The sequence below is a fragment of the Salipiger thiooxidans genome, assembly GCF_900102075.1.
Classification (GTDB): domain Bacteria; phylum Pseudomonadota; class Alphaproteobacteria; order Rhodobacterales; family Rhodobacteraceae; genus Salipiger; species Salipiger thiooxidans.
On the sequence record NZ_FNAV01000001.1, the window covers coordinates 334,824 to 391,012 of the forward strand.

The window sequence follows — 56,189 nt, forward strand, 5'->3', positions numbered from 1 at the left end:
GGGTGATGCCGCCGACCGAGAAGGACCTTTTCCTGTTCGGCCGCACCTCCTCCGACGACGCCCGGCGTCCGCGGACCGGCGGCGCGGCCGAGGTTGCCAGGCAGGACTTCACCGGATCTTATGGCTACGTGATGGACTGACGGGATGCAGGGGCGCTACAGCATGATCAGGATCGGCATCACGGGCCTCGGTCTCCTTCTCGTCACCGGCTGCGGCGCGGAGTTCTACCGCGAGGCGGGCGCCACCACCGACCGCGGCGACTTCGGCAACGCCACCATGAACAACACCATGCTCATGAACGGCGACCGCAGCTACGTGCTCGACCTCGGCCAGCGATTCGCCGAGGACGTGCCGAGCATGGTGAACTTCGCCTTCAACAGCTCGCAGCTCGACGCCGGTGCGCGCGAGACGCTGCGCGTGCAGGCCGGCTGGATCAGACAGTTCCCCGAGGTGCGCTTCCGGGTCTACGGCCACACCGACCTCGTGGGGTCGGCAAGCTACAACCGGCAGCTCGGCCTCGCCCGGGCGCAGGCCGTGGTCGCCTACCTCGCCAGCCAGGGCATCTCGCGCTCGCGACTCGAGGCGGTGGTGTCCTACGGCGAAACGCAGCCGCTGATCATGACCGAGAACCGCGAGCGCCGGAACCGGCGCACCGTGACCGAGGTCTCGGGCTTCGTCGACGGCCATCCGAACCCGCTCGACGGCAAGTATGCCGAGGTGATCTACCGCGAATACGTCCGTTCGGCGCAGCCGAAGACGACCCTGAGCGGCATCACCGGCTCGGAGATGGCGACCGAGCAATAACCGGATCGGGCCGGAGAACCGTCCGGCAATACCGTACAATTACGGTTTTTCGGCCCAAATGTTGCCTAGTTTCCCAGAGATTTTGCCCCTGTAGGGACAGCTGCGTCGAGCGACTCGGCGCGGTGTGTCCCGGAAGCGGGCAAAAGCCGTATTGATCGATTTTTGCCTCCTGCCTTCCGGGTCAGTCCCCCACAAAGGCAAAGGATGAGAGGCGATGACCAGAACGACAGCGCTGCACACGCCCCCGGCCCCGATCGTCGCCTGCACGATCAGCCGGAACGTGCAGAACTTCGATCTTCTCATCGAGGACATGGAAGCCCTGCTCGGCGAAGGCTGGGGCGATCTCGGTTTCGGCGAGGCGCTGGCGTTCCTGAGCCAATCCGACGCGCGCGCGCTGGAATTCGTGGCGCTGGCCATCGACGGCCAGGACGAGCAGAACCTCGGCCTGCTCGCCGAGGTCATCGCCGCCGCGAAGAACCGGGGCATCAAGGTCGTGCTCATCGCCGAGGACGTGACGCCTTCGGCGCTGCACCAGCTGCTGCGGCGCGGGGCGGATGAATTCGTGCCCTACCCCCTGCCCGAGGGCGAGCTTTCCGTCGCGGTCGACCGGATGCGCAGCGCCACCCGCGCGGTCAGCGCCCCGACCTTCGACCAGCGCGGCAACGACGGGGTGACGCTCTCGGGCGGCGGCGACGGCGTTCTGATCGCCGTGCAGGGCCTTGCCGGCGGCTGCGGCGCCACGACCTTTGCAGTGAACCTCGCGTGGGAGCTCGCCAACATCGGCAAGGAACGCGCGCCGCGGGTCTGCCTGCTGGATTTCGGCTTCCAGTTCGGCTCGGTCGCCACCTATCTCGACCTGCCCCGCCGCGAGTCGGTGATGGAGCTGCTGGGCTCGGTCGAGGCGATGGACGGCGACAGCTTCGGGCAGGCGCTGGTCACCTTCCAGGACAAGCTGCAGGTGCTGACCTCGCCCTCGGACGTGGTGCCGCTCGACCTGCTGGGCCCGGACGAGATCAAGGCGCTGCTCGACGTCGCCCGCGAGCATTTCGACTACGTGGTCGTCGACATGCCAGGCACGCTGGTGCAGTGGACCGAGACGGTGCTGCTCGAGTCGCAGGTCTACTTTGCCCTGCTCGAGCTCGACATGCGCTCGGCCCAGAACGCGTTGCGGATGAAGCGCGCGCTGCAGGCCGAGGACCTGCCCTTCGACAAGCTGCGCTTCGCGCTGTCGCGGGCGCCGAAATTCACCGACCTGCAGGGCAAGAGCCGCGCCAGGCGCATGGCCGAAAGCCTCGGCATCCGTCTCGACGTGCACCTCTCCGACGGTGGCAAGCCGGTGGCCATGTCCGGCGATCACGGCATTCCGCTGGCCGATCAGGCGCCCAAGAACCCGCTGCGCAAAGACATCGCCAAGCTGGCGGCCGAACTCCACGCGATCGGAGAAACAGACGCGGAAGCGGCCTGAAAGGACCTCCCCCCATGTTCTCGCGCTACAAGAAGACCCCGGTGAAGGATGCAGTGCCCGTCGCGGCGCAGGCTGCCCGGACCGAGGCCGCGCCCGCGCTGAAACCCGCGAACATGCGCAAGCCCCTGCCCCCGAAGCCCGCCGAGGCGGCGCCACAGGACAAGGAGAAGAAGCGCAAGGAGCGGCTTGGCGAGATCAAGCTCGAGCGGCACCGTGCGCTGCTCGACAACCTCAACCTCTCGGCCATCGACCAGGCCAGCGAGCGCGAACTGCGCGACGAGATCGGTGCCATCGTGGCCGAGACGCTGCAGGACAAGGGCCTCGTGTTGAACCGCGAGGAGCGCACGACCCTCAACCAGGAGCTCTACGACGAGGTGAAGGGGCTCGGCCCGCTGGAAACCCTGCTCAAGGACGACACCGTCTCGGACATTCTGGTGAACGGTCCGCACCAGATCTTCGTGGAACGTTCGGGCAAGCTGTCGCTCTCGGACGTGGTGTTCAAGGACGAGCGCCACCTGATGCGGATCATCGACAAGATCGTCTCTGCCGTGGGCCGCCGCGTCGATGAATCGAACCCCTACGTGGACGCCCGTCTCGCCGACGGCTCGCGTTTCAACGCCATGGTGCCGCCCATCGCGGTCGACGGCTCGCTGGTCTCGATCCGGAAGTTCAAGAAGGACAAGCTCGGCATCGACGACCTGATCAACTTCGGTGCCTTCACCGAGGAAATGGCCGTCTACCTGCAGGCCGCCGTGGCGACACGCCTCAACGTCATCGTCTCGGGCGGCACCGGCTCGGGCAAGACCACAACGCTCAACGCGCTGTCCTCCTTCATCGACGACAGCGAGCGCATCCTGACCATCGAGGACACGGCGGAACTTCAGTTGCAGCAGACCCACGTGGGCCGCATGGAAAGCCGGCCGCCCAACGTCGAGGGCAAGGGTGCCGTCACCCCGCGCGACTGTCTCAAGAACGCGCTGCGGATGCGCCCCGACCGCATCATCGTGGGCGAAACCCGCGGCGAAGAGGTCATCGACATGCTCCAGGCCATGAACACCGGCCACGACGGCTCGATGACCACAATCCACGCAAACAACGCCCGTGACGGCATCTCGCGCCTGGAGAACATGATTGCCATGGCGGGCATCGAGATGCCGCTGAAGGCGATGCGCAGCCAGATCTCCTCGGCCGTGAACCTGATCGTGCAGGCCTCGCGTCTGCAGGACGGCTCGCGCCGGATGACCTCGATCACCGAGATCACCGGCATGGAGGGCGACGTCATCTCGATGCAGGAGATCTTCCGCTTCCAGCGCGTCGGCCTGACGCCGGACAACAAGATCATCGGCCATTTCACCGCGACCGGGGTGCGCTCGCACTTCTCGGAACGCTTCAAGATGTGGGGTTTCGACATCCCGCCGTCGATCTACGACCCTTTCCGCCCGGAGTAAGCCCATGCTGTCCGCAGAAATCATCATCTACGGCCTGATCTTCGCGGGAGTTCTCGTGCTGGTCGAGGGCGTCTATCTCGTCGCCTTCGGCAAGTCGATCAGCCTCAACAGCCGCGTGAACCGCCGGCTCGAGATGCTCGACAAGAACGTCGCCCGCGAGGAGGTCCTTGCCAAGCTCCGCAAGGAGATGGACCAGCACCTCGAGAACCGGGGCATCCCGCTCTATTCGATCCTTGCCGACCGCGCCCAGAAGGCGGCCCTCGCCTTCACGCCGAACCAGCTCATCCTGATGATGGCGGGCGTCAGCGTCTTCGCCTTCTTCGGCCTCACCATCGGCACCGAGGCAAGCCTGCCCGTGCGCATCGTCATGGGCATCGGCATGGGCGTCGGCGGCGTCTTCATGTGGGTGAACGGCAAGGCCAGGAAGCGCCTGTCGCTGATCGAGGAACAGCTTCCCGACGCGGTAGAGCTGATGGTGCGCTCGCTACGGGTGGGGCACCCGTTCAGCTCGGCCATCTCGGTTGTCTCCCGCGAGATCAAGGACCCGCTGGCCACCGAGTTCGGCATCATCGCCGACGAATCCACCTATGGCCGCGACATCGGCGAGAGCCTCAAGCACATGGCCGAGCGGCTCGACATGCAGGACCTCCGCTTCCTCGCGGTGGCGGTGACGATCCAGCAGCAGTCCGGCGGCAACCTCGCCGAGATCCTCGAAGGCCTCGCCAAGGTGATCCGCGCCCGCTTCCGGCTGTTCCGCCGGGTGAAGGCGATCACCGCCGAGGCGCAATGGTCGGGCAAGTTCCTGTCCGGTTTCCCGGTCGCGGTGCTGCTGATCATCCAGCTCACCGACCCGCATTACTACGACGAGGTGCTGGACCACCCGTGGTTCATCCCCGCCTGCTTCATCGTGGCAATCTTCCTGGCGCTGAACCTCATCGTCATGCGGATGCTCGTGAACATCAAAGTCTGAGAGGCCGTCCCCCATGTTCGACAATCTCACCGCCATGATCACCGAGAGGCTCGGGCCGGCCGGGCCGCTCATGTTGGTCGCGGGGCTGGCGCTTCTGCTGATCCTCTCGACCGTGCCGCTGCTGCTGCGCCAGAAGCCCGACCCGATGGACAAGCTGGCCAAGTCCGGACGCGCGCGCATCGACGCCGAGACCAAGGCGATCCTGCGCGACACCCGGCGCAACGCCAAGCTCAACAAGTACGCCCAGTATCTCGAGCCGAAGAGCGCCGAGGAGCTGGGGCAGATGCGCCTGAAGCTGCTGCAGGCGGGCTACCGCACCCCCGACTCGGTGCGGCTCTACTACCTCGCGCAGATGGTTCTGGGGCTTGGTCTGCTGGCCGCGGGCACGGCGTACTACGTCATGTTCAAGGACGGCCCCGACGCCACGATGCAGACCAAGCTCATGTACATCGTGGGCCCGGGCGCCGTCGGCTACCTTGCCCCAAAATACTGGATCACCAAGCGGGTCGAGGAGCGCAAGAAGCAGATCGAGGAGGGCTTCCCGGACGCGCTCGACATGATACTTGTCTGCGTCGAGGCCGGTCAGTCGCTCGACCAGTCGATCGTGCGGGTGTCGAAGGAGCTGCGCGCCTCCTACCCGGCGCTGGCCGACGAGTTCGAAATCATCAGCCACGAGATGAGGGCCGGCAAGGACAAGTCCAACGTGCTCAACGACATGGGCGAGCGCTGCGGCGTGCAGGACGTGTCCTCCTTCGTGACCGTGCTCAACCAGGCCGCCAACTTCGGCACCTCGATCGCCGACGCGCTGCGGATCTACGCCTCGGAAATGCGTGACAAACGGGTCATGCGGGCCGAGGAAAAGGCAAACAAACTGCCGACAAAGATGACGCTCACGACTATGATGCTGACGGTGCCGCCGCTGCTGATCATCCTCGTGGGTCCGTCGGTGGTGAGCATCAGCGAATTGGGGAATCTCGCAGTCAAGTGACGTGATGCGCATCAGAGCGACCACCTGTCTGAGCCTTGTCCTTCTGTTGGCCGCCTGCTCCACGGGCGGCCGTTTGGCGTCCGTGGACGAAAACCAGGTCTATGCCCCCACACTCGACCCGCGTGGCGAGTCCGTCGACGGGCTGGTGGTCGGCCATCGCCTGATGGCCGCCGGGCAGTACGAGCTCGCGCTCGAAGCTTTCACCCGCGCCGCCGGTGAACACGGGCTCACGCCCGAGGTCATCACCTCGCTCGGCACCGCCAACCTCGCGCTCGGGCGGCTCAATCAGTCCGAGCGGCTGCTGCGCCGCGCGGTGGAGGAGGAACCGACCTGGGCCGAGGCCTGGAACAACCTCGGCGTGGTGCTGATGGAGCGCGGACAGACCGCCGAGGCCTCCGAGGTCTTCCGTCGGGCGTATGCGCTGGACAATGGCGAAAGTGACGCAATCCGCGACAATCTGAGGTTGGCGCTCGCAAAAATGGAGAATTCCGACTATGGTGCGGGGCAAGAACAAGAATATGCGTTGGTGCGCCTGGGGAGTGGCAGCTACCTGATCCGGCGCGCCTTCTAACGAGGCAAGAGCAGTATAAGGACGCAGCACATGCGCCACCTCATTCTCGTGATCCTCTGCGTTGCAGGGGTCGTCGGTCTATCCGCATGTGACAAAGCCATCGACAAGGACGCGGTCGACCGCGACTTCGCCGGTGTGAACGCCATCGACGGCACCGGGCTCAACGAGCTCATGCTCACCGCGGGCGACCCGAACGAGGCGGTGGCCTATTTCCAGCGCGCCGACGGCATGGATCCCGACCGCATCGATCTGCTGCGCGGCCTTGCCAAATCCCTTGTCCGCGCCAAGCGCAACACCGAGGCCGTGGCCGCCTGGAACAAGGTCGTCTCGCATGCGGATGCCACCGACGAGGACCGGGTGTCGTTGGCCGACGCAATGATCCGCAACAACGACTGGGACCGCGCCGAAGCCACGCTCAACGCCATCCCGCCGACCCACGAGAGCTACCAGCGCTACCGGCTCGAGGCGATGATCGCCGACAGCAACCAGAACTGGGCCAAGGCCGACAGTTTCTACGAGACCGCCGTCGGTCTGACCACCAAGCCCGCCCCGGTTCTCAACAACTGGGGCTATTCCAAGCTGACCCGCGGCGATTACGCCGGCGCCGAGAAGATGTTCTTCGACACGCTGCGCCACGATCCCCGCATGTTCACCGCCAAGAACAACCTCGTGCTCGCCCGCGGCGCGCAGGGCAACTACACCCTGCCGGTGATGCAGATGAGCCAGGTCGAACGGGCCGAGCTGCTGCACACGCTCGGCCTTGCGGCGATCAAGCGCGGCGACGTCGAGATCGGCAAGGGCCTGCTGCGCAATGCCGTCGAAACCCACCCGCAGCACTTCGACGCCGCGGCCACGGCGCTGGCGGCATTGGAAGCCCCGGTCTCGAACTGAGCCGATGCTGTCGATTTCCGCCTCCGCCGCGACCTGGTTCGCGCCTTTCGTGCTGCCGATCTGCCTCTATGTCAGCTTCACGGACATGCGGGAGTTGCGGATCACCAACCAGGCGAACCTGCTCCTGCTGCTGGTCTTCATGGTCGTCGGGGCCTTCGCCCTGCCCTTCGACGCCTATCTCTGGCGCTACACCCATCTCGCCGTGGCGCTGGTCGCGGGCATCGCGCTCAACGCGGGCGGCATCATGGGGGCGGGCGACGCCAAGTTCATCGCGGCCGCCGCCCCCTTCGTGCATCTCGGCGACCTGCGCTTCCTGATGGCGCTGCTCGCCGCCTCGATCCTCGCGGCCTTCCTGAGCCACCGCATCGCCAAGCTGAGCAGGCTCTCGCGTCTGGCACCCGACTGGAAGAGCTGGAGCAGCGGCAATCGCTTCCCCATGGGCATGGCGCTGGGAGGTACGCTGGCGCTCTACCTCGTGACGGGAATCGTCTACGGCAGCTGACGCCGCCGCTTTTCCCAAGGTCAGCCAAGCTCTCGCCACAAAAATTCTGTTTCCTGCCTGGGAACAGAACACATCGGGCCCCGCAGAGAGATGAACATGGAAACCCGCGCCGTCATGGCGCCCCCGCCGCCCAAGCGGCTGGACGAGCTCAGCCTGCCCGAGGTCTTCATGCGGGACATCGCGCTCAAGACCGTGTTCCGCAAGAACGCCACCACCGTCACCCACCTGTCGCGCGCCATGTGCCTGCCCATCGGCATCACGCAGGAGATCATCGACATCGCCCGCGCGCAGGGGCTGCTCGAGGCCATGGGCACGCTCAACGCCTCGGGCTCTACCGGGATGCCCTACCAGCTCACCGATTCCGGCAAGGCCCGGGCGCTCGACGCGCTGGCGCAGTCCGAGTACTTCGGCCCGATGCCGGTGCCCCTCGACATCTACCGCGAGCAGGTGAAGCGGCAGTCGATCCGCAACGTCCGGATCTCGCGCGAGCAGCTGCTGGGCGCCATGGGGCACCTGATCCTGCCCGAACACCTGATCTCGCACCTCGGGCCCGCCGTCGGCGCCGGCCGCTCGATCCTGATGTACGGACCGCCGGGCAACGGCAAGTCTTCGATCTCGAACGGCATCCGCGACGCCATGGGCGACAAGATCTACGTGCCCCGCGCCATCGCGTACTCCGGCCAGGTGATCTCGGTCTACGACCCCATCGTGCACTCCGCGGCCGAGGAAGAGGCCGACGACCCCACCCGTCTGCGCCGGATGACCCGCTTCGACACCCGTTACGTGCTCTGCGACCGGCCCACGGTGATCACCGGCGGCGAGCTCTCGCTCGGCATGCTGGACCTTGTCTACAACCCCACCGCCCGCACCTACCAGGCGCCGCTGCAGCTCAAGTCCACCGGCGGCATCTTCATCGTCGACGACCTCGGGCGCCAGGCCGAGCCGCCGCAGAAGCTGGTGAACCGCTGGATCGTGCCGCTGGAGGAATCAAAGGACATCCTTGCGCTGCAATCGGGCGAGAAGTTCGAGGTGCCCTTCGACACGCTGGTGATTTTCTCGACCAACTTCCACCCCAACGAGATCTTCGACCAGGCGGCGCTCCGGCGGATCTTCTTCAAGATCAAGATCGACGGCCCGAGCCAGGAGGACTTCCTGAAGATCTTCGCGCTGGTCGCGCGCAAGAAGAAGCTGCAGCTGGACGAGGTCTCGCTCGTTCACCTGCTCAAGAACAAGTACCCGACGATCGACAACGTTTATGCAAACTACCAGCCGGTGTTCCTCATCGACCAGATGCTGTCGGTCTGCGATTTCGAGGGTTGGCCCTACAAGATGACGCCCGAACTGGTGGATCGCGCCTGGGCGAACATGTTCGTGAAGGACGAGATGATCGTGAAGTGAGGGGTCTGGCGCGGCTGTGCCGGGCACGAATTCGGGGCCTCCCGCGGGCCTCTGCGGGGGTCAGCGCTATGGCGCCAATGCCGTACCCCGGCGTCATGACCGAGATCTGTCCGAAACGCGATTTTTGCGCTTGACGTGCCCGGCCCTCTATCATACCCACCGCGCACGGTTTGGCGGAGTAGCTCAGTTGGTTAGAGCAGCGGAATCATAATCCGCGTGTCGGGGGTTCAAGTCCCTCCTCCGCTACCATTGATCCCAAACAGTTTTCCCCACCTCACCCCAAGAGCTGGGTTGAGCAGTTGGGCGGTCAGTTGGGACTCTTAGTTCTCCTTTCGTGCAGTTCCAGCTTCCGAATGGCGGAGACGCCAAGAGACGAATCGCGCTTCAGATAGTGAGCGTCGAGGATCGCCTCACCCCTTCAAGACTGTGCCCGGTGATAGTGGCGATTTCCGCTGTCATGCATTCCGCCCGTGCAAGCCGCGTTACGGCGCTGCCGCGCAGGTCGTGGAGCCGCCGTCGCCTGCCACCATGTGAACGATCTTTGTCGGAATCCAATCGGGCACATACCACTCGCGCGGCGGAGTCGGCTCAGCACGTCCGGGTCGTGCCCCAGCTCACGCAGCGTCCCGAAGCCGTTCTTCCCATTTTTGCGGTCGAGGTCGAGCACTGCGCAATGCCGGAGCGGCTGCCCGCAGGGATAGCGGGCGTGGCGTCGGGCCACTTGCGCCACCAGCGGCGGAGTTGATCCGGGTCGGTCGTGGCCTTGTCCTGCCAGCCGGTGACGTGTGACCGGACCCTGCGACGCACCGGTTTCGCGGGTCGATGGTCAGCCCTGCGGGCCAAGTATCCCGAGCAGTTCCTCCGCCTCTCCGCGATGTCGCCCGGCGTCACCTTCGCTCAGAAAATGCAGGGAGCGGACGCCTTCCCCTTCGCCGATCAACGCCGCGCCGATGACCCTGCGGTGGTCATCCTCGAGCACAAACAATCCTCGCCCGGGCGCGCGGGAGCGGTGGGTTTCGATGAAGGCGCCCAGATCTTGGGGCTCCGGCCAGGGCGCATCTCTGGCGTCCACCAGGCCCACCCGCATCAGGGCCAGACGCGGTGCGTCCTTCTGGAGCGCCGGGCGCGCCGTGAGGCCCTCCAGGGACACCACCGGCGGGCAGAGGAACTGCCATTGCTCAGGCGTCATGGCGTAGTCGTGGCACGGCTGCGAGCGTCCCTCTGCCTCGAAGAACATCCGTCTCCGCGCCGGCGCGCGTGAGAAGCCGAGACCGACCAGCACCCCCTGCGAGGCGACATTGTCGTCCCGACAACAGGCAATCAGCGGCGGGGAAGGCTCGGCGAAATGGGCGGAGATCGCCGCGCGCAGGACGGTCGACATGATCCCGTCTCCCTGAGCCACCGCGTCGAGCCAGAACCACATTTCAGGCGCCAGCCGCAGGCAGCCGATGACCTCCCCGCCCCGTTCCAGCACCCGGATCCGCTGCGCGGGTTCCTGGCTGAGCGCGAGGATCTCGCCCGCTTCGGCAAGGCCAAAGGGCTGTCGGGCGGCGGCCATCCAGCGCGCGATCTCAGGCGTTCCGAGCTGTCGTGCAATCGCCGGCAGGTCGCCCGCCTGCATCCGCCGCAGCGAAACATCCCCCACATCGAGCCTGTCTGGAAAGGGCACCATGGCACCGCTCCGTCCCGTCCTGCAACCCGCACAGGCTTTCGCAAATGCAGGTCCGAATCAATGCCCGATTCGTTTCTGCGCCCGCATTCCGAAGATTCTGCGATGCAGAAAAATCATTCCGGAACAGAGCGTTACAATCTCGCCGCCCGAAGCGTAACGGTACTTTACGGATACATCTTTTCCGGTGCCGGATCGCCGGTTTTCACGCGGTTTCGTTTGCGGAGCCACGGGCGTGGGATAGTCTCCTCGGCACTCAATCAGTCGGATGCTCAAGGGAGGGGGACACCGATGTTTGACACGACCGAAACGGGAGGGGTGACCGCGTCAGTTGGGCCTGCCTGTCCCTTGCGCGTTGGGGAGCAGATCCCAGATCGACGCCAGATCCGTAGCCATCGCCCTGTGCACCTGCGCGAGGATCCTGTCCCGCTGCGCGGCGGGCAGCGCGTCGACATGTTCGCGCGCCGCGCGCAGATCGAGCGGTGCCCCGGTCTCGACCGCACGGTCGATGGCGGTGCGGCAGGCCGGGTCCACGGCCTCATCCCCGGCCACGACGGCCTGGAGGCTTCGGAAGAAGCGGTTGTCGACGGGATCGATCATCGGCGGGAACCCCTCTGCGGACGCGCACCCTCCAATCTTGGCGCAATGCCATGACAGGTCAACCGCCCGACGTCCGGACGATCCTCGACCAGCGGATGGCGCTGATCCAGGCCATTGCCGCCGCCAATTGCGAGCACCTGCGGCTCAACCAGATCGCCAGCGGCATGATGATCCTCGACCAGAAGGCCGAGGAGGACGGCGCTTCCGAAGACCCCCATGACGCGGACCGCGCCGCCAACGACGAGGCGCTCGACGCCAGCATGACCCTGATCACCGCGCTCGAGGCGGAGCTGGCGGAGCTCGACCGGCACCTCGCGGCAGCTATCGAAAGAGATGAGAAATGACCCAGCACGTATCGCCGCAATCCCTGTCCCTCTTCGACCTCATCGCCCGCTCGTGGGATCTCGGGGCGCCGGTCCGCGCGGTCCGGTTCAACGTGGTCGGGGGCTCGGTTGCGGTCACGCTCGGGGAAGGACGGCTCGCCTTCCTGCAGACCAAGGACGGTGAGACGCCCGAAAGCCGGATGCGCACCGAGCTCGACACCGGCCGCATGACCATCCGCCCGCGCGAGAAGCCGCTGCCGATGCCTCTCGTGACCGAGGCGCCGGTGACGGGCTGCGAGACCGGCATCGCCACGCTGGCGCAACAGGGCTTCGCCTTCGTCTCGCCCGACGGGACCGAGATCTGGCGGGCCACCGCGCGCGGCCAGACCGTGCGGGTCGCCAAGGTGGGCCCCGAGCCTGTCACAGCGCTTGCCACGCTGCCAGAGAAACGTGGGATCGTCGTTGCGCAGGGTACCCGGCTGATCGTTGTCTCGCCCGAGGACGGGCGCACATTGGCCACCGCAGAGCCCGGCCACGCGGTGCAGCGCCTGGCGGTCTCGCCGGACGGCACGCGCATCGCCTGCTGGGGGCCGGGGCGGGTCTCCGTCCTCGATGCGGAGACGCTCGCGCAGCGCGCCGGAACCCCGGCGGAGGGCGAGGTCTCGGATCTCATCTGGTCGCCGGACGGGCGTTGGCTTGTGGGCAGCTGCCGGGACAAGGCGCTGCTTCTGGTCGATGTCCCCGCGGCCCGCGCCGACTGCATCGTCGACTTCCCCGCCCCCGTCACCGTCTCGGATTTCAGCCGGAAGGCCGGCGTGCTCGTCGCTGCGGGTGCGTTCCGCGTGGTCGGCTGGCGCCTGCCCGACCTGCCCTTCGGCGATCACGAGGGCACGCCCATCGAGACCGGAAAGCCCGGGCTCACCCTCGTGGAAACCGTCGCCGCCCATCCCCACCGCGATCTCTGCGCGGTGGGCTATGCCAACGGGCTGGTGACGCTCTGCCAGATCGGCCAGCGCGCAGAGATGATGCTGCGCGAGGGCAACGGTGATCCGGCCACGGCGCTGGCCTGGTCGCCCGACGGCGCGCATCTCGCCATCGGCACCGCCGGCGGCACCGCCGCGCTCGCCACCTTCCCCAAACACATGTTCAAATGACCCGGAACGGAGAGAAACCGATGACCCAAGCACTTGATGCCGAAGAGCAAAGCAAGGACCGCTATTTCCAGGATCTGGCCAAGATCGCCGAAGAGATGATCGAGGAGCACGGCAAGGATTTTGCCACCGGCGCGCTCATCCTCGCCGCGCAATGGATCGCGCAGGGCCGTCTCGGCAAGGGCGAGGAGGCGATGCATTAATGCCGGCGCGTGCGGCCCGTGGCGACCGTCGCCGGGGCTGGCGTGTTGAGGCTCTGGATCTGGCTGACGAGGATGCCGCTGAGCGGCGCCGCCAGCCCGGCGAGAGGATCGGTCCCGGTGGCGGGCTCGGTCGCGCCGCGCAGGATGTCGGTCAGCTCCGGCGCCAGAAGCTGGGCATAGGCACAGAGTTCATGCACCCGGAATGTCGCGAAATGCAGACTGTCGTCGTTGAGCAGTACCTGCCCCGGTCGCCGCGCCTGGGCGCCGGAGGTCAGCACGTTGCTGTGCACGGCCGCGCCCAGCGTGGTCAGTACCGCGCGGCGCCACTTGGCGTAATCGGTGTCGGCGGAATGGTCGATACCGACGCTGTAGAGCTTCTCCGAGATCGTCCGGAAGGCCCGCCCGCCCGAGATGTGCCGGCGCCAGAACTCGCTGGCCTCGTCGACCGAGCGGCAATCGGCAAAGCGCTCGGCGAGCTTGGGCCGGATCAGCAGCACGAGCGCCATGTCGGCGTCCTCGGAGATCGAGCGGGCGATCTGCATGGCGGGCAGCGGCAGCCCGGTCAGGGCGAGGATGCGCAGCGCGGTCATCTGCTCCTCAAGCCGGGCGAAGAGCCCCGCAAGCCCGAGCCATTGCGCCGGGGCCAGCCCCTCGGCGCCGCGCGCGTGGCCCAGCGCCGCCGCCCGGTGCAGGGACCGGACCCAGAGCACACATTGATCGAAGAGGAACACCAGATCGACCGCGGCGCTGTTCGGCGCATCGTCGAGCCGCGGCACCGCGCGGAACCCCGGCAGCGCCCGGATGCCCTCGCGCCAGTGGCGGTCGAAATCGAGTCCGCGCGCCGACCAGAGCTGCTTGGTCCGCGCCAGCAGCTGCGGCGACAGCCCCGGGTAGGACAGCTCGGGCGGGCTCTGGAACAGCGGCGCGATCGCACCGGGGGGCAGGGAGTCGGCCATCTTTGCAAGGGTCCTGACGGTTTCGCCCCGAGCGTAGCGCAAGCCTTCGAAATCTGGCCAGATGTTTCCGCGAGTCGCGCGCGATGAGCCCGTCGACCCGCCTGCAGGTGAGCCAGAGCCAGGTGTTCCGGATGGGCCACGTGATCAGCGTGCTGCAACTCTCCGGCGAGGAGCTGGACGAGCACCTGTTGCAGACGGCGCAGAGCAACCCGCTGCTGGTGGTGCGACGCCGCCGTCAGACCGCGATCCGCGCCGGCAGCGCCCATGACCTGATCGACAGCACCTTCGCGGACCGGCCCACCAGTCTCTACGACCATGTGCTGCGCGAGCTGGCCGGCCTCGCCGGGCGCGGCGCCGCCATGGAGCGGCTGATCCTCGCGCTGGTCGAGGAGCTGGAGCCCTCCGGCTGGCTGGGACGCCCGGTGCCGCAGATCGCGGAGACGCTGGGGCTGAGCGTGCAACTCGTTGAATCCGCGCTGGATCTGGTGCAGCGGCGGGTCTCGCCCGCCGGTATCTTCGCGCGCGATCTGAGGGACTGTCTGCGGCTGCAGCTCGAGGATCAGGGGCTCTGGGATGACGCTGCCGGGCGGGTGCTGGCACATCTCGAGGTGCTGGGAACCGGCGGCGCGGAGGCGCTGGAGCGCGCGACCGGGCTCGATGCGGCAACGATTGCCACGCGGCTGCACCGGTTGCGGCGGCTCGATCCCAAGCCGGGGAGCCAGTTCGCCACCGACCTTACCCTGATGCGCGAGGCCGACGTCCGGATCGAGGCGCGCGGCGACGGCTGGGTTCCGATCTTCCGCACGAGCTTCGAGACAGTGGTGGCGGTACCGCCCGGGGCCTCGGGTGACAGCTCGCCCGAGATGCGGCGGGCGCTCGGCGAGGCCAGGGCGCTGAAGCAGGCGCTCGACCTGCGGCAAGGCGCGCTGAAACAGATCGTGCAGGTGATGATCGAGGTGCAGGGCGCCTTCTTCCGCGACGGCCCCGAGGCCTTGCAACCGCTCACCCAGGCGATGATCGCGGCGAAGACCGGGTTTCATCTCAGCACCGTGAGCCGGGTCCTGAACGGGCTGCTGATCGAGGGGCCGAACGGCATCATCCCGGCCCGCACCCTCTGCGCGCGGCGCTCGGCGCTCTGCTCGACGGACGGCCCGTCGAAGCCGAAGGTGCTGGCGCGGCTGCGGGCGCTGCTGCTGGCCGAATGCGCGAGCCACCCGCTGTCCGACGTGCAGCTTTCGGACGCCTTGCGCGCCGAGGGGCTCGCGGTGTCGCGCCGTGTGGTCGCGAGATACCGCCACGAACTGGGCTTCGCCCCGGCATCTCAGCGGCGCCTGCGCGCCTGACACTCCTCCCCTTCTGCAGGTCTTCCGAGCCGCGCCCGCACCTTCGCGAGCGCGGCTCTTTCATGTCCGGTGTAACGCCCGCCCGCCGGGAGGTGTAACGCGGGGCGTAAAACAATGTGACAGTCGCCGGCCGGCGCCGGTTTCGCGCCCACACCCGCAGCCTTCCGCAAAATAAATGAACAAAATTTAAATCGTATTTTCAGTTACTTATGTAAATTTTCCATGCTGCAACTGCACATTTCGCCGCATGGGAACGGTCCTTGCATGAAGAGAGGCATAACACGCGATCTTCCCTGTGGAAGAGATGCCAAAGAACGAAGGACCGGGAGGAGAGATGTCGCCAGCATCGCCCGCGCGCGCCGCGGGCCGTGCCGATCTGCGCGCCTCGAGCTTCCCCACCTTTGCCGAGAACCCCGTGCGACGCGGCCCCGGGCCCGAAGCACGCAATGAAACGGCGAAAGCCGCCAAAACGTGGCCGGGAAACCGGGCTCAGAGCTTTAAGGAGGCTCATGGCATGACTTTGACGCTTAACAAGATCACGTCGCAACGTGGTATCTCGGTCGGGGAGGCGACCAAGAAGATCGCGGATCTGGGGTGGAACCCGACCTACGTTCAGGAGGCCGCGACCTTCCCGACGGACTACAAGATCACCAAGGCGCCGCGCGATCCGATGAAACAGGTGCTGCGCTCCTACTTCCCGATGGAAGAGGAAAAGGACAACCGGGTCTACGGCGCGCTCGACGCCGCGCTGCGCGGCGACATGTTCCGCAACGTGGAGCCGCGCTGGATCGAGTGGATGAAGCTCTTCCTCGCGATCATCCCCTTCCCCGAGATCTCGGCCGCGCGCTCGATGGCCATGGTCGCCCGCCTGTCTCCGGGCGAGGACCTGCGCACCGGCTTCACCATGCAGATGGTCGACGAGTTCCGCCATTCCACGATCCAGATGAACCTGAAGAAGTGGTACATGGAGAACTATATCGACCCCGCCGGGTTCGACATCACCGAGGAGGCGTTCGGCAAGTGCTACGCCACCACCATCGGCCGCCAGTTCGGTGAGGGCTTCATCACCGGCGACACCATGACCGCCGCCTGCATGTACCTGACCGTGGTCGCCGAGACCGCGTTCACCAACACGCTCTTCGTGGCCATGCCGTCGGAGGCCGCCCGCAACGGCGACTACGCACTGCCCACGGTGTTCCTGTCGGTGCAGTCGGACGAGAGCCGCCACATCGGCAACGGCCACTCGCTGCTGATGGCCGCGCTCAAGGAGCCCGAGAACCACCTGCTGCTCGAGCGCGACCTGCGCTACGCCTTCTGGCAGAACCACGCCATCGTCGACGCCGCCATCGGTACCTTCATCGAGTACGGCACCACCAACCGCGACAAGGACAAGGAATCCTACGCGGAGATGTGGCACCGCTGGATCTTCGAGGACTACTACCGGACCTACATGCTGCCGCTCGAGAAGTACGGCGTGAAGATCCACCATGACGATGTGCAGGAAGCCTGGAACCGGATCACCAAGAAGAACTACGTCCACAAGGTCGCGCAGTTCTTTTCGGTCGGCTGGCCGGTCAACTTCTGGCGCATCGAGGCCCAGACCGACAAGGACTTCGAGTGGTTCGAACACAAGTACCCGGGCTGGTACGCCGAGTTCGGCGAATACTGGCGGTGGTACGGCAAGCTCAGCAAGCCGGGCGAGACCGTCATCACCTTCAACCAGGATACCGGCTACGTCTATCCGCACCGCTGCTGGTCCTGCCTCGTGCCCTGCCTCATCCGCGAGGACATGGTCGTGGACGAGATCGACGGCCAGCTGCACACCTTCGCCCACGAGCTCGACCGCTGGACCGCCGTCGAGGCCTTCGCTGACGAGTACCAGGGTCGTCCGACGCCGGCGATGGGCAAGTTCTCGGGCAAGCGCGAGTGGGAGTCGGTCTATGACGGCTGGGATCTCGCCGACGCGATCGTCGACCTGAACTTCGTCCGCGACGATGGCGAGACGCTGGTGCCGCAGCCGCACCTGCGCTTCGACAACAAGGACATGTGGAAGCTCGAGCACGTGCGTGGCCACACGCTCCGCTCGCCGCTGAACATGCTGCGCGGGATGAACGACGCGGACCGCGAGGCCCACATCGCCGAGTACCGCGCCGGGTTCACCATCAACCCCTGCAACTGACACGACACGACCGGGAGCCGCCCTCGCGGCTCCCGGACCCTCGGCCGCGCGAATGGCGCGTGCCGTGCCCCAGGGAGGATAGAATGACGGAGACCTATACCGTCCGATTGCAGCCTGTCGGCGTGGAATTCGAGGTGGACGAGGACGAGACGATCCTCGACGCCGCGTTCCGCCAGGGCATCGCGCTGCCGCATGGTTGCAAGGAAGGGCAATGCTCGGCCTGCAAATGCGTCCAGCTCGATGGCGAGACCGAGATGCTCAAGTATTCCACCTTCGCGCTGAACGAGATGGAGAAGGACAGCGGCCACATCCTGATGTGCCGTACCCTTGCCTACAGCGACGTGGACATCGAGCTTCTGAACTATGACGAGGAGGCCCTCTCCAAGTCCATTCCGGTCCGGCAGTTCTCGGGCAAGATCGTCGATTTCCAGAAACTGACCCATGATATCCGAGGCGTTCAGATCGAGTTGGATGTACCTCTCAAGTTCTGGGCGGGCCAATATGTCGACATCACGGTCAAGACGGAAAAGGGGGAGGAGATTACACGCTCGTTCTCCATGGCAAATCCGCCGAGCGAAACCCAAGAACTCGGCTTCATCATCAAGAAGTACCCCGACGGACGCTTCTCGAACGAGCTCGACGACGGAGGCATCAAGGCCGGCGCCGACGTCAGCATCGAGGGACCCTACGGAATGTGCTTCCGACGGGAAGACCGAGAAGGACCCGTGATCCTCGTGGGCGCAGGATCGGGCATGTCGCCGGTCTGGTCGATCCTCAACGATCACGTCGCCAGCGGCGAGGACCGCCCGGTCTACTTCTTCTACGGCGCCCGCACCCGCGACGATTTGATCCTGCTCGACCGGATCGATGCGCTGACCGCGGCCCATCCGGGCATCGAGTTCATCCCGGTGCTCAGCCATGCCGACGACGACGCAGACTGGACCGGCGAGCGCGGCTTCGTGCACGAGGCGGTGGACCGGCGGCTCAAGGCGCTGGGGATCGACGGCGACGGCGACGTCTACGCCTGCGGACCGCCGCCGATGATCGACGCGCTGACGCCGGTGCTTTTCATGCACGACTTCGATACCGACCGCATCTTCTTCGACAAGTTCACGCCCACTTCCGGTTCTTCGGGCCACTGAGACCGGTCCGAACGCTAGTGACGTGACACCAACCAAGGGAGGCTACCATGGTAGCAACATCTAGTTCCGTCGGCTCCGGCGCCGCGGGTGCCGCAGAGTTCGTCGGCTCGAAGAGCCGCAAGTACAGCTACTTCACCCCGCGCGGCAAACGGGCGACCCATTACGAGGACGTCACCTGCGACGTCCAGCCCGATCCCGAGCGCTACCTGATCCAGAACTGGATCATCGAGTTCGAGGGCGGCAAGGGCGGCGGCGCCTACCAGAAGACCTCCACCGCCGCGCAGTCCAGCAACTGGCACGCCTTCCGCGCCCCCGACCAGGAATGGGAGCGGACCCACTACCAGCGCCAGTCGAAGATCGAGACCATGGTGCAGAACGTCATCGCGAACGCCCGCAAGGCCGGTGCGCACAAGGTGTTCGACAAGGCCTGGCAGACCGTCCTGCAGAAGCATCTCGGCGCCTGGAAGCATGCCGAGTTCGGCCTTGGCACCTCGCTCATGCAGGCGCAGCGCTACGGCTACACGCAGATGATCAACAACGCCACGCTGACCAACTCGTCCTACAAGATGCGCCTGACGCAGGACATCACGCTCTACCTCGCCGAGATCGGCATGGATCTCGACGGCTGGGACGACGAGCTCGGCAAGAAGACCTGGCTCGAGGACCCGATCTGGCAGCCCTGCCGCGAGGCGGTCGAGACGATCATGGGCGCCGAGGACTATCTCGAGCAGTACTTCGCCATCAACATCGTGTTCGAGCCGCTGGTGGGCGAGCTGATCCGCTCGGGGTTCTTCATGCAGGCCGCTGCCGCCAACAACGACTTCATCACTCCGCCGGTGATTTCGGCGGCCGAGGCCGACTACGAGCGCAACCTCGCGAACACCGTCGACCTCATTTACCTGCTCGTGAACGACGAGCAGTTCGGCGAGCAGAACCGCGCGCTCTTCAAGGGCTGGCTCTCCAAGCACGGCGCGCTTGCGGAAAAGGCCGCGGACGCGCTTCAGCCGATCTGGTCGCAACCGCATTCCAAGCCGGTCTCGTACCAGGAGGTGAAAGAGGTCTCGCGCGAGCGCCTGGCCCAGATCCTCGACGAGCTCGGTCTCAAGTAATCAGCCAGATAGGGAGAAACAGATGTCTAGCACAGCGCGTAACGCATCAAAGAAGAACATCTTCAAGCCGATGAGCGAGATCGATCTGACCTCGCGCGAGGTGTCGCATCAATGCGGTGTGACCATGAACGACTCTGTCGAGGCGCGCGCCATCGCCGAGTTCATGGAAGAGAACAATCCCAACGTGACCGTCACCTACAACCCGGCCACCATCCGGATCGACGGCGAGGGCAAGCTGATCTTCAAGATGGACGAGATCACCGAATACCTCGGCCGCGAGATGACCGCCGAGATCTTCGAGGTGAACACCTCCACCCACTACGGGCGAATGGTGCGGGTCGACGACAACACCGTGATCCTCTTCGGCGACATGAACGAAGTGATGGAATTCATCTGATCACCGGCACGGGGGCGCGGCACCGCCCTGCCCCCGGCCATCCCCACCGACGGACAGACAGGCGGACGGCCTGACGGACAGACAGCGGGCGCGCGGCCGGAGGAGCCGGATGCCGCGCGCCGCTCCGGACCGTCTGCGCGCGCAACGACACCCAGGGAGGTTAGCAATGTACAAGACACCCGACGGCAAAGAAATCTTCGTCCTCGACGGCCACGTCCACTTCTGGGACGCCAGCCCCGAGAACCAGGCGAACGTCCACGGCAAGCAGTTCATCGACTGCTTCTACGCCTACCACACCAACCTCAGCCCCGAGGAGCAGCTCTGGGAGAAGGCCAAATTCGAGAAATACTCCGAGGAGGACATCTACCGCGACCTCTTCGTCGATGGCCCGGACGACATGGCGATCATCCAGACCACCGTCCTGCGCGATTTCTACAAGGAGGGTTTCGGCTGCCTCGAGCGCTCGCACGAGATGGCCAAACGGCACCCGGAGCGCTTCATCGTCAACGGCAGCTTCGATCCCCGCGATGGCGAGAAGGCGCTCGAGTACATCCACTGGATGAAGGAAACCTTCGATATCAAGGGCGTGAAGATGTACACGGCCGAGTGGAACGGCGGCAGCAAGGGCTGGGCGCTGAACGATCCCGCGGCCTACAAGTGCTTCGAGCTCTGCGACAAGCTCGGCATCCGCAACATCCACGTCCACAAGGGCCCGACCATCATCCCGCTGTCGAAGGACGCCTTCAGCGTCGATGACGTGGACTATGCCGCCACCGACTTCCAGAACCTCAACTGGATCGTCGAGCATTGCGGCCTGCCCCGGCTCGACGATTTCTGCTGGATCGCGACGCAGGAGACCAACGTCTACGCCGGGCTCGCCGTCGCCATGCCCTTCATCCACTCGCGCCCCCGCTATTTCGGCGAGGTCATGGCCGAGCTGCTGTGGTGGGTCGGCGAGGACAAGATCCTGTTCGGCTCGGACTACGCGATCTGGACTCCGCAATGGCTGGTCGAGAAATTCTGGAACTACCAGATCCCCGAGGACATCTCGGCCGAACGCAGCGGCGTGCAGCTGACCGACGCGATCAAGGAGAAGATCCTCGGGCTCAACGCGGCCAAGCTCTACGACGTCGATGTCGAGGCGATGAAGACGCAGCTGGCCGGCGCACCGGTGCAGATCGCGGCGGAGTAAGCTCATGTTCCTTGCCACTCTGAAGGCGGAATGCGAGCTGGAGGTCTGGGACTGCCTTTCGGCAGTCTCGGATCCCGAGCTCGACGAGCCGATCACCGACATGGACTTCGTCCAGAGCGTCGAGGTCTCGGAGGACCTCTTCGTCCGGGTCGAGTTCCGGCTGCCGACCTACTGGTGCTCGCCCAACTTCGCGTTCCTGATGGCCTTCGGCATCCGCTCCGAGGTGATGGCCCTGCCCTGGGTGCGCGGCATGACCGTGCACCTGCAGGACCACTGCCTCGGCGACGAGGTCAACGACGGCGTCAACAGCGGCCGGCCGTTCCACGAGATCTTCGCCGAAAGCTGCGGCGGCGCGGTGCTGAACGAGGTGGTCGAGACCTTCATGGCCAAGGCCTTTGACCGCCGCCAGGAAGCGCTGCTGCTGGCACTGCGCGCCGAGGGCAGGAGCGACGCGGCGATCACCGCGATGACGCTCGCTGCGCTGAAGCGGGTGCGCTTCACCGGCCCCGAGGAGCTGCGGCAGCTGCCGCGCTATCTCGAGCTGCTCGCGGTGAAGGGGCTCGCGCCGGGCGGGGACGCCCCCGCTTTCCCGACTTGGGATGGCCAGCGCATCGCGCCGGACGGGCTTCAGGCGCACATGGGCCGGCTGCGCAGCACGCGCATCAACATGGAGTTCAACGGCGCGCTGTGCCGCGGTCTTGGCGCCACCCGCTACAAGGAGGTCGCGATCGGCCCCGAAGGTCCGACGCTCGTCGATTTCATCGCGGGCCGCGTCCCGCCCCGCGAGGCAACGGACGCGGGCCGGTAACGAACTGAACCAAGACGACAAAATGGGAGGAGGCCCAAAAGTGCTTTGGGTCCAAGGAGGAAGTCATGGCTAAACTGATGGTGCACGGAAAAGTCGCCCGGCAAAACCTGGCGCGCGGGGTTGCGCGGCTGGCGGCGGCGGTCGAACCCACGCTCGGGCCCAAGGGGCTCAACGCGATGGTGGATCGCCCGGTCGGCACGCCGCTCGTCACCCGCGACGGGGTGAGCATCGCGTCCGAGATCGAACTCAGCGACCGCTTCGAGAACATGGGCGCGCAGGTCGTCCGCGAGGTCTCGATGCAGACCAACGACGTGGCGGGCGACGGCACCACCACCGCCATCGTGCTGGCGAACGCCTTGATCCAGAACGGCGTGGAGCTGACCGAAAACGGCGTGCGCCCGGTGGATCTCTGCCGCGGCATCGACCTCGCGGTGCAGACCGTCGTCGATGCCATCGACGCCTCGTCGCGAGACTGCGACGACAACCCCGCCTATCTCGAGGCGGTTGCGCGCGTATCTGCCACCGATCCCAAGCTCGGCGGGCTGGTGGCCGAGGCCTATCACCGGGTCGGGCGCGACGGCGTGATCTCGGCCGATTTCGGGGTGACCATCGACACCACCATGGAGGTGGTCGAGGGCATGTCCTTCGAGCGTGGCTACATCTCGCACCACATGGTGACCGACCGCGATCACATGGAGGCGGTGCTCCGCCATCCGCTGATCCTGATGACCGACCAGAAGATCCTCAAGCCCGCCATGCTCGACAGCGCCCGCCGGATCGCCGACGAGGAGAACCGCCCGCTGCTGATCATCGCAGAGGAGATCGCGCCCGAGGTGATCATCACCCTGCTGGGCGACGGCGGCGCCGGTAAGTACCTGATCGTGCACCCGCCGGAATACGGCCACTGGCGGCAGGCGATGCTGGACGACCTCGCCATTCTGACCGGCGGCGAGGTGCTGGCCCGCGATCTCGGCAAGAAGATCGAGACCGTCACCCGCGCCCAGCTCGGCGGCGCCGAGACGGTGCGCACCCATGCCTCGCACACCAGCATCCTGCGCGGCGAGGGCGACCCCGAGGCGATCCGCGCCCGCCGGGCGCAGGTCCAGCGCCAGCATGACGCGGCCCCGCCCAACATCGAGAAGGACAAGCTGCGCGAGCGCATGTCCAAGCTCACCGGCGGCAGCGCGATCATCTACGCCGGCGGCTTCACCCCGGTCGAACAGAAGCGCACGATCCAGCTGATCGAGGACGCGCTCTGCGCCGTGCGCGCCGCGGCCGAGGACGGCGTCGTCGCCGGGGGCGGCACCGCGCTCGCGCAGATCGCGCCCTGCCTCGATACGCTCTCGGTTTCGGGCGACATGGCCCGCGGCGTGGCGCTGGTGCGGTCGATCCTGACCCAGCCGGTCCGCCGCATCGCCCGCAACGCCGGGGCCGACGCCGACACCGTCGCGGAGAAGGTCGTCAGCGCGCCCAAGGACCACGGCTACAACGCCTCGACCGGCGAGTTCGGCGACATGTTCGAGGCCGGGATCATCGACCCGGCCCGCGTCCCCGCCAGCGCGCTGGTCAACGCAGCCTCGGTCGCGACGCTGATCCTCACCACCGAGACGCTGATCGGCGATCTCGACGAGGGCGAGGCGGATCCCACCGAAGGCCCCGCACTCGGCGGCGGCGCCGAGCTCCTGGGACGCAAGTAGGCCCCCGACACATATCGGGCTGCCGTCCCCGCGGCAGCCCGTTCAGCCAGAAGGAACCAGGATATGAAAGCAGCGAGACTCTACGAATACGATCCCGCGATGAACGTGCAGCTGAAGATTGAAACCGTTGCCCCTCCCACAATCACAGCTCCCGACGAGGTGATCGTTAAGGTCGGTGCGGCAGGCCTTTGCCGTACCGACCTCCACATCATTGAAGGCGTCTGGAAGAACATCATGGACGTCGAGGGCAGCCTGCTGCCCTACACCATGGGCCACGAGAATGCCGGCTGGGTCGAGGATGTCGGCAGCGCCGTCACCTCGGTCAAGCCCGGCGACGCGGTGATCTGCCACCCGTTCAACGCCTGCGGCATCTGCCTGAGCTGTCGCTACGGCCACGACATGTATTGCGATCACGGCAAGTTCCCGGGTCTCGGGCTCGACGGCGGCTTCGCCGAGTACTTCAAGACCAACGAGCGCTCGATCATCAAGCTGAACACCGGCATCACGCCGCTCTCGGTGGCGCCCATGGCCGATGCCGGCATCACCGCATACCGGGCTGCCAAGAAGGCGGCGAAACTGCTGCATCCGGGCGGCTACTGCGTGCTGCTGGGCATCGGCGGGCTCGGGCACATCGCGCTTCAGGTGCTCAAGCACACCTGCGGCGCGCGGGTGATCGCGGTGGATCAGGAACCGGGCGCGCAGCAACTCGCCAAGGAGCTCGGCGCCGACATCGTCATCGCGGGCGGCGCGAACCTCGTGGAAGAAGTCAAGGCCCTCACCGGCGGCGGCGCGCACGTGGCCATCGACTTCGTCGGCGAGCACGGCACCGAGAACCTGTGCTGGAAGCTCCTGCGGCAGGGCGGCGAGCTTATCATGGTGGGCTACGGCGGCACGGTCGAAGTGCCGACGCTCGAGCTTGTCGCCAACGAGATCAAGATCGGCGGCAGCCTCGTGGGCGATTTCGTCGAGCTGGTCGAGCTGATGGAGATGAACGCCGACGGCAAGGTGAAGATGCACCAGACCGAGTACAGCCTCGACAACATCAACCTCGCGATCTCGGACTTCAAGGCGCGCAAGTTCACCGGGCGGGGCGTCATCGTCCCCTGAGCCGACAGGCGGTCCCGGTGACTGCCCGGCGGCCGGCACTCCTCGGCCGGCCGCCTCCGCGCAAGCGACAAGACCATCCGCGGCAAGGTCCGCCCCCGCGACCGCCCCGCCCCAGATGAGAAACACCCCAGGGAGAGAAGAATGGACGGAAACGACATGAAGATGACCGGCGGCTGTCCGGTCATGCACAACGCCACGAACCGTGCGGGACGCAGCAACAAGGACTGGTGGCCGAACCAGCTCAACCTGCGCATCCTGAACCCGGGGGGCGGCAACCCGATGCCCGAGGGCTTCGACTACGGCCGCGCCTTCGAGGCGCTGGATCTCGACGCGGTCAAGGCCGACCTCACCGCGCTGATGACCGACAGCCAGGACTGGTGGCCCGCCGATTACGGCCATTACGGCCCGTTCTTCATCCGCATGGCGTGGCATTCCGCCGGCACCTACCGCACCGCCGACGGGCGCGGCGGCGCCTCGACCGGGACACAGCGCTTTGCGCCGCTGAACTCCTGGCCCGACAACGGCAACCTCGACAAGGCCCGCCGCCTGCTTTGGCCGGTCAAGGAGAAGTACGGCAACGCGCTGAGCTGGGCCGACCTGATGATCCTCGCCGGCAACGTCGCCATCGAGAGCATGGGCGGGCGCACCTTCGGCTTCGGCGGCGGCCGCTCCGACATCTGGGAGCCCGAGGAAGACATCTACTGGGGCTCCGAGACCGAGTGGCTCGCCACCTCGGACCAGCCCAACAGCCGCTATTCCGGCGAGCGCGACCTCGCCGACCCGCTGGCCGCGGTGCAGATGGGGCTCATCTACGTGAACCCCGAGGGGCCCGACGGCAATCCCGATCCCCTCGCCTCGGGCCGCGACATCCGCGAGACCTTCGCCCGCATGGCGATGAACGACGAGGAGACCGTGGCGCTGGTCGCCGGCGGTCACACCTTCGGCAAGGCCCATGGCGCGGGCGACCCGGCGCTGGTGGGTGTCGAACCCGAGGCCGGTCCGCTGCAGGCCATGGGGCTCGGCTGGCTCAACGGCCACGGCACCGGCAAGGGCGTGGACACCACGACCTCGGGCATCGAAGGCCCTTGGACGGCGCACCCGACGCGCTGGGACATGGGCTATTTCGACGTGCTATTCGGATATGACTGGGAGCTGACGAAAAGCCCCGCCGGAGCACAGATCTGGCACGCCAAGGATCTCGCCGACGCCGACCACGCCCCCGAGGTCGACGGTTCGGAGAAGAGGGTCCCGATCATGATGACCACCGCCGACATGGCGATGCGCATGGACCCGATCTACGGCCCGATCTCCAAGCGCTTCCACGAGAACCCCGACCAGTTCGCCGAGGCCTTCGCCCGCGCATGGTTCAAGCTCACCCACCGCGACATGGGACCGAAGGCCTGCTACCTCGGCAAGGAGGTGCCGGCCGAGGAACTGATCTGGCAGGACCCGGTGCCGCCGGTGGATCATCCGCTGATCGACGCCGCCGACATCGCCGCGCTGAAGGCCGAGATCCTCGGCTCCGGCCTGTCGGTGGCTGACCTGGTCTGGACGGCCTGGGCCTCGGCCTCGACCTTCCGCGGCTCCGACCGGCGCGGCGGTGCCAATGGCGCGCGCATCCGCCTCGCCCCGCAGAAGGACTGGGAGGCCAACGATCCCGCCCGCATCGCCCCGGTGCTCGAGACGCTGGATGCGATCCGGTCGTCGTTCAACGGCAGGGCCTCGGGCGGCAAGAAGGTCTCGCTCGCCGACCTCATCGTGCTCGGCGGCGCGGCAGCCATCGAGGCCGCGGCGGAGGCTGGTGGCCACGACATCGAGGTGCCCTTCACACCGGGCCGCACCGACGCCACCGAGGCGCAGACCGACGCCGCCTCCTTCGAGCCCATGGAGCCCCTGACGGATGGCTTCCGCAACTACCAGAAGGCGAGTTTCAGCTACCCGGCCGAGGCGCTGCTGATCGACCGGGCCCAGCTTCTGACGCTGAGCGCGCCGGAGATGACGGCGCTGGTGGGCGGGCTGCGGGCGATCGGGGCGACCCATGGCAGCGACGGCGTGCTCACCGAACGCCCGGGCGCGCTGACCGCGGACTTCTTCGCCAGCATCCTCGACGCCGGCACCGAGTGGCTTCCGACCGACGGGACCGAGACCCGATTCGAGGGCCGGGACCGCACCACCGGCGCTCCGAAGTGGACCGGAACGCGGGTCGATCTGGTCTTCGGCTCGAATTCGCAGCTCAGGGCGCTGGCCGAGGTCTACGCCAGCCGCGGCAACGAGCGGCTGTTCATCGACGCCTTCGTGACGGCCTGGACCAAGGTGATGAACGCCGACCGGTTCGAGCTTTCCTGAGCGTTTCCGCGGGGATCGCTCCCCGCCGCAACCCCCGTACGGAGGCCGGTCGCCCCGGCCTCCGAAGCACCGGGCAACCGCGTCGCGGAACCCGGTCAGGAGCCTTGTGCCAGCGCGTGTTCGCAGGCCGTTGCCAGTGCCTGCAATCCGCTCACTCTTTGACCATGCGCGCCCAATCGCCGCACTTTGACGTGGCGTAAATGTGCATGGGATGATAGCTTTTCCGATGGGAGGACGACGAGGTGGATATTTTTTCAAAGCGCGACGGACCGCGTTCCGAAGACGTGCGTGCCAAGCGCCTGATATCCGAAAACGCCGGCACGATCCGCAAGCTCGCGGATCAGATCAGCAATGGCGGCTTCACCAAAATGCGCCAGGATCAGGCGCGGCGGCGGGAAGCGCCGAAGCCGGAAGGCCTCCTCATTTACGATTTGTCGGCACCATCCAGCCCGGCGGAACCTGACCCTCATGTCCGGATCAGCCTGAACGGCCGTGTCGTGCTTGTAGACCGAAACAGCGGCAGACAGCTCCAGCTTCTCGGAGAGCTCCGCCGCACGATCAGGTCAAGGAAGTTTGTACTGGCGACGGAGGACAACGGCTTCCTTTCGCCCGTCAGCGACGACATCCGCGCAGCGCTCGAACTGCTCGAGAACGCCGAGCTGGGCCCTGACCTGTCCGAGGACGACCTGCTTCGAAGGGTCTCGGACGGGCTCGGGCTGACGGCGGAGACGGACACGCAGCGACGCGCCTCTGACGCCGAAGCCGAGAAAGATGACGGTACACCCGACGATGACTCGAGCGAGCTATTATAACAGAGCAAGCAAGGAAATGAGCGGCTTGACAGACACAGTTCAAGGTCAGCCCCTTGACCGTGAGATCCGGATGGCCTGGGAAACCTTCGTCACCTCCGGCCACCCGGCCGAGGCCAGAAGCGACCACGTCCGGGACGACATCCTCGCCTCGTGGCTGCGCAGCATGGAAATGGGCGTGGATGCCGCCACCCTCGCCTCGCGCAAGATCAGCGACGAGGACGAGATCGCGCTGAGGCGCCAGCACAACGCGCATCTGCGGCGCGCCGCCTCTGCCGCGTTCCGGCGTCTTGAACCCCACCTCAGCGATGCCAAGTCGATCATGCTGCTGGCCGACGACCAGGGCGTGATCATCGACGCCATCGGCGACGCCTCGGTGCTGGACGACGGCCAGGGCATCCATCTCGAGGTCGGCGGCCAGTGGAACGAGAAGACCGTCGGCACCAACGGCATCGGGACAGCGCTGAAGACCGGCAAGCCGATGTACGTCCACGCCGCCGAGCATTTCGTCGAAGGCGTTCAAGCCTGGACCTGCGCCGGTGCGCCGATCCGCAACCCGTTCGACAACTCGGTGATCGGCGTGGTCGACCTCTCGGGCCCGCCCGACATCTTCCGCCGCCACAACATCGCGCTGGTGCTCGCCGCCGCGCGCGAAATCGAGATCGCCCTGGCCGAACAGCAGCGGCAGGACCGGACCCAGCTGCTCGAAGCCTTCCTGCAGTCGAAGTACAGCCAGGCGGACAATTCCGTGCTGCTGCTCGACCGCAACGGGCGCATCCTGTTCCGCCGCGGCGTCGACGAGACCACGTTCCCGTCTTCCGACAAGCTGCTGGTCGGGCAGAAGCTGCTTCCCGATCTCGAGGCGTTCAACGCCAAGGACCTCCCCACCCTGTTGCCGCCCAATGTCGAGGCACAGGGGCTCGAGCGGCTGGTGCTCGACAACGACTACCGCGGCGCCGCGCTGTTCCTCAAATGCGACCGCTCGCTCCGGCGGCCCGAGATCGGTGCCCGGCGCATCCAGCCCCGGCCCAACGTCTCGGAAGAGCCGATCCACATCGTCTGCGCCTCGCCCAAGATGCTCGAGGCCATCGAGCTGGCCGAGCGCGCCGCGCAGGCCAATGTCTCGGTGCTGATCCAGGGCGAGACCGGCGTCGGCAAGGAACTCTTCGCGCGGCTGATCCACAGCCGCCTTGGCCGGCCGGACTCGCCCTACGTGCCGGTGAACTGCGCCGCGATCTCGAACGACCTGATCGGCGCCGAGCTTTTCGGCTACGTCGACGGCGCCTTCACCGGGGCCGCGCGCGGCGGCCGGGCCGGCAAGTTCGAGCAGGCGAACGGCGGGCTGCTCTGCCTCGACGAGATCGGCGACATGCCGATCGAGCTGCAGCCCTACCTGCTGCGGGCGCTGGAGCAGCGCGCCATCTACCGCATGGGCGACAGCAAGCGGCGCCCGGTCGACGTGCGGCTCGTGGCGATGACCAACCGCGACCTGCGGCAGGAGATCGAGAAGGGCAAGTTCCGGCGCGACCTGTTCTACCGCATCGGCGTGGTCACCATCGAGGTGCCGCCCCTGCGCGAGCGCGGCAGCGACATCCTCGCGCTGCTGGAACATTTCTCGGACCATTTCGCCAGGGAAACCGGCCGGCCCAAGATGAGCTTCGGAGCGGACGCGCTGAAGATGCTCGCGTCCTACCGCTGGCCCGGCAACGTGCGCGAGCTGCGCAATGCCGTGCAGCGGATATACCTCGTGTGCTCCGGCCCCGTCGTCACCGTGAAGGACCTGCCGCCCGAACTGCGTGACGACTTCGACGAATCCGAGGAGGATTCGCTGGAGAGCATCCTGAGCGGCAATTCCGGCGATCTCGAGAGCATCGAGGCCAGCGCCATCCGCCGGACCATCGCCGCAGAGAAGGGCAACCTCACGCGCGTGGCCGCCGTGCTGGGGATCTCGCGCCCCACGCTCTACCGCAAGATGCGGCAGTACCGCATCGATCGCTCTGTCGGCCGCCCGGACTGAGCCGCGCCCTCAGTCGAGCCGCGCCGGCAGGTACTTCACCCGCCGGATCGGGATCGAGGATTCCAGCGAGGCCACCCCCGGCAGCTTGGTCAGCCGCCCGGTCAGGAACCGCTCGAACTCCGCGAGATCGCCCACCGCGACGCGCAGCAGGTAGTCGAAGCTTCCGGTCATCAGCCAGCAGTCGACCACCTCGGGGCAGCGCTTGATCTCGGCCTCGAAGGCGACCAGCCGGTCGTCGATCTGCCGATCGAGCCGCACCGAGATGAAGACGCTGAAGCCGTAGCCCAGCCGCGCGTCGTCGATCCGCGCGCTGTAGCCGGTGATGTAGCCCTCGGCCTCGAGTTTGCGGATCCGCCGGGCACAGGGCGACGGCGAAAGCCCGACCTTCTCGCTCAGCTCCTGATGGGTCAGCCGTGCGTCCCGCTGCAGGGCGCGCAGGATCCTGTAGTCGATTTCGTCGAGATCCATGGTCATATGCGCCGGCTTCCATCGCATTTTTCGCGAAACACGCCCGATCTCAGCGCAATCCGCACCAGATCGCAACAGCTTTGGCGAAATCCCCCCGCTCAGGCGGATATGCTCGTCCCCGGAGGAGGAGGACCCCACATGACGGACGACTCGCGGCATCTCAGGGACATCGAACAGCGGCTGCTCTGGCTGTCGCACTGGATGATCCACAACGCCAACCACCTGCGCCCCAAGGCCGACGGCATCAAGGTGGGCGGGCATCAGGCTTCGTCCGCCTCGATGGTGTCGATCATGACGGCGCTCTATTTCTCGGCGCTCCGGGCCGAGGACCGGGTCGCCGTGAAGCCCCATGCCGCGCCGGTCTTCCACGCCATGCACTACCTGATGGGCAACCTCCCGCGTGAGAAGATGGAGGCCTTCCGCGGCTACGGCGGCGTGCAGAGCTACCCCAGCCGCACCAAGGACGTGGACGACGTGGATTTCTCCACCGGCTCGGTCGGGCTCGGCGTCGCGATCACCAGCTTCGCGGCGCTGGTGCAGGATTACATCCGCGCCAAGCCCTGGGGCGTGGACGCGCCCTCGGGCCGCATGGTGGCCCTCATGGGCGACGCCGAGCTTGACGAGGGCAACATCTACGAGGCGCTGCAGGAAGGCTGGAAGAACGACCTGCGCAACTGCTGGTGGGTCATCGACTACAACCGCCAGTCGCTCGACGGGATCGTGCGCGAGGGGCTCTTCGGGCGGATCGAGAAGATCTTCGACGCCTTCGGCTGGGACGTGATCCGCGTGAAGCACGGCCGGCTGCAGCGCGCGGCCTTCGAGGAAGAGGGCGGCGCGGCCCTGCGCGACTGGATAGATGGCTGCCCCAATGCCGAGTATTCCGCGCTCACCTACATGGGCGGCGCGGTCTGGCGGAAGCGGCTGAACGACGATCTCGGCGATCAGGGCCCGGTGTCGGCGCTGATCGAGCGGCGCAGTGACGCCGAGCTGGCCGAGCTGATGGAGAACCTTGGCGGCAACTGCGTCGAGACCATGGCCGAGACCTTCGCATCCATCGACCACGACCGCCCGACCTGTATTCTCGCCTACACGATCAAGGGCTGGGGGACGCCCATCGCCGGCCACAAGGACAACCACGGCGGGCTGATGACCAAAGCGCAGATGGCCGAGTGGCAGGCCCACATGGGCGTGCCCGAGGGTGCGGAGTGGGAGCCCTTCGCCACGCTCGACGACCCCGACCGGCTGCGCGGCTTCCTCGACCGCGTGCCGTTCTTCGCCCGCTACCCGCGCCGCCTGAGTGACGACCGGCTGGCGGTCCCGGATCTCGCTGCGCCCACCGATGCCGAGATCTCGACGCAGGTCGCCTTCGGCAAGATCCTCGGTGCGCTCGCCCGCGACAAGGGCCCGCTGGCGGAGCGGATCGTCACCACGTCACCCGACGTCACCGGCACCACGAGCCTCGGGCCGTGGGTCAACCGCCGCAAGCTCTTTTCCCGCACGGCGCAGGCAGATGCCTTCATCGAGCACCGCATCCCCTCGACCGCGAAATGGGAGTTCTCGCCCGACGGCCAGCACATCGAACTGGGCATCGCCGAGATGAACCTGTTCCTGCTGCTGGGCGCCGCGGGGCTGGCGCATTCGCTCTGGGGCAAGCGGCTGATCCCCATCGGCACGGTTTACGATCCCTTCGTGCACCGCGGGCTCGATGCGCTCAACTACGCCTGCTACCAGGACGCCCGTTTCATCATCGTGGGCACGCCCTCGGGGGTAACGCTGGCGCCGGAGGGCGGGGCGCACCAGTCGGTGGGCACGCCGCTCACCGGCATGGCGCAGGACGGGCTCGCGGCCTTCGAGCCCGCCTTCGCGGATGAGCTCGCGGTGATCCTCGGCTGGGCCTTCGACTACCTCCAGCGCGATGGCGACGGCGACCCGGACGAGCGCACGTGGCTGCGCGACGAGACCGGCGGCTCGGTCTACCTGCGGCTCACCACGCAGCCGCTCGAGCAGCCGGGCAAGCGCAGCGACGACGGGTTCCGGCAGGGCTCCATCGACGGCGCCTACTGGCTGCGCGAGCCGGGGCCGAACTGCAGCGTCGTCATCGCCTACCAGGGCGCGGTCGCGGCCGAGGCCATCGCCGCCGCCGGCATCGCGGGCGAGCACCGGCGCGACATCGGCGTGCTTGCCGTGACCTCCGCCGACCGGCTTGCCGCCGGCTGGACCGCCGCCCAGCGGGCCCGGGCGCGCGGCAACGCGAACGCGCAGAGCCATGTCGAGCGCCTACTCGCCCCCTTGCCTGCCTCATGCAGCCTCGTGACCGTGCTCGACGGCCACCCGGCGACGCTGGCCTGGCTTGGCTCGGTCGCGGGGCACCGGACGATTGCGCACGGGGTCGAGCATTTCGGGCAGACCGGGACGATCCCCGACCTGCACCGCCATTTCGGCATCGACCGCCAGTCGCTTGTGGCCTCGATCTCGGGGCTCACGCCCGGGCGGCAGATCCGCTGAGCCGTCCCGTCAGCGCGCCGGTGCCCTGAGGAAGCCGTCGAAGAAGGCCGCAAGCTCGGCGACCCCGGCAAGCGGCAGGACATGCGCGACGTACTGGTCGGGGCGCACCACGACCATGCAGCCCCGCGCGCGGTCGATGCCACGCATGTCGAAGATGTCGCCCGCGCCCTTGTGATCCACGCAGAAGACCTTTTCGTGATCCTGCAATCCGTAACGTCCCTTGGCGGGCTTCAGGAGCGCCGGCATCTCTTCATAGGCGAGCTGGTCGAAGGTCTGCTGGAACACCGCCCGCAGGTCGATGAGCCCGTCGATGTCCTCGTCGCTGCGAGTGTAGCGGACCAGCGGCGACGCCGCATCGCTGCCGAGCCACTCCGCCAGTCTGTGAATGGCCGAGGGGTCCTCGCCCGCGAAGGCGTAGATCCGCCAGCGCCCGTCGGCCTCGGCCACGTGCCCGAGCTGCATCTGCATCGCGTCCGCCACGCGCACAACCGGCGCCGAGTGGAAGCGGCGGCCGATCACCTGCCCCTGCGCCAGCGCCTGGTGGGTGTCCGCCCCGATCAGCGCCGACGGCATGTAGTGCACCGCAAGCCCGCCGGTGAACTCGAGGTTCTCGATGAACTGCTTCTGCACCCGCGGCATGTCCGACCCGTCGAGCTCGGACTCGCCCGGCGGCGCCGACATGATCCGCGCCCATTTGTGGTCGGTGTCCACCAGCCGCTTGGCCTCGAGCCAGCGCTCGGCGGAGTAGCTGTGCAGCAGGCTCGCATCCGCGCGCCCCTGGAACACATGCGCCAGCTTCCAGCCGAGGTTGAACGTGTCCTGCATCGACACGTTCATCCCCTGCCCCGCCTTCGGGCTGTGGGTGTGGCAGGCGTCGCCCGCGGTAAAGACCCGCGGCGTGCGGTGTGCCTTCCGGTCCTCGGGCACGTCGTCGAACCGGTCGGTCATGCGGTGCCCGATCTCGTAGACCGACCACCAGACCACCTCCTTCACGTCGATGGTGTAGGGCCGCATGATCCGGTTGGCGGCGGCGATCATGTGCTCGGAGGTCAGGTTGCGGCTCGAGACGCGCTCGTCGGGGTTCAGCTTGTCGAGCTCGACATACATGCGGAACAGGTAGCCGCCCTCGCGCGGGAGGATCAGCACGTTGCCCTCGGTGGCCGAGGCCACGACGCATTTCTGCCGGATGTCGGGAAAGTCGGTGTTGGCGAGGATGTCCATCACGCCCCAGGCCTGGTGCGCGGCATCGCCGTGCAGGGTGCCGCCGATGGCCTTGCGCACGTTCGAGCGCGCGCCGTCGCAGCCGACGACGTAGTTCGCCCGCACGATCCGGGTGGCGCCGGCGTTCACCCCGGTGTTCTCGAGCGTGACGGTCACCGGGTGGTCCTCGGTGGTCTCGTCCACGGTCACGTCCACGACCGACCAGCCGTAATCGGGCTCGAGCCTGCGGGGCGACTTGCGCATCACGTCGAGAAACAGCTCGTGGATCCGCGCCTGATTTATCAGCGTGTGCGGCATCTCCGAGGAATCGTCGGCCACGTCCTGCACCCGGCCTGCGCGGCGAATGTGCCCGGTGTTCTGCGGATCCGGGGTCCAGAAGGTTGTCTGGTTCACCCAGTAGCTCTCGCGCTTGACCTTCTCGCCGAAACCGAAGGCCTGGAACATCTCCATGGTCCGGGTGTTGACGCCATCCGCCTGCCCCTTCTCCATCGGGCCCGGCTTGCGCTCGACGATCATCACGTCGATCTCGGGGAAGCGCGAGAGCTGCGCCGCGAGGCAGAGCCCCGCCGGTCCGCAGCCCGCGATCAGCACGTCCACCTTGTCGGGAAGCGGTGCGAAACCGCCGTACTCGCGACGGCCCGGCACCGCATCGTCAAGGTCGGGATCGCCGCCGCGAAAGCCGTTCAGGTAGTACTGCATGATCTCTCCTCCTCGCCCTGCAGGCACGGGCCGTGGCCCGGTCTGGAGATATAGTATCTATACTTACCAATTTCGGTCAATCTATAAATATGTACACATACTAAATACATCATCCCGTTGTTTCGTATTGAAAATACCAAACGAGGCAGGGCGCGTCGGGCCACTCCTGGGACAGAAACTGCGAGGAAAGGGATTCGCCGCTAGGGCTGCGGTGCCCCGGCAGAGGCCTTGCGCGCGAGATCGAGGAACTGCGAGCGTTCCTCGTCCGAGAGGCCGGGCAGAATCTCGGCCTGAAGCGCGCGCACGACGGGGCGGATGCGGTCGAACATCGCGGCGCCCTCCCCCGTCAGCGTCACCACCCGGGCGCGCCGGTCGCGCGGGCTCACGGTGCGCGAAATCCAGCCCTTCTGCTCGAGCCGGTCGATCACCCCGCCGATGGTCGCACGGTCATAGGCGATGGCGGCGGCGATCCCCGCCTGGTCGATGCCGGGATTGCCGCGGATCGCGTCCATGGCCGCGAACTGCACCGGCGTGACGTCAAGGCCCGCGTCCTTGGTGCGCGTCGCAAACACGTGGGTCGAGGTCTGATGCAGGCGCCGGATCAGGTGCCCTGCCATGTCGTGTAGTTCCAAGACCCTGTCCTCCGCGTCGTTCGCCCTCGTAGCTTAAGTCATTCCTTCTCAGCATGTTACCCGGAATGATATGCGTTGCTACCTTTTCGACGCAAAGCGCCCGCCAGAGGCGGGTCGAAGGTCACAGAACGGTCGAAACGCGGGGCCCGTTTGGCCCCGCGCCTGTGGTTCTATACGGCAAGACCGTCCGCCATGCGGGTCCCCGTGCCGCGACAGGGCCGGATCACCAGCCAGCCGAGCAGCAGGATCACCGTCAGGTTCAGCACCCCCGCTCCGGCGGCCACGGCGAAGGTCAGCTCGTAGCTCGCCGTGGCGTCGAAGAAGAGCCCGCCCAGCCAGCCGCCAAGACCGTGCCCGCCCCACGCGAAGGCGATGATTATGCCGCTGCCTCCGGCCCGGCGCTTGGCCGGGAGCAGGGTGCGGATGCTGGTCAGCACCCCTGTCATCACCCCCGCGTAGCCGAAGCCGTAGACCGGCGCGAAGAGGTAGAAGAGCGAGATGTCGTCGATCCGCACGAAAAGGAAGACGAAGGCGGTCTGCCAGGCGCTCGCAGCGAGGTAGGCCGGCAGCGCGCCGATCATGTCCGCGAGTTTGCCGAAGGCCACCCGCCCGGCGATGGCGGCGATCATCATGACCAGCACGACGCTGCCCGCCTCCGCGCCGCTCGCCCCGCAGAGCTCGACCAGCGGCGCAAGATGCATGAGCGGCACAGACATCAGCGCGCAGCAGAAGACCACGCCGAGGCTCATCAGCGCCACCACCACCGGGGTCGGCACCGCCGGGAGCGTCTCGGCCACCTGCGCCGCCACGGGGCCGGCCCTGCGCGGGGCGCGGGCGAGCAGCGCCAGCGGCACGAGGATGGCCAGCGACGCAAGGCCGATGGCGACAAAGGCGCCACGCCAGCCGAGGCTCTCGATCAGCAGCGCGTTGGCGAAGGGAATGCCACCCTGCCCCATCGCCTGCCCGGCCGAGACGATGCCGATGGCGAGCCCCGCGCCGGTGCGGAACCAGCTCCCCACCAGCGCGAAGAGCGGCGCGAACAGCGCCCCGCCGCCCAGCGCGCCCGCGACGAAGAACAGCGCGTAGAGCTGCCAGAGCGCCGTGGCGAAGCCCGCCGCGGTGACGCAGAGCCCGGTGACAAGCGCGCCGGTCAGGATCACCTTGCGGGTGTCGACGCGGTCCGCCAGCCAGCCCATCGCGATGCCGCCCAGGGCGAGGCCGATAAGCCCCGCCGAGTTGATCAGCGCGACGTCTGCGCGGCTCCAGCCCTCGGCTTCCTCGAGCGGCGTGAAGAAGGCCGAGAGCCCGTTCACCAGTTGCCCCATCGCGACGGCCAGCATGGCCGACGCGGAAAGGACGATGACCCAGCGATAGGGGTCGGGGCGCTCGGGGGTGACGGAGTGGAGATCGTCCATGATCTGTCCTCCTCAGGCCGCGGCGGGTCTGCGCGGGTGCAGCCAGCCCGGCAGGAACCCGTAGGCGTTGCCGATGCCCTCGGCGTTTACCCCGCAACCGAGTTCTGCCAGCCTCTGCTGCAGGTCGCCCGCGTTGAAGGCGTCGAAGGTCTCGGTCGCGCCGCCGATGTGCCGGCCGCCCACGAAGACCTGCGGGATGGTCACCGCGCCGGTGGTCTCGGCCAGTGCCTTGCGCAGCGCGCCGCCGCGGTCGCCGATGCGGAAGGCGGCGCTGTCGAGATCGACCGAGCGATACGCGATCCCCGCCGCCGCGAAGAGCTTGCGCACCGACCAGCAGAACTCGCACCACTCGAGCGCGAAGAGTACCACCGGCTGCGACGGATCCGAGATCAGCGCTTGCAGGTCGGCCAGTGCCTCGTCGCTGGCCGCAGCCGGGGCGGCCTGCGCCGCGGGGGCGGAGGGCGCATCGAAGCGGAAGCGCGGGGTCGAGGCGGCGATGGCCAGCTCCTCGGCGTTCATCACCTCCTCGATGCCGCCGAAGAGCGGGGTCGAAAGGTAGCGCTCGCCGGTGTCGGGCAGCATGGCGAGAATGCGCGAGCCCTTGGGCGCATTGCGCGCCACCTCGAGCGCAGCGGCAAAGGTCGCCCCGGCGGAGGTGCCGCAGAGGATGCCCTCGTGCCGCGCCAGATCCTGCGCGCAGTCCATGGCGTCGGCCCCGGCCACGGCGCGGATCTCGTCGATCCAGCCCTCCTGCAGCACGTCATGCGCCAGCTTCGGGATGAAGTCCGGCGTCCAGCCCTGCATCAGGTGCGGGCGGAAGGCCGGGTGGCTGGCGGCGGGGGAGCCGTCGGGGTTGAACGGCTGCACCACGCCCGAGGCCAGAAGCGCCGAGTTGTCGGGCTCGCTGGCGACGATGCGGGTGCCCGGGCTGCGCTGCTTCAGCGTGCGCGCGACGCCCTTCATGGTGCCGCCGGTGCCGAAGCCCGACACCCAGTAGTCCAGCGGCGCGTCCGCGAAGGTCTCGAGGATCTCGGCCGCGGTGGTGCGCGAGTGCATGTCGGGGCCGGCCTCGTTCTCGAACTGGCGGGCGAGGAACCAGCCGTGGGTCTCGGCCAGCTCGCGGGCCTTGGCGATCATGCCCGAGCCCTTTTCGGCAGCCGGGGTCAGCACCACCCGCGCGCCCAGGAAGCGCATCAGCTTGCGGCGCTCGATCGAGAAGCTCTCGGCCATGGTCACCACCAGCGGGTAGCCCTTGGCGGCACAGACCATGGCAAGGCCGATGCCGGTGTTGCCGCTGGTGGCCTCGATCACCGTCTGTCCGGGCCTGAGCGAGCCGTCGCGCTCGGCGGCCTCGATGATGCCGAGGGCCAGCCGGTCCTTGATCGAGCCCATGGGATTGAAGGCTTCGAGCTTGACGTAGAGCTCGACGCCCTCGGGCGCGAGCTTGTTGATGCGGACGATCGGCGTGTTGCCGACGGTGTCGAGGATGCTGTTGAAAGCCTTGGTCATTGGAAGGGTCCTTGTCCGGAAAGGGAGGGGTTGGGAGGGAGGGGTCAGAGGATGGGCAGGATGCAATGGGCGAAGACCCCGGCAGCACCTGCCAGGATCGCCGCGACGATCACCCTGCGCGGGTGACGCGGCAGAAGCGCCGCGGGAGGGATGGACGGGGACGGCATCGCAGCGGTCCCCTCAGGCGCTCTTGCGCCGGGCCGCGGCTGCGCCGGCCAGCATGGTCCCGGCCACCGCGCCGTAGGCGGCAAGCCAGGCGTCACGGATCGCGGGCGTGAAGTGCGCCCCCAGCCGGCGGGACATGGTCTCGATCAGCGCGGCGCCCACGGTGTCGTAATCGCCGTCCTGCACGCCGTAGACGACGTGACGGGCGCCCAGAGCCTCGAGCGGTGCCAGCACCGGGGCGAGGTCGTCGGCGCTCTTGACCACCAGCGCGATGGCGGCGGCGAGCTTGCGGCCCTGCCCGGCCATGTCGGTCGCGCCAAAGAGCGGGCGCAGCGCCGGGTCGTGGCGGAACAGGGTCTCGTAGAAGTCAGCGGTGAGGGCCTCTGGCTCGGCGGCAAGCGCCTGCCAGCTGTCGCGGATGTCGGAGATGTTCTGCGGTGTCAGGCTCATGGCTTGCTCCTTTGATCGGAAGGTGCAGCCAGGATGTACGTCACGGGTTTCGCGCCTGTGTCCGGAAGGCGGCGCGCGTGTTTCGAGTGTTTCAGCCCGGGTCGTAGATGTAGCCAACCCCGCGCACGGTGCGGATGACCTCAGGCTTGGCGGGGTTCACCTCGATCTTCTTGCGGATGCGCGAGATGCGGATGTCGATGGAGCGGTCGAACGGATCCCACGAGCGGTCATGCGCGCCCTCGAGGATCTGGTCCCGGTTAAGCACCCTGCCCCGGTTGCGGGCGAAGAGCTTCAGCAGGTTGAACTCCATCGCGGTGAGCGGCAGCTCCTCGCCGCCCTCGTCGAAGAGCTTCGCCGCGTCGAGGTCGAGCCAGGTCTTGCCGAAGCGGAAGCGGGCCCGCTCGCGCGGGGCCTCGGTGGCGACACTGGTCTGGCGGCGCAACACCGCCTTGATGCGCGACACCAGCTCGCGCAGGTCCACGGGCTTGGCGAGGTAGTCGTCGGCGCCCATCTCGAGCCCCACCACCCGGTCGATCACGTCGCCGGCGGCGGTCAGCATGATGACCATGGGCGCCTCGGGCCCCTGCAGGCTGCGCAGGACCGACAGCCCGTCCTCGCCCGGCATGTTGATGTCGAGCAGGATGAGATCCGGCCGCGCCTCGGCGAGATGCGCGCGCAGCTCCTCGGCCCCGGACGCGAGCGTGGTGCGGTAGCCGCGCTTGCCCAGGTATTCCGCCAGCATCTCGCGCAGGTCGGGCTCGTCGTCGCAGATCAGGATGTGATCGCTCATGCCGCGCCTCCCTTGAGCATCGCCCGTGCCAGCCGCCGCAGTTCCTCGGGCGCGATGGGTTTCTCGAGGAACGGCCGCCCGGCTCTGTCGAGGAAGCCGCGCGCCTGCGGGCTCATGGTATCGCCTGTGACGAAGCCCATGCGCCGCGCCAGCGCCGGCCGATCGCGCAGCAGCCGCTTGTAGAAACCCCGGCCGCCGAGCCCCGGCATGTTCAGGTCCGACAGGATCAGGGCAAAGTCGCCACTTGCGACCCGCTCGAGCGCGGTCTCGGCGGAATTGGCCACGGTGACCTCGAAGCCCTCGCGCTGGAGGATCTCGCGGATCAGGTCCGAGACGTCCTCCTCGTCGTCGACCACCAGCACCGCCCCGCGCGAGACCGCCGCCTCAGGCGGACGGGTGGTGGCCGCGGCGTCGCTCTCGACCTCGGTGGTGGGCAGGCGCACGACCAGCGTGGTGCCGGGACCGGAGGTCTCGGCCAGCGCGATCCGGCCGGCATGGGCGGTGGCGATGCGGTGGCAGAGCGCCAGCCCGATGCCGGTGCCCGAACCCACGGGCTTGGTGGTGAAGAGCGGGTCGAAGATGCGGCTGCGGATCTCCTGCGGGATGCCGGGCCCGTTGTCCGTCACCCGCAGCTCGACCATCTGGGCACCGGCATCGTGGCTCAGCGCGATGCCGATGGTGTCGCCGGTGCCGCTGTCGCGGATCGCCTGATCGGCATTGGTCACGAGGTTGATGACCAGCTGCGAGAGCTGATGCGCATCGCCGCGCACGTTCGGCAGGTCGGGCGCGATCTGCAAGTCGACCTCGGCGCCCAGCCCGTCGGCACCGTTGCGCAGCGCATCCACCGCCATCAGCACGGTCTCGGCGATGTCGGTCGGCACCAGCCGCGTCGGCTGCTGGCGCGCCATGGCAAGAAAGGACTTCACGATCCGGGCACAGCGCTCTGCCGCATCCGAGATTTTCTCCACCCGGCGGCGCACATCGTCCGAGATCTCTTCATCGCGCAGCATCAGCGCGTGGCCCACCACCACCGAGAGCGGGTTGTTCAGCTCATGCGCCACGCCCGCCAGAAGCTCGCCCAGCGCCGACATCTTCTCGGCCTGGAAGATCTGCTCGCGCTGCGCCGCGAGGCGGCGGCGCAGGTCGACCTCCTTCGAGACGTCCACGGTGGACGACACCAGCACGTCCTCGCCCCGGTACTGGATCAGCCGGGCGGAGACGAGGCTCGGGAAGCGCGTGCCATCGGCGCGGACGCCGGTCACCGGCATGTCGTCGACCCGGCCGTCGGGCAGCACGGCGGTGATGAAATCCGCCCGCTCGGCGCGCGAGGCGAAATGCGCGTGGGTTCGCTCGGCGTTGCCCAGCAGCTCGGTCGCGGCAGGCGAGCGGTAGATCACCTCGCCGTCGCCGACGCGAGACATGATGATGTTGGCCGGGCAGTTCTCGAGCACCTTGCGCACCAGCTGGTCGGCGGCGCGCTCGGCCTCCTCGAAGCCGTGCCGCTCGGTAACGTCGGTCTGCACCAGCACGAAGCCCCCAGCCGCGGTGCTGCGCATCACGAACTCGTAGACCCGGTCGCCGCATTCCGCCTCAAGCGGGGTGACCATCCAGTCGCCGCCCGCAAGCCGCGCCTCCATGAAGCTGAGCCGCTCGCCGTCCTGTACCGAGACAGCGCCCCTCGCGGTCCACTCGCGCAGCAGCAGCGACCAGTCGAGCCCCGGCTCGAGCAGGTCGCCCACGGTGGTGTTCATCCGCTCGAAGCCGGAGTTGCAACGCAGCAGTACCGCGTTCTCGTCGAAGATCGCCAGACCCTCGGACAGGGCGTCGATCACCTCTTCCAGCATGTCGGACGGTCGCCGCCCCGGTCCGTCGGGCGCTTCCGGCACCGAGGGATCGAAGCGCACCGCCATGGTCAGAGTTCCTGCCCGGCGCGCATCTGTTCGGCGGAGATGCGGAACACCGGCTCTTCGCTTTCGCCCGAAAGCGCCAGAGTGCCCGCCTCGGTCGCCGAGAACTGGTTGTCGAGCGCCGCGACCACGGCGCCGTTGCCAGTGATGGTCATCGGCTCGGCCATGTAGCGCAGCCGGCTGGCATAGATCACCGCCGGGCCGAAGACGTCGTAGATGTATTTCTGCACCCCCACGACCGAGCCCACCACCGGCCCCGAGGCGATGCCCACCCGGCAGCTCCACTGGATCGGGTGGCTGGCGTTGCGCTGGTGCAGGTAACGCATGAAGCGGATGGCGGCGTTGGCCGCCGCCTGCGCGTGATCCTCGGTCGGGTCGGGCAGCCCGGCGACGCCGATATAGAGATCGCCCACCGCCCGGATCCGGGCACAGCCGAACTGTTCGCCGATGCGGTCGAAGGCGGTGTAGATGTCGTTGAGCTCGGAGACGATGACGGCGGGCTCATGTTCGGTGACCATCTCGGCGAAACCGATGAAGTCGATGCAGACCACCGACACCGGATCGTAGAGCCGCGGCGTGACAATGCCGAAGGTCTTGTATTCCTCGTAGACCGAGCGCGGCATCATGTTGAGCAGCAGCTTCTCGACCTGCTCCTTCTCGCGCTTGATCTCGCGGGTGTTGCGCTCGACCATGGCGGAGTAGCTGTCGATCATCGACTCGAGCTCCTTGATCCGCGAGATGTTCTGGCAGACCAGCACCGCGATCGGCTCGTCCTCGTCGAGCGCGCGGTTGAAATCCATCGCCACGGTCATGGTGCGGCGGCGCAGGCGGAAGGTGCTCTCGGTCGCGTAGCGCCCCTCGGAGGTCAGCGCCGCCCTCAGCGCCTCGACGTCGAGATCGCCGAACTGCTCCAGCAGGTTTGAGCCCACCTCCATCTCGCCGAACCAGCCGCGGAACGTGTCGTTGCAGAAGCGCAGCCGCAGGGTCTCGAGATCGAGCAGCGCGACCCCGACGCCGATCGCCCTCAGAAGCTGTTCGTTGATCGCCGCGATGGTCATGCGCTCACCCCGTCACCAAGGCGCGCCGGGCCTCGAAGGCCGCGAGGATGGCCTCCTGGTCCCCGGGCGCCACCCCATGATCGGCCAGCGTCGCCCGCAGCAGCGACTGGAGCTTGTCGAAATGCAGCTGGTGGATCTCGAGATGGGCGTGCATCCGGCGGATCTGCTCGTCGCTGTAGGAGGCGGGACCACCCATCAGCGACGAGACGAACTTGGTCTGGTGATCGACGATGCGCGCCATGTCGATCTCGTCAAAGAACGGCCCGACGTCATCGTCGTCGAGCAGCCGGTCGTAGAGGTCGAGGACGATCTTGCTGACGACGGAGAACCCGCCGTACTTTTCGAACAGGGACTTCTGCATGCGCTCCTCCCCCGGGCCGCGGGGCCCCTCGTCGCCAAAATCCGTTGTCTGGTAATCTTCTGCAAACATGCGGGATCTTGCACCTCTGTGGCAAGAAGTTCGTCGACGGGGCGGAGACCCCATCCTTTCCGGCGCATGTATGGATCGTGTTTCAGCGCGGGCCCCGCTTCGTTTCAATTGTTTCAGGGCGGGCCGGGGGGACGCTACAGTCCAAACATTTCCGCCCCCGCCGCGACATCGGTCCGAAACCGCGCCGGGCGAAGGTTGTGCATCACCGACGTGACCAACCTGACAAAGGACCAAACCATGAAAGCCCTGAACGACCTGCACCAAGCCCTTGAAGAACGCCGCGCCGAGCGTCGCTACCGCCGCGCCCTGCGCAACCTGCCGGGAGGCGTCGATGCCGCAACCGACGCCGAGCGCCGGCGCCTCTTCGCGAGCTTCCACAACTGCTGAACGCGCTTGCGCCGAAGCGAAGAGACCCGCCGATCCGGCGGGTCTTTTTTGTGTTCCCAGCGGGCGGCGGAGGCCGCGTCAGGCGACGCGGCGCTCCTCGGTCGGGCGGCCAGCGATCCAGGCCTGGTTGGCCTTCATCGCGCGGTTCAGCGCCTTGTGCAGGCCGGCGAGCTCGCCCAGCGACCAGTCGAAGCTCGCGATCCGGTCCGAGACCTCGAAGATCGGACCCGAGAGCCGGTCGCGCAGCGCCTCGTAGTCCGAGAGCGTGCCCGTCGTCACGGCCTCGGCCAGCAGGGCGGCATCGCGGAAGGCGTCGGTGATGCCATGCGCCGTCATCGGGTCGCGGAACCAGCTCGCATCGCCCACCAGCGCCCAGCCGGGACCCGCGCAGCGGCGGAAATAGCCGCGCATGCCGGCGAAGATCACCGGCGCCGCCTCGGGCACCGCGCCCTCCATGTCCGCGGCCATGCACGGCAGGCGGCGGTGCGCGAGCTCGGGCAGCGGGGCGCCGCGCAGGTCCTTCGCACGCGCCTCGGGCACCGCCACGAAGGCGCAGGTCCGGCCGTCGTTGGTCGGGATCAGCCCGCCCGCGGCGCCAAGGTCGAAGTGCCAGCGATAGCCGCGGTCGGGCAACTCGGTGACGTACTGGTAGGCGCAAGCGACCGAGTGCCCCGCCTGCCGCGTCAGCGGCGCCCCGACCAGACGCGCAACCCGCGAGCGCTTGCCATCGGCGCCGATCACCAGCGTGGCGCGGACCTCTTCGGTGCGGCCGTCACTGGACGCAAGCCTTGCGCCACGGACCCGGCCGGCATCGTCCCGCAGCAGGCCGACGCAGGCGGTCTCGTAACGCAGCCCGGCGCCGGCCTCGGCGGCCGCGCGGGCGAGCATCGCGTCAAGAAGGTAGCGGCGCGGCGCCATCAGGGTCTCGACCCCCTCCTCGGGCCGGATGTCGAGATCGAGCGCGGCGGCACCGTAGATGAAGCTGGTGCGGCTGACCTGCGGCGTGCCGGCGGCGCGAAGCGGTTCGGCAAGGCCCCAGCGCTCGAGCAGCATCACCGCGCCGCGCATCAGCGCGTGGGTGGACATCGTGTCCGTGCCCGGCGGGGCGCTGTCGACAAGCAACACGCGCGCGCCCTGCCGGGCAAGCAGCATGGCGGTGGCGGCCCCGGCGCAGCGGGCGCCGACGACGATGGCATCATAGTGGGTCGTGGTCATTTTCCTGGTCCTTTCGAAGGGGGTTCAGGCTGCAAGGGAGGCATCGCGCCGAAGCCCGGCCGCGATGAGAGGGGCGAGCGCCTCGGCGTCGCGGCCCACCCCGTGGATGAAGGCCGAGGCGCGGTGACGCATGAAGGGAAGGCCCAGCGCGTAGAGCCCGGGCACGGCGGTCACCCCGCCCTGGGTCTGGAGCTCACCGGCGGCGTCGAGCACCGGCAGGTGCAGCCACGGGTAGCTGCGCCGGAAGCCGGTCGCCCAGATCACGGTCCGGATGCCAGCGGCGGCAAGGCCGAGCCGGTCGGGACCGCTGCCCGGCAGCTCCGGGGCGCGCCACGCGGCGGCATCGGGTGGCAGCCGTAGCCCCGCCGCAGCGATATGACCGTCGACATGGCGCAGGATCCGGTGACGCCGCCGCTCGGCGGCCTCGATCTCGGGCGCCAGCGCCGGGTCGAGCCGGACCACACCACCACCCGCCCCCAGCGCGCGCCCGACGAGGCTCACGCCCATGGCGGCCAGTGTCTCGAGCCCCAGCGCTCCGCCTCCGCCCGCCCCAGTGAGCTGCAGCGACGGTAGCGCCATGAGCTGGCGGGGATCGGCATTCGCGGGGCGCGGCTCTTCGAGAAAGCCGCTGCCGGAGAGCAGGGAAAAGATCTCGCGCCCGCGGTACCGCCGCGGCGTGCGCACGTGCCGCCCGACCGCGAGCGTGACAGGCCGGCCCGACGCCCGGATCTCGGCGGCAAGCTGCACCCCTGTAGCCGAGGCGCCGACGACAAGAACGCCGCCCGGCGCCAACACCCCGGCGCCGCGGTAGCGGGTGGGGCTCACCTGCGCGATGTCCTCCGGCAGGGCCGCGGCCCAACCAGGGACAGCGGGCCGGTCGCAGGCGCCGGTGGCGATGACCACCGCCCGCGCGAAGAAGTGCCGCGCGCCCGCGTCGACGTGGAAGAGACCGGTCTCGTGGCGGACCGAGCGCACCGCACAGCCGGTCAGCACCGGCGCCGCGATGGCCTTGCGGTAGGCCGAGAGCCGCTCTCCGAAACTGGCCGCCGACATGAACCCGTCGGGATCGGCCTCGGGCCAGGGTCCGGGCAGGCGGTTCATCCAGTTGGGCGTCAGCAGGTGCAGCCCCGGCCAGCGTTCGGCGTGCCAGCGCTCGCCCACCCGGCCGCGCTCGAGCAGGAGGTGGTCGATGCCGCGCCAGGTCAGCGACCAGCTGAGCGCGAGGCCGGCCTGGCCCGCTCCGACGATGATGACTGGGATGATGGGGGACATTGGGGTTCTCCGTCTTGCGTTGGAGCCACCCTGAGCGGCGCGGGTTTCGCTTGGGCGTCGTCGAAGGCGCCTTTGCGTTTCGACTGTTTCAGTGTGCGATCAGGGGTTTGGCCCGAAGAAAAAAGGCCCGCAGCCTTGCAGCTGCGAGCCAGTCGGGACGGGAAAGGAGGAGGGAGGAAGGGCGTCGGGGTCAGGCCGCCATCGGCAGGCACGGGGTGATCTCGGGATCGTCGCGCCGCGCGATCCCGGTCAGGCGGTTGCGGTCCCACCAGCTGCGGAAGTCGGCGAAAGCATCGCGAAGCGCGACGTGGTCGAAACCGGAGCCGTAGCTCTTGGTGGCGTCGGAAGCGGTGAAGCGGGGCATGGGGAAGATCCTTCTGAAATCGGAGGATTGAAAGCGTGGCGGTGGTGGCCCGCGCCCGGGGCGCGGCGCGGGCACCTGCGCTCAGCCGGCCATCTCGACCGAGATGGGGACGCCGTTGCGGAGCACGTCGAAGACGGCGGAGCGGGCGACCGATTGCTCGACGATCTCGCGCAGCTTCTCCTGCGGGGCGTCGCCGCGGATGGTCACCGCCATGCGGACACCGGTGAAGCCGTTGCGCGCCGTCTTGTCGAGCCCGAGGATGCCGTTCAGGTCGACGTCGCCCTCGACCGAGGTCTCGACCGCGTGCAGCTTCACCTGGCGGATCGAGGCGATGTTGCCGATGCCCGCGGTGATGCAGGAGGCCAGCGCCGCCAGCAGCAGCTCTACCGGGGTCGCGGCGTTGTCGGTGCCGCAAAGCACCTGCGGGTGGTCGCACTCGACATCGTACTCGCGGCGGTGCTTCATCTCCTGCATGGCGCCGTGGAAGCCGGTGAAGGCGGTGCGGCTATGGGTGCCCGAGAGCCATTCGCCGTTGGCGCGGAAGGTGAACTTGGCGATCTCCGGGGTCTCGCCCACCACGCCCAGCGTGGCGAGGAAGGTCGGGACGTCGACCCCGTTCATGGCGGTCTTGGCGGGCTTTTCGAGGGTCTGGGTGGTCATTGGAAACTCCTGTCTGTGATCTGGTCTGTTGCCGGTCAGGTCGGGCGTCCTGCCCTTCCGATGACAGCAGTTCTGACGGACCGGAGTTTCAGGCCGATTGCGCGGGGCGTTTCGTTTGTTTCATTGCGGAGAGCGCGGGCCCTCGCGCGCTGAGACACGCTCGGTGGTACGACCGGCCTTGGGCCGGTTCTCGACGGACAGACTGCGAGAAATGGGCCTACCCGGCGAGACCGGGTCGCAGGTCTCCAGCCGCGGGCTGGCGGGCACTCTTCCGGATCTCGCTCGGGCACATGCTGAACCAGCGCGAAAAAGCCCGCGAGAAGGCGGTCTGGTCGGAGTAGCCCAGCGCGTGGGCGATGTCGCCGAGGCTCCGCTCGGTGCGGGTCAGCAGCGCCTCGCCCTGCGCCCGGCGGCATTCCTCGAGGATGTCGTGGTAGGAGGTCGCCTCGACCGACAGCTTGCGGCGCAGCGAGCGGTCGGACATGCCGAGCTCGGAGGCGATGGACGCCTGCCCCAGCGAGCCGCGTCCGATGTGGCGCAGGATGCGCGCCCGCACCAGTTCGCCGGTCGCGAGCCGGCTCTGGCGGCGCGACAGCCGGTCGAGCAGCGCCCGGCTGCGTTCCGAGAACTCCTGCGTGCCGGCGCTGCCGGTCACCGAGGGGTTGGAGAGGAAGCGCGCGGGAAAGGCCACGTAGTTCTCGGTCTGGTCGAAGCGCGGCATGACCCTGAGGTGGCGCGCGCATTCCGACGGATCGCGGTCGGGGACGTATTCCAGCCCGACCTGCCGCAGCGCCCCGCGCGGCATCCCGAAGCGCATGCAGATGTTCTGCGCCAGCGACAGGGTGATCTCGGCATCGCCGCGCCGGGGCCAGATCTCCGGGTCGAGCACCCGGTAGCTCAGCCGCGCCTCGTCGTCGATCACGGTGAAGCTGGTCTCGGCCCCGCTCTGCAGCATCGGAAGCCCCTGCGCCAGCTGCCGCATGGCGTGGCCAAGCGTCGGCGCGCAGGCGATGATCTCGCCGAGGTCGCCCAGCATGTCGAAGGTGAAGATCTCGCCCACGGTCCACGCGTAAAGCCCGCCCTCGGAGCGCTGCCGCAGGGTCTCGAGCCGGTCGACGAAGAACGACAGCGGGACAAAGCCCTCGCCCTCGACGGAGGGTTGCCCATGGCCTGCGTCATCGCCGCCGAGCACCGTCCCGGCGATGGCCTCAGAGATGACCGAATTGAGCATGTCGGGGCCTTCCTGTGGCGGTGGGTCCGATACCTTTCGACGCAAGCCTATCCGATTTTCGCGATCCGACGGAGTCCGTTTTCCGGACGTGCCCGCGCTTGGCAAAGGCCCGCGCGTGATTGGCGCGCGCATGACGGGACGGCGCACAGCGCCGCAGCGGACCGAAGGGAGCTGGTGTCAGACCGCGGCCCTCCGGGTCATGGGCAGCGGCACACCCGGCCGGAGCTCGGCCTCCAGCGTGATCCGCTGGTCATAGGCGCGCGTCCGAACGGCGCCGGAATGGGCCACGAAGATGCGGAGCCGGTCGGCGCAGGCGCGGTCGATGGCGTCGAGGATGCGTTCGCAGCGGGCGGTATCGATCTCGGAGAAGCTCTCATCGAAGATCAGTACTCCCGAGGGCCGCAGCAGCGCGCGGGCGATGGCGATGCGCTGGCGCATGCCGCCCGAGAGCGTCGCGCCGAGCTCGGTCAGCCCGGTGTCGAGGCCGCGATGGTCGTCGGCCCAGTCCAGCAGGTCGCAGATGCCCAGCACCTCGCGGCAATCGGCGTCCGTGGCGTCCGGCGCCGCCACCAGCAGGTTGTCGCGCAGGGTGCCGCGCAGGATGCAGGGCCGCTGCGGGACATGGGTGATGGCCTCGCGCCGGCTCGCGGTGCTGTAGATCGCGGCGGGCTTGCCGTCGATCTCGGCCGTGCCCTCGGCCAGCGCGACCTCGCCGGTGAGGCTTGCCAGCAGGGCCGACTTGCCGATGCCTGAGGGGCCGTCGAGCAGCACGCCCTGCCCCGCCCGCAGCTCGAGCGCGACCGGTGCATGGCCGCCCCACGGGCTGCGCGCGCCCTGCAGGCGGATCACCGAGGGCCGGAGCGGACAGGTCTCGCCCGCCGCCGGGTCGTGCGCGTCACCGATGATGCCCGACAGCCGGGCCAGCGCGACCTTGGCGCGGGCCTGCGCGTGGTAGAGCCCCAGCAGGTTGCGCAGCGGGCCCGCCATCATGCCGGTGTAGGCGAGGAAGGCGATCAGCGAGCCGATGGGCCACGACCCCGTCACCACGAGCCAGCCGCCGAGCAGCAGCACGGCAGAGCGCACAACCGCGGTAAGGATCTGGCTCACGGCGCCCACCGCCTCGGTCCAGAGCCGCTGCCGCTCCTGCGCGCGGAAGAGGTCGCCCTGCAGCGCGCCGAAGCCGGTCTCGCGGGTGCCGAAGGCGTTCAGGGCACGCAGCCCGGGGACCAGCATGAAGGTCTCGGCCAGCTGGCTCGAAAGCCCGCCACGGTGTTCGCGCACCTCCTCGGCCCGCGCCTGCGTGCGCGGCCGCGCCCAGCTCAGGAACCAGAGCTCGAAGGGGGCGGCGAGCGCGGGCAGCAGCGCCAGCCGCCAGTCGAGCGCCAGCATCAGCGTGGTGCCGCCCAGCAGCCGGAACAGCGCGGTGACCGCGACGAGGCCGGAATCGAAGAGGAAGCGCTGGATCTCGGCGCAGTCGCCATCGATGCGGGTCTGCGCCTCGCCCACGGGCAATGCCTGCGTCTGCGGATCGCGCGCGAGTGCGGCCCCCAGAACCGAGCGCCGCAGGTCGCCCAGCATGGCCTGCGAGGCCCGCAGATGCGCCATCTGCGAGACGATCCCAAGCCCGACGACGCCGAGCCCCAGCGCGAAGCCGACCGCCGCCCAGGTCACGAGCGCCTGCATGTCCCGCGCCATGATGCCCCGGTCGATGAGCGCCTTGGTCACCATCGGCGCCGCGAGCCCCACCGCGGCGGCGAAGAGCGACAACGCCAGCACCCGGGACATGCCGGGCAGCGCGCGCTCGACCAGCGGGCCGAGCCAGCCCGCGCCCGGGAAGATCCGCGCGGCCATCATGCGTGCGAGCCGCGCCCTCATGCGGTCTTCCTTTCCGCGCCGTGGTGACGTGCGCGCAGCGCCAGCACGTCCAGCGCCGCCGCGCTCGTGTCGGCGCCGTCCGCCATGATCGCGGCAACATGCCCGGCAAGGCGCGCCGTCCCGAGGCTCGCGCCGCCCATGCCGGTGCCGCCGTGCTCGGGCGAGTTGCACCACGCTCCGAAGAGCCGCGGACCCAGCCGGGACAGCGCGTCCCAGCCGCAGCGCGCATCGCCGGTTCCGGCGATGACGCCGGGATAGGCGGCGGGCCATGGCGCCGGGCCGCGGGCGGGATGGGCCGCGACCAGAACCAGCCCCGCCGCCTGCGCCCGCGCCACCGCCTCGGCCAGCACCGTGCGGTCGGCGGAAAGCCCGAGGCTGAGGCAGACCAGCCCCACATCCCCGCGCCCGGCCAGCCAGTCGAGCGCCGCCGCCACCCGCAGCGCCGAGGTCACGGGCCGCGCGTCGAAGACCTGCGCATGCACAAGCCGCACCGTGGGGCAGGCCCGCAGGATCGTCCGGGCCACGGCCGTCCCGTGGCCCAGCCGGTCAGGCAGGGCGGCATGCCCTGCCCCGTCGGCATCGAAGGCGCGCGCCTCGCCCGGCAGGTCCGGCGCCGCGCCGCTGTCGATGATGCCGACCGCCCGCATCACTCGTCGCGCTGGAACAGCCGGATGTTGGAGAGCGACATCGCCGCGCCATCGGGCATGTCGACCTGTCCCTTGCGCTCGAGCGTCTCGGCATCGTAGGCCGCGAGATCCGACAGCGCGCCGCCCAGCCAGACGGTGTTGCCGTCCGACGAGACGTTGACCGAGTAGTAGCTGTGCGGCAGCGCCACCCGCTTGAGCGGCTCGACCTTCTCCATGTCGAAGCTCTCGAGCACGTTATAGGCGCCGTAGACGCGGGTGCCGTCGGGGCTGGCCGCCGAGGAGAAGTAGAAGACGTCCATCATCCGGATGTCCTGCATCTCCATCTCGCCGCTCTCGAGGTCGAGCGTCAGCATCCCCGTGCGCCAGGCCTCGGGATCGTCGAGGCTGAGGTCGGTGCGGGCGGTGTAGAACGGCGTCACCATGATGTTCGAGCTCTCGAACTGGCTCCAGACGTCGAGCACGTCGGGCTGCATGTAGGCGTCGGGCTTCCAGCCGTGGATCGGCATTTCGTCGATCTGATCGCCGCTTGCGGCATCGAAGACGAACATGCTGCGACCCATGCCGTAGATCCTGGAGCCGTCGGCCGAGTACATCAGCAGGGTGATCTGGCGCGGCGCCTCGACCGTCTTCACCGTCTCGAGCGTGGCCGTATCGACGAAGGCGATGCGGGTCGGCTGCACCTCGTAATGGGTGGTGCCCAGCGTCACCGGCGACTGGTAGACCGCGAGGGTGGAGCCGTCGGGCGAGAGGTCCATGCCGAAGAGCGTCTTCACCCGCTCCCCGGCGCTGCTGAAGTCGGTGCGCGCCACGGTCTCGCCGGTGGTGAGATCCACCTTCACGATGCTTTCCGTGCGGTTGATCGTGACATAGGCGAAGCGGCCTTCGTCATCGACGACGGGTACCGCGGGCTGCGGGCCGGCGTCCTCGGCCAGCGTGATGACCTTGTCGATCGCCATCGCCTCGGTGTCGACGACGACGAGCTTGTTGGGCCGCGCCGGAGCGAGGATGTAGTCCCTGGCCACCGCGGGCACCGCCGACAGCGCCATGCCGCCCGCGAGCAGCAGCGAGAGGGTCCTGTTGCAGGTCATCATGTCAGCCTTTCGGTTCCGGGAAGACGGACTGCAGGTTGCGCCAGTCCTCGGTGACGTTGGTCGCGTCGTCGCTCCAGTTCGGGTAGGTGTTGAGCGTGTCGGCCACCTGCGCGGGCCACCAGCAGGGATCGGCGCAGCCGTAGAGATCGGCCTCCATCGGCTGGCAGAGGTTCGACAGCGCCCCGAAGGCGTCGACCTCCCAGCCGGGATCGAAGGAGGTGGTGCAGCCGACGAGGCTGTTCATCGCGACCACCTCGTCTTCGCGGCCTTCCGCCTGCGCTTCGACAAAGGCCTTGGCCTTGGAATTGGCCGGGGTGAGATGTTTCATCTGGCAAGCTCCTGTGCAGGGCGTGGCTGGGCGGCACCGGGCCGGGCAAGCCGCGGCTCGAGCTGGGTTCTGAAGAAGGCGGGGTTGGCCTGCATGATGCGGACATAGGCTTCGACGCCGAAGTCGACCCAGTCCCGCATCAGGTCGCAGTAGTGGTAGACCGGGGCGAAGGCGTCGCCCTGCCGGGCGTAGCTCTCGTGGTAGCAGCCACCGGCGCAGATCGACCGGATCCGGCAGGTCTTGCAGCCGAACTCGGTGCGGTCCTGCGCGGTCTCGATGAACCGTGCGAGCTTGGGGACGTCGATGCCGCGGTCCACGTTGCCGTAGGTCGGCTGGTCCGAGCCCACGAAGCGGTGACAGAGGTGCAGGTCACCCTCCTTGTCCACCGCCAGCATGCCCAGACCGGCGCCGCAGGGCACCTGCTTCTTGGTGCCCTGCGCGATGTCCGTGAGCAGCTGGTGCATGTTCGAGAAACCGATGTTCTCGCCCCGGCAGGCGGCCTCGACGTAGCGCCGTCCGAGCGCCTTCATGTCCTCGAAAACCTGCTTCAGCGCATCCTGGTCGAGGTTGAACACCGCTATGGGCCCGGAGGTGGCGGGGCCGAAGCCCACCTCGGCGAACCCGAGGTCGTACTTAAGGTGATCGTGAATGCCGATCACGTCCGTCACGCCCCGGGTCAGGGTGACGCGCACCCCCACCGGCCGTGCCGTATAGCGCGCCAGCAGCATCCGGACCTTCTGCGACACCACGTCATAGGTGCCCTTGCCGCCGACGGTCTTGCGGTTCACGTCGTGCAGCGCCTTGGGGCCGTCCATCGACACGGTCAGCGCGAAGCGGTGGGCGTTGAACCAGTCGACCATCTGCTCGGTGAGCAGGGTGGCGTTGGTGGTCAGACTGAAGTCCACGACCTTGCCCAGCTCGGCGGCGCGCGGCTCGGCATAGGCCACGACCTCGCGGATCAGCGGCATGTTCGACAGCGGCTCGCCGCCAAAGAACACCACGTTGATCCGGTCGCGCCCGCTGGCCTGCTTCAGCAGCAGCTCGATGCTCGCCTTCGCGGTCTCGAAGCGCATCTTCTCACCCTTCGAGGGGATCGCGAGATCCTCCTTGTAGCAGTAGGTGCAGGCGAGATTGCAGCCGGTGTTGACGTTGAGGATGATCGTCGAGAGCGGAATCTCCTCGACCGGCACGATGCTGCGCGCCACCTCGGGCTCGGCCGCGTCGCGGACGATGTCGAGGTCGAGGAAGCTTTTCACGCAGTCGGTCAGCTCGGACGGGCTGTGCCGGTGCCCGAGCGCCTCCTGCATGGTCTGCGCCCCCACCGCGTCGTGGCGGCGGAAGAGCTCGTAGACGTCGCGCGACACCGGGTCGAGCTCGAAGAGCGCGCTGGTCGGCACGTGCATCAGCATCGCGTGGCCATCCACGTCGACCCGGTGCGCGTTATGGGTGATGAGTGTCAGGTCTCCCATGGTCCCTCCCTCAGCGGATCGGCGCATCGACGAAGCGCTGCACCGTCGAGAACAGGTGCGCCTCGGCGCTCAGCGGCTCGGCACTGCCTTCGTAGGTGGCGGTGATGCGCAGGTTGCCGACGTTGTTCGTGCCCATGACGCGCTCGGGGTTGGGGCCCGCACCCGCCGGGGTGAAGCGGCCGGTCTGGTCGATGGAGCCAGCGTATTTCGCGTCCTCGACCTCGGCGGCAGCTTCGTCCCAGTTGTCGGTGGTCCAGGCGGCCTCGACCGCGCCGATGGCGAGATCATCGTCGGTGGCGGGCGCGCCGTCGGGGCCGTTCGACCAGGCCCAGGCCTCGAACTGTGCCGGGACCTTGGGGATCGGACCGCCGTTGCCGCCGATGCGGGCCATGGCGACCTCGGGGACGATGCTGATGCGGTCGATGCCATCGTAGACCACGAGATCGGAGGGCGTGGCCGCGTCGCCGAACAACAGCGCATAGGTGCCCTCGGTTTCGCCGGTCACCTTGAGGACCACTTCCCCGGGGCTCTCGCTGACGATCTCTGCGCTCAGCCCCTCGGGCAGGACCGCCTCGCCGGACAGGCCGGTGCCGGTCAGGGTGACCTCGGTGGTGCTGCCCGCGGCGATGGCGGCGGGGTTCATGCCGATGATCGCGGGCGCGGCGTCCTCGGCCCGGGCGACGATGTCACCGCCGGTCGCGTCCTCGCCGGCGACGAACCAGCGGCCCGAAAGCTCGGCGCCCTCAAGCGCCATGACCTGCCGGATCGTCACATCCCCGGCGCTCAGCGTCGCGCGCCATTCGCCCGCGCCATAGACCAGCCCGGTGCCGGTGTAGGTCTCGCTGCCGTCGGCGAAGCTCAGCTCGAGCGTCGCGTCATAGCCCGCATCCGAGGCGGCCAGCTCCATCGAGCCCGAGTAGGCGCCGCGGCCCGGCTGCCGCCCGGCCACCACGTAGCGGCCCGAGAGATCGCCTGAAAAGGCCTCGGGCATGTCGCCCAGCGGGTAGGTCTCGGCGAGGAAGGGAATGATCTGCTCCTGCGCGATGCCCCACCAGTCGCGGTCCCGTGCCAGCGCCTGGTATTCCAGCGTCGGGAACTGGCCGAGGTGGAAGTTCACCAGATGCGCCCAGTCCTCGGGGGTCCGGCGTTGCAGCGCCACGCGGGCGTAGGAGTGGCAGCGGCCGCAGGTCTCGGACATCAGCTGGTCGGGGCCGGAATCCTCGGCGATGGGCTGCTTCTCGAGGATGTAGCGGCGGCCCTCGGTCTCGGCGACGGTGAGGCCACGGGTGTCGGCAAGGTAGCGGACGACCGCGACACGGTCCTCGGGGCTGAGTGCGACGCCGTGGTTGCGCATCATGCGCACCACGGTCATGTCCCAGGCCTCGGGCGTCTTGCGGACGGCGTCGATGCGCTCGACCGCGCCATCGTCGGTGGTGGCGTGACAGGCGGCGCAGATCGTGGTCAGCACCTCCTCGCCGGATTGCGCCAGCGCTGGCAGCGCGGGCATCCCCGACAGCATCAGGCAGGCTGCGCTTGCAGAAAGGTAAAGACGGTGTCTTGAGGTCATGCGCGATCCTCTGGCTTGGTCCGGACGGGCGTGCCCTCCGGCGGGTGGCTTCAAGATGGAGGGCAGTCTTGCCGAGAGGGCGGGCACCGTTCTTGACATTTCCGGCCAAAATTCACGCCGGATGACGGATCCGTGAAGGTTGGCCGGAAATGTCATGGAGGCCCGCGCGGCCCCGCGTTTCACTGCTGAAATGACGTGCAGCATGCGAAAACCTCTCCCCCGGAGAGCCGATATGGTCGTGGTGGGCGGCGGCCCGGCGGGCGCCGTGACGGCGTGGCTTGCGGCGCGCGACGGTCTTCAGGTGCTGCTGGTCGACCCGCTGCGGACCGGCGGGCGGATCGAGGGCCTGAGCCCGCGCCTGCACCGCTGGCTGGTGTCCTCGGGAATCGGCACGGGCGACAGCGTCGTCGGCCCCCTGCCCCGCCGGGTCGACTGGGCGGGCGTCGCGGACAGCGCCAACGGCGAATACCTCGTGCGCCGCGACCGGCTCGACGCGCATCTGCGCGACGCGGCGGTTGCCTCGGGCGCAACCCTCATCGAGGGCTCGGCCCGGCCCGAGCGCCAGGCGGTCGACCTTGGCGACGGGCAGCGGATCGAGGCCGGTTGGGTGATCGACGCCCGCGGCCGCGGCGCCCATGGGCGCGACGCCACCCGGCGGCCGGGCTTCTCGACCATCGCCATCAGCGGCGCCTGCCGCGGCGCGCGGCCTGCCGGGCCCGGCATCTCGGCCACCGCCCTTGCCGGCGGCT

54 protein-coding genes, 1 tRNA gene and 1 pseudogene (2 of these 56 cut by a window edge) are annotated in these 56,189 nt (G+C 68.0%); 29 read left to right on the forward strand and 27 right to left on the reverse strand.

What is annotated here, in order from left to right; all coding sequences use genetic code 11:
- From BLQ77_RS01570 to BLQ77_RS01620, 11 genes are all read left to right on the forward strand, one after another.
- Positions 1-140: the 3' end of a type II and III secretion system protein family protein gene (locus BLQ77_RS01570; protein WP_089954549.1), read on the forward strand. Its footprint begins 1,282 nt before the window's first position; the window shows 140 of its 1,422 coding nt (coding positions 1,283-1,422); the start codon falls outside the window, past its left edge; it ends in the stop codon at positions 138-140.
- A gap of 4 nt (positions 141-144) precedes the next feature.
- Positions 145-804 carry an OmpA family protein gene (locus tag BLQ77_RS01575; protein WP_089954552.1) on the forward strand — a complete coding sequence of 220 codons (660 nt, stop codon included), beginning with the start codon at positions 145-147 and terminating at the stop codon, positions 802-804.
- 214 nt (positions 805-1,018) lie between these two features.
- The gene (locus tag BLQ77_RS01580) at positions 1,019-2,269 is read left to right on the forward strand and encodes a CpaE/TadZ family protein (RefSeq protein ID WP_089954555.1); all 1,251 of its coding nucleotides are present in this window, start codon (positions 1,019-1,021) and stop codon (positions 2,267-2,269) included.
- Between the two features lie 14 nt (positions 2,270-2,283).
- Positions 2,284-3,717, forward strand: a complete 1,434-nt coding sequence (locus BLQ77_RS01585) for a TadA family conjugal transfer-associated ATPase (RefSeq protein ID WP_089954557.1) — start codon at positions 2,284-2,286, stop codon at positions 3,715-3,717.
- Positions 3,718-3,721: 4 nt separating this feature from the next.
- On the forward strand, positions 3,722-4,687 hold the full coding sequence (locus BLQ77_RS01590) for a type II secretion system F family protein (RefSeq protein ID WP_089954560.1): 966 nt from the start codon (positions 3,722-3,724) through the stop codon (positions 4,685-4,687).
- Between the two features lie 13 nt (positions 4,688-4,700).
- Positions 4,701-5,675 (forward strand): type II secretion system F family protein, encoded by a 975-nt coding sequence (locus BLQ77_RS01595; RefSeq protein ID WP_089954562.1) that lies wholly within the window; start codon positions 4,701-4,703, stop codon positions 5,673-5,675.
- A 4-nt stretch (positions 5,676-5,679) separates the two neighbouring features.
- Positions 5,680-6,246 (forward strand): tetratricopeptide repeat protein, encoded by a 567-nt coding sequence (locus BLQ77_RS01600; protein ID WP_089954565.1) that lies wholly within the window; start codon positions 5,680-5,682, stop codon positions 6,244-6,246.
- A gap of 30 nt (positions 6,247-6,276) precedes the next feature.
- Positions 6,277-7,137 carry a tetratricopeptide repeat protein gene (locus tag BLQ77_RS01605; RefSeq protein WP_089954569.1) on the forward strand — a complete coding sequence of 287 codons (861 nt, stop codon included), beginning with the start codon at positions 6,277-6,279 and terminating at the stop codon, positions 7,135-7,137.
- A gap of 4 nt (positions 7,138-7,141) precedes the next feature.
- Positions 7,142-7,639 carry a prepilin peptidase gene (locus BLQ77_RS01610; protein WP_008883854.1) on the forward strand — a complete coding sequence of 166 codons (498 nt, stop codon included), beginning with the start codon at positions 7,142-7,144 and terminating at the stop codon, positions 7,637-7,639.
- A gap of 90 nt (positions 7,640-7,729) precedes the next feature.
- Positions 7,730-9,037 (forward strand): DUF8689 domain-containing protein, encoded by a 1,308-nt coding sequence (locus BLQ77_RS01615; protein ID WP_089954572.1) that lies wholly within the window; start codon positions 7,730-7,732, stop codon positions 9,035-9,037.
- 172 nt (positions 9,038-9,209) lie between these two features.
- Positions 9,210-9,286, forward strand: a tRNA-Met gene (locus BLQ77_RS01620).
- Positions 9,287-9,625: 339 nt separating this feature from the next.
- Here BLQ77_RS01620 and BLQ77_RS29805 read toward each other — a convergent pair.
- From BLQ77_RS29805 to BLQ77_RS01640, 3 genes are all read right to left on the reverse strand, one after another.
- The gene (locus BLQ77_RS29805) at positions 9,626-9,928 is read right to left on the reverse strand and encodes a bifunctional DNA primase/polymerase (RefSeq protein WP_089954574.1); all 303 of its coding nucleotides are present in this window, start codon (positions 9,926-9,928) and stop codon (positions 9,626-9,628) included.
- A complete protein-coding gene (locus BLQ77_RS01635; protein WP_089954577.1) occupies positions 9,864-10,709 on the reverse strand; it encodes a GNAT family N-acetyltransferase in 846 nt (281 codons plus the stop codon). Before BLQ77_RS01635 ends, BLQ77_RS29805 begins: the two co-directional genes overlap by 65 nt.
- Before the next feature lie 324 nt (positions 10,710-11,033).
- Positions 11,034-11,306, reverse strand: coding sequence for a hypothetical protein (locus BLQ77_RS01640; protein WP_008885065.1), 273 nt, complete (start codon positions 11,304-11,306; stop codon positions 11,034-11,036).
- Between the two features lie 50 nt (positions 11,307-11,356).
- Between BLQ77_RS01640 and BLQ77_RS01645 the strand changes: the two genes are divergently transcribed.
- The 3 genes from BLQ77_RS01645 to BLQ77_RS01655 are packed head-to-tail and all read left to right on the forward strand — an operon-like array spanning position 11,357 to position 12,983.
- Positions 11,357-11,650 carry a hypothetical protein gene (locus tag BLQ77_RS01645; protein ID WP_008884468.1) on the forward strand — a complete coding sequence of 98 codons (294 nt, stop codon included), beginning with the start codon at positions 11,357-11,359 and terminating at the stop codon, positions 11,648-11,650.
- Positions 11,647-12,783, forward strand: coding sequence for a WD40 repeat domain-containing protein (locus tag BLQ77_RS01650; protein WP_089954579.1), 1,137 nt, complete (start codon positions 11,647-11,649; stop codon positions 12,781-12,783). The genes BLQ77_RS01645 and BLQ77_RS01650 overlap by 4 nt, the downstream gene beginning before the upstream one ends.
- Positions 12,784-12,803: 20 nt before the next feature.
- The gene (locus BLQ77_RS01655) at positions 12,804-12,983 is read left to right on the forward strand and encodes a hypothetical protein (RefSeq protein WP_089954589.1); all 180 of its coding nucleotides are present in this window, start codon (positions 12,804-12,806) and stop codon (positions 12,981-12,983) included.
- On the opposite strand, the gene BLQ77_RS01660 is transcribed toward BLQ77_RS01655, so the two are convergent.
- The gene (locus BLQ77_RS01660; RefSeq protein WP_089954591.1) at positions 12,980-13,939 is read right to left on the reverse strand and encodes a hypothetical protein; all 960 of its coding nucleotides are present in this window, start codon (positions 13,937-13,939) and stop codon (positions 12,980-12,982) included. The genes BLQ77_RS01655 and BLQ77_RS01660 overlap by 4 nt on opposite strands.
- 83 nt (positions 13,940-14,022) lie before the next feature.
- On the opposite strand from BLQ77_RS01660, the gene BLQ77_RS01665 reads away from it, so the two are divergent.
- The 12 genes from BLQ77_RS01665 (at position 14,023) to BLQ77_RS01720 (ending at position 30,085) form a co-directional block, all read left to right on the forward strand.
- On the forward strand, positions 14,023-15,282 hold the full coding sequence (locus BLQ77_RS01665; protein WP_089954593.1) for an RNA polymerase factor sigma-54: 1,260 nt from the start codon (positions 14,023-14,025) through the stop codon (positions 15,280-15,282).
- Positions 15,283-15,796: 514 nt separating this feature from the next.
- Complete coding sequence (locus BLQ77_RS01670) at positions 15,797-17,461, forward strand: aromatic/alkene/methane monooxygenase hydroxylase/oxygenase subunit alpha (protein ID WP_008884305.1); 1,665 nt, start codon at positions 15,797-15,799, stop codon at positions 17,459-17,461.
- Between the two features lie 83 nt (positions 17,462-17,544).
- Positions 17,545-18,603: a 2Fe-2S iron-sulfur cluster-binding protein gene (locus tag BLQ77_RS01675; RefSeq protein WP_089954596.1), complete on the forward strand. Its 1,059-nt coding sequence runs from the start codon at positions 17,545-17,547 to the stop codon at positions 18,601-18,603.
- Between the two features lie 47 nt (positions 18,604-18,650).
- Positions 18,651-19,712 carry an aromatic/alkene monooxygenase hydroxylase subunit beta gene (locus tag BLQ77_RS01680; protein WP_089954598.1) on the forward strand — a complete coding sequence of 354 codons (1,062 nt, stop codon included), beginning with the start codon at positions 18,651-18,653 and terminating at the stop codon, positions 19,710-19,712.
- 22 nt (positions 19,713-19,734) lie between these two features.
- On the forward strand, positions 19,735-20,109 hold the full coding sequence (locus tag BLQ77_RS01685) for an MmoB/DmpM family protein (protein ID WP_008885347.1): 375 nt from the start codon (positions 19,735-19,737) through the stop codon (positions 20,107-20,109).
- 166 nt (positions 20,110-20,275) lie between these two features.
- Positions 20,276-21,301 (forward strand): amidohydrolase family protein, encoded by a 1,026-nt coding sequence (locus BLQ77_RS01690; protein ID WP_089954601.1) that lies wholly within the window; start codon positions 20,276-20,278, stop codon positions 21,299-21,301.
- Positions 21,302-21,305: 4 nt separating this feature from the next.
- The gene (locus BLQ77_RS01695) at positions 21,306-22,109 is read left to right on the forward strand and encodes an iron-sulfur cluster assembly protein (protein ID WP_008886131.1); all 804 of its coding nucleotides are present in this window, start codon (positions 21,306-21,308) and stop codon (positions 22,107-22,109) included.
- Positions 22,110-22,174: 65 nt separating this feature from the next.
- Positions 22,175-23,806: a molecular chaperone GroEL gene (locus tag BLQ77_RS01700; RefSeq protein ID WP_089954603.1), complete on the forward strand. Its 1,632-nt coding sequence runs from the start codon at positions 22,175-22,177 to the stop codon at positions 23,804-23,806.
- Positions 23,807-23,869: 63 nt separating this feature from the next.
- A complete protein-coding gene (locus tag BLQ77_RS01705) occupies positions 23,870-24,913 on the forward strand; it encodes an NAD(P)-dependent alcohol dehydrogenase (protein ID WP_089954606.1) in 1,044 nt (347 codons plus the stop codon).
- 141 nt (positions 24,914-25,054) lie between these two features.
- Entirely contained in the window at positions 25,055-27,259 is a 2,205-nt protein-coding gene (katG, locus tag BLQ77_RS01710; protein ID WP_089954608.1) for a catalase/peroxidase HPI, read from the forward strand.
- Between the two features lie 242 nt (positions 27,260-27,501).
- A complete protein-coding gene (locus tag BLQ77_RS01715; RefSeq protein WP_089954611.1) occupies positions 27,502-28,071 on the forward strand; it encodes a hypothetical protein in 570 nt (189 codons plus the stop codon).
- Positions 28,072-28,141: 70 nt separating this feature from the next.
- Positions 28,142-30,085: a sigma-54-dependent Fis family transcriptional regulator gene (locus tag BLQ77_RS01720; protein WP_089954614.1), complete on the forward strand. Its 1,944-nt coding sequence runs from the start codon at positions 28,142-28,144 to the stop codon at positions 30,083-30,085.
- Positions 30,086-30,094: 9 nt separating this feature from the next.
- On the opposite strand, the gene BLQ77_RS01725 is transcribed toward BLQ77_RS01720, so the two are convergent.
- The gene (locus tag BLQ77_RS01725; protein ID WP_089954617.1) at positions 30,095-30,559 is read right to left on the reverse strand and encodes an Lrp/AsnC family transcriptional regulator; all 465 of its coding nucleotides are present in this window, start codon (positions 30,557-30,559) and stop codon (positions 30,095-30,097) included.
- 132 nt (positions 30,560-30,691) lie between these two features.
- Between BLQ77_RS01725 and BLQ77_RS01730 the strand changes: the two genes are divergently transcribed.
- Positions 30,692-33,058 (forward strand): thiamine pyrophosphate-binding protein, encoded by a 2,367-nt coding sequence (locus BLQ77_RS01730; protein ID WP_089954620.1) that lies wholly within the window; start codon positions 30,692-30,694, stop codon positions 33,056-33,058.
- A gap of 9 nt (positions 33,059-33,067) precedes the next feature.
- Here BLQ77_RS01730 and BLQ77_RS01735 read toward each other — a convergent pair whose 3' ends face one another.
- From BLQ77_RS01735 to BLQ77_RS01775, 11 genes and pseudogenes are all read right to left on the reverse strand, one after another.
- Positions 33,068-34,978, reverse strand: coding sequence for an FAD-dependent monooxygenase (locus BLQ77_RS01735; protein ID WP_089954623.1), 1,911 nt, complete (start codon positions 34,976-34,978; stop codon positions 33,068-33,070).
- Positions 34,979-35,178: 200 nt separating this feature from the next.
- The gene (locus BLQ77_RS01740; protein ID WP_089954625.1) at positions 35,179-35,610 is read right to left on the reverse strand and encodes a MarR family winged helix-turn-helix transcriptional regulator; all 432 of its coding nucleotides are present in this window, start codon (positions 35,608-35,610) and stop codon (positions 35,179-35,181) included.
- A 170-nt stretch (positions 35,611-35,780) separates the two neighbouring features.
- On the reverse strand, positions 35,781-37,025 hold the full coding sequence (locus tag BLQ77_RS01745) for an MFS transporter (RefSeq protein WP_089954628.1): 1,245 nt from the start codon (positions 37,023-37,025) through the stop codon (positions 35,781-35,783).
- Positions 37,026-37,037: 12 nt separating this feature from the next.
- Positions 37,038-37,394 (reverse strand): glutaredoxin domain-containing protein, encoded by a 357-nt coding sequence (locus BLQ77_RS29205; protein ID WP_242661602.1) that lies wholly within the window; start codon positions 37,392-37,394, stop codon positions 37,038-37,040.
- A gap of 102 nt (positions 37,395-37,496) precedes the next feature.
- Positions 37,497-38,534: pseudogene (cysK, locus tag BLQ77_RS01750) on the reverse strand (cysteine synthase A); the annotation flags it as partial.
- 44 nt (positions 38,535-38,578) lie between these two features.
- Positions 38,579-38,701 carry a hypothetical protein gene (locus BLQ77_RS29600; RefSeq protein ID WP_278184672.1) on the reverse strand — a complete coding sequence of 41 codons (123 nt, stop codon included), beginning with the start codon at positions 38,699-38,701 and terminating at the stop codon, positions 38,579-38,581.
- Positions 38,702-38,714: 13 nt separating this feature from the next.
- A complete protein-coding gene (locus BLQ77_RS01755) occupies positions 38,715-39,149 on the reverse strand; it encodes a globin family protein (RefSeq protein ID WP_089954633.1) in 435 nt (144 codons plus the stop codon).
- 91 nt (positions 39,150-39,240) lie between these two features.
- The gene (locus BLQ77_RS01760; protein ID WP_089954635.1) at positions 39,241-39,939 is read right to left on the reverse strand and encodes a response regulator; all 699 of its coding nucleotides are present in this window, start codon (positions 39,937-39,939) and stop codon (positions 39,241-39,243) included.
- The gene (locus BLQ77_RS01765; RefSeq protein ID WP_089954638.1) at positions 39,936-41,849 is read right to left on the reverse strand and encodes a hybrid sensor histidine kinase/response regulator; all 1,914 of its coding nucleotides are present in this window, start codon (positions 41,847-41,849) and stop codon (positions 39,936-39,938) included. Before BLQ77_RS01765 ends, BLQ77_RS01760 begins: the two co-directional genes overlap by 4 nt.
- Positions 41,850-41,851: 2 nt before the next feature.
- Positions 41,852-42,904, reverse strand: coding sequence for an adenylate/guanylate cyclase domain-containing protein (locus tag BLQ77_RS01770; protein ID WP_089954641.1), 1,053 nt, complete (start codon positions 42,902-42,904; stop codon positions 41,852-41,854).
- A 4-nt stretch (positions 42,905-42,908) separates the two neighbouring features.
- Positions 42,909-43,265, reverse strand: coding sequence for a group I truncated hemoglobin (locus tag BLQ77_RS01775; RefSeq protein WP_089954849.1), 357 nt, complete (start codon positions 43,263-43,265; stop codon positions 42,909-42,911).
- A 306-nt stretch (positions 43,266-43,571) separates the two neighbouring features.
- On the opposite strand from BLQ77_RS01775, the gene BLQ77_RS28635 reads away from it, so the two are divergent.
- Positions 43,572-43,721, forward strand: coding sequence for a hypothetical protein (locus BLQ77_RS28635; protein WP_165617002.1), 150 nt, complete (start codon positions 43,572-43,574; stop codon positions 43,719-43,721).
- Positions 43,722-43,799: 78 nt separating this feature from the next.
- Here the strand turns inward: BLQ77_RS28635 and BLQ77_RS01780 are convergent, their stop codons facing one another.
- The 11 genes from BLQ77_RS01780 to peaA all read right to left on the reverse strand — a co-directional run bounded on the left by BLQ77_RS01780 (position 43,800) and on the right by peaA (position 55,440).
- The gene (locus tag BLQ77_RS01780) at positions 43,800-44,936 is read right to left on the reverse strand and encodes an NAD(P)/FAD-dependent oxidoreductase (protein ID WP_089954643.1); all 1,137 of its coding nucleotides are present in this window, start codon (positions 44,934-44,936) and stop codon (positions 43,800-43,802) included.
- A gap of 24 nt (positions 44,937-44,960) precedes the next feature.
- Positions 44,961-46,208: a flavin-containing monooxygenase gene (locus BLQ77_RS01785; protein ID WP_089954646.1), complete on the reverse strand. Its 1,248-nt coding sequence runs from the start codon at positions 46,206-46,208 to the stop codon at positions 44,961-44,963.
- A gap of 190 nt (positions 46,209-46,398) precedes the next feature.
- The gene (locus BLQ77_RS28640; protein ID WP_165617003.1) at positions 46,399-46,572 is read right to left on the reverse strand and encodes a hypothetical protein; all 174 of its coding nucleotides are present in this window, start codon (positions 46,570-46,572) and stop codon (positions 46,399-46,401) included.
- Between the two features lie 81 nt (positions 46,573-46,653).
- A complete protein-coding gene (locus BLQ77_RS01790; protein WP_089954649.1) occupies positions 46,654-47,232 on the reverse strand; it encodes an OsmC family protein in 579 nt (192 codons plus the stop codon).
- Positions 47,233-47,449: 217 nt separating this feature from the next.
- Positions 47,450-48,463 (reverse strand): AraC-like transcriptional regulator QhpR, encoded by a 1,014-nt coding sequence (qhpR, locus tag BLQ77_RS01795; protein WP_089954651.1) that lies wholly within the window; start codon positions 48,461-48,463, stop codon positions 47,450-47,452.
- 177 nt (positions 48,464-48,640) lie between these two features.
- Positions 48,641-50,338: an ABC transporter transmembrane domain-containing protein gene (locus BLQ77_RS01800; RefSeq protein ID WP_089954654.1), complete on the reverse strand. Its 1,698-nt coding sequence runs from the start codon at positions 50,336-50,338 to the stop codon at positions 48,641-48,643.
- Positions 50,335-50,985 (reverse strand): subtilisin-like serine protease QhpE, encoded by a 651-nt coding sequence (gene qhpE, locus BLQ77_RS01805; RefSeq protein ID WP_089954657.1) that lies wholly within the window; start codon positions 50,983-50,985, stop codon positions 50,335-50,337. Before qhpE ends, BLQ77_RS01800 begins: the two co-directional genes overlap by 4 nt.
- Entirely contained in the window at positions 50,985-52,076 is a 1,092-nt protein-coding gene (gene peaD, locus BLQ77_RS01810) for a quinohemoprotein amine dehydrogenase subunit beta (RefSeq protein WP_008885481.1), read from the reverse strand. The genes qhpE and peaD overlap by 1 nt, the downstream gene beginning before the upstream one ends.
- A gap of 1 nt (position 52,077) precedes the next feature.
- Positions 52,078-52,404 (reverse strand): quinohemoprotein amine dehydrogenase subunit gamma, encoded by a 327-nt coding sequence (qhpC, locus tag BLQ77_RS01815; protein ID WP_008884373.1) that lies wholly within the window; start codon positions 52,402-52,404, stop codon positions 52,078-52,080.
- Positions 52,401-53,873, reverse strand: a complete 1,473-nt coding sequence (gene peaB / locus BLQ77_RS01820; protein ID WP_089954659.1) for a quinohemoprotein amine dehydrogenase maturation protein — start codon at positions 53,871-53,873, stop codon at positions 52,401-52,403. The genes qhpC and peaB overlap by 4 nt, the downstream gene beginning before the upstream one ends.
- A 10-nt stretch (positions 53,874-53,883) precedes the next feature.
- Positions 53,884-55,440 carry a quinohemoprotein amine dehydrogenase subunit alpha gene (gene peaA, locus BLQ77_RS01825; RefSeq protein ID WP_089954662.1) on the reverse strand — a complete coding sequence of 519 codons (1,557 nt, stop codon included), beginning with the start codon at positions 55,438-55,440 and terminating at the stop codon, positions 53,884-53,886.
- A 232-nt stretch (positions 55,441-55,672) separates the two neighbouring features.
- Here peaA and qhpG point away from each other — a divergent pair, with 232 nt between their 5' ends.
- Positions 55,673-56,189, forward strand: the 5' portion of a protein-coding gene (gene qhpG / locus BLQ77_RS01830) for a flavin-dependent monooxygenase QhpG (RefSeq protein WP_242661595.1). 719 nt of this gene lie beyond the right edge of the window; 517 of the gene's 1,236 nt are visible here — the first part of the coding sequence; its start codon is at positions 55,673-55,675; its stop codon lies off the right edge, out of view.

Coding starts and splice junctions, on each gene's coding strand:
- BLQ77_RS01575 (WP_089954552.1), top strand. CDS start 145: ATGCAGGGGCGCTACAGCATGATCAGGATCGGCATCACGGGCCTCGGT.
- BLQ77_RS01580 (WP_089954555.1), top strand. CDS start 1,019: ATGACCAGAACGACAGCGCTGCACACGCCCCCGGCCCCGATCGTCGCC.
- BLQ77_RS01585 (WP_089954557.1), top strand. CDS start 2,284: ATGTTCTCGCGCTACAAGAAGACCCCGGTGAAGGATGCAGTGCCCGTC.
- BLQ77_RS01590 (WP_089954560.1), top strand. CDS start 3,722: ATGCTGTCCGCAGAAATCATCATCTACGGCCTGATCTTCGCGGGAGTT.
- BLQ77_RS01595 (WP_089954562.1), top strand. CDS start 4,701: ATGTTCGACAATCTCACCGCCATGATCACCGAGAGGCTCGGGCCGGCC.
- BLQ77_RS01600 (WP_089954565.1), top strand. CDS start 5,680: ATGCGCATCAGAGCGACCACCTGTCTGAGCCTTGTCCTTCTGTTGGCC.
- BLQ77_RS01605 (WP_089954569.1), top strand. CDS start 6,277: ATGCGCCACCTCATTCTCGTGATCCTCTGCGTTGCAGGGGTCGTCGGT.
- BLQ77_RS01610 (WP_008883854.1), top strand. CDS start 7,142: ATGCTGTCGATTTCCGCCTCCGCCGCGACCTGGTTCGCGCCTTTCGTG.
- BLQ77_RS01615 (WP_089954572.1), top strand. CDS start 7,730: ATGAACATGGAAACCCGCGCCGTCATGGCGCCCCCGCCGCCCAAGCGG.
- BLQ77_RS01635 (WP_089954577.1), bottom strand. CDS start 10,709: ATGGTGCCCTTTCCAGACAGGCTCGATGTGGGGGATGTTTCGCTGCGG.
- BLQ77_RS01640 (WP_008885065.1), bottom strand. CDS start 11,306: ATGATCGATCCCGTCGACAACCGCTTCTTCCGAAGCCTCCAGGCCGTC.
- BLQ77_RS01645 (WP_008884468.1), top strand. CDS start 11,357: ATGACAGGTCAACCGCCCGACGTCCGGACGATCCTCGACCAGCGGATG.
- BLQ77_RS01650 (WP_089954579.1), top strand. CDS start 11,647: ATGACCCAGCACGTATCGCCGCAATCCCTGTCCCTCTTCGACCTCATC.
- BLQ77_RS01655 (WP_089954589.1), top strand. CDS start 12,804: ATGACCCAAGCACTTGATGCCGAAGAGCAAAGCAAGGACCGCTATTTC.
- BLQ77_RS01660 (WP_089954591.1), bottom strand. CDS start 13,939: ATGGCCGACTCCCTGCCCCCCGGTGCGATCGCGCCGCTGTTCCAGAGC.
- BLQ77_RS01665 (WP_089954593.1), top strand. CDS start 14,023: ATGAGCCCGTCGACCCGCCTGCAGGTGAGCCAGAGCCAGGTGTTCCGG.
- BLQ77_RS01670 (WP_008884305.1), top strand. CDS start 15,797: ATGACTTTGACGCTTAACAAGATCACGTCGCAACGTGGTATCTCGGTC.
- BLQ77_RS01675 (WP_089954596.1), top strand. CDS start 17,545: ATGACGGAGACCTATACCGTCCGATTGCAGCCTGTCGGCGTGGAATTC.
- BLQ77_RS01680 (WP_089954598.1), top strand. CDS start 18,651: ATGGTAGCAACATCTAGTTCCGTCGGCTCCGGCGCCGCGGGTGCCGCA.
- BLQ77_RS01685 (WP_008885347.1), top strand. CDS start 19,735: ATGTCTAGCACAGCGCGTAACGCATCAAAGAAGAACATCTTCAAGCCG.
- BLQ77_RS01690 (WP_089954601.1), top strand. CDS start 20,276: ATGTACAAGACACCCGACGGCAAAGAAATCTTCGTCCTCGACGGCCAC.
- BLQ77_RS01695 (WP_008886131.1), top strand. CDS start 21,306: ATGTTCCTTGCCACTCTGAAGGCGGAATGCGAGCTGGAGGTCTGGGAC.
- BLQ77_RS01700 (WP_089954603.1), top strand. CDS start 22,175: ATGGCTAAACTGATGGTGCACGGAAAAGTCGCCCGGCAAAACCTGGCG.
- BLQ77_RS01705 (WP_089954606.1), top strand. CDS start 23,870: ATGAAAGCAGCGAGACTCTACGAATACGATCCCGCGATGAACGTGCAG.
- katG (WP_089954608.1), top strand. CDS start 25,055: ATGGACGGAAACGACATGAAGATGACCGGCGGCTGTCCGGTCATGCAC.
- BLQ77_RS01720 (WP_089954614.1), top strand. CDS start 28,142: ATGGCCTGGGAAACCTTCGTCACCTCCGGCCACCCGGCCGAGGCCAGA.
- BLQ77_RS01725 (WP_089954617.1), bottom strand. CDS start 30,559: ATGACCATGGATCTCGACGAAATCGACTACAGGATCCTGCGCGCCCTG.
- BLQ77_RS01730 (WP_089954620.1), top strand. CDS start 30,692: ATGACGGACGACTCGCGGCATCTCAGGGACATCGAACAGCGGCTGCTC.
- BLQ77_RS01735 (WP_089954623.1), bottom strand. CDS start 34,978: ATGCAGTACTACCTGAACGGCTTTCGCGGCGGCGATCCCGACCTTGAC.
- BLQ77_RS01745 (WP_089954628.1), bottom strand. CDS start 37,025: ATGGACGATCTCCACTCCGTCACCCCCGAGCGCCCCGACCCCTATCGC.
- BLQ77_RS29600 (WP_278184672.1), bottom strand. CDS start 38,701: ATGCCGTCCCCGTCCATCCCTCCCGCGGCGCTTCTGCCGCGTCACCCG.
- BLQ77_RS01755 (WP_089954633.1), bottom strand. CDS start 39,149: ATGAGCCTGACACCGCAGAACATCTCCGACATCCGCGACAGCTGGCAG.
- BLQ77_RS01760 (WP_089954635.1), bottom strand. CDS start 39,939: ATGAGCGATCACATCCTGATCTGCGACGACGAGCCCGACCTGCGCGAG.
- BLQ77_RS01765 (WP_089954638.1), bottom strand. CDS start 41,849: ATGGCGGTGCGCTTCGATCCCTCGGTGCCGGAAGCGCCCGACGGACCG.
- BLQ77_RS01770 (WP_089954641.1), bottom strand. CDS start 42,904: ATGACCATCGCGGCGATCAACGAACAGCTTCTGAGGGCGATCGGCGTC.
- BLQ77_RS01775 (WP_089954849.1), bottom strand. CDS start 43,265: ATGCAGAAGTCCCTGTTCGAAAAGTACGGCGGGTTCTCCGTCGTCAGC.
- BLQ77_RS28635 (WP_165617002.1), top strand. CDS start 43,572: ATGAAAGCCCTGAACGACCTGCACCAAGCCCTTGAAGAACGCCGCGCC.
- BLQ77_RS01780 (WP_089954643.1), bottom strand. CDS start 44,936: ATGACCACGACCCACTATGATGCCATCGTCGTCGGCGCCCGCTGCGCC.
- BLQ77_RS01785 (WP_089954646.1), bottom strand. CDS start 46,208: ATGTCCCCCATCATCCCAGTCATCATCGTCGGAGCGGGCCAGGCCGGC.
- BLQ77_RS28640 (WP_165617003.1), bottom strand. CDS start 46,572: ATGCCCCGCTTCACCGCTTCCGACGCCACCAAGAGCTACGGCTCCGGT.
- BLQ77_RS01790 (WP_089954649.1), bottom strand. CDS start 47,232: ATGACCACCCAGACCCTCGAAAAGCCCGCCAAGACCGCCATGAACGGG.
- qhpR (WP_089954651.1), bottom strand. CDS start 48,463: ATGCTCAATTCGGTCATCTCTGAGGCCATCGCCGGGACGGTGCTCGGC.
- BLQ77_RS01800 (WP_089954654.1), bottom strand. CDS start 50,338: ATGAGGGCGCGGCTCGCACGCATGATGGCCGCGCGGATCTTCCCGGGC.
- qhpE (WP_089954657.1), bottom strand. CDS start 50,985: ATGCGGGCGGTCGGCATCATCGACAGCGGCGCGGCGCCGGACCTGCCG.
- peaD (WP_008885481.1), bottom strand. CDS start 52,076: ATGATGACCTGCAACAGGACCCTCTCGCTGCTGCTCGCGGGCGGCATG.
- qhpC (WP_008884373.1), bottom strand. CDS start 52,404: ATGAAACATCTCACCCCGGCCAATTCCAAGGCCAAGGCCTTTGTCGAA.
- peaB (WP_089954659.1), bottom strand. CDS start 53,873: ATGGGAGACCTGACACTCATCACCCATAACGCGCACCGGGTCGACGTG.
- peaA (WP_089954662.1), bottom strand. CDS start 55,440: ATGACCTCAAGACACCGTCTTTACCTTTCTGCAAGCGCAGCCTGCCTG.